The organism is Bacillus sp. mrc49 (assembly GCF_002803435.1).
Genome location: NZ_PHNG01000709.1, coordinates 230,686 through 288,356, shown reverse-complemented (window position 1 = coordinate 288,356; position 57,671 = coordinate 230,686). Strand labels below are relative to the sequence as shown.

The window sequence follows — 57,671 nt, the reverse complement described above, 5'->3', positions numbered from 1 at the left end:
GCAAAAGATAGTGGCAAAAAACTTATGATCGGTCATAATCAACGCTTCGTTTCATCACATCAAAAAGCACGGGAACTAATCGAATGTGGTGAAATGGGAAGAATCTACAGCTTCCGGACCGCATTTGGTCATGGGGGGCCTGAGCAATGGAGTGTTGATGGTCAAGAGAGCTGGTTCTTTAAAAAGAATGAAGCGTTTATTGGTGCCATGGGAGATTTGGGTGTGCATAAAACAGATTTACTTCGTTACATTCTTGGTGAAGAAATCATTGAAGTAGGTGCATTTGTACAAACGAGTGCCAAAGGTTTTGCCAATGTTGATGACAATGCGGTTTGTGTATTGAAAACGGAAAGTGGAATTATTGGAACGCTCGCAGCTAGTTGGGCGTACGTTGGACAAGAAGATAACTCCACGATTATTTACGGTGAGAAAGGAATTCTTCGTATAGAAGATCATCCAACGTATTCCTTAATCGTTCAATACGCATCAGGGGAAGTTGCCAATTATGAGCTTGGCAAAATTCAATCAAACGATGAGGGCGGCCAAGATAACTCACATGTGATTGAGCAATTCGTAGATGCCATCGTAGAAGATAAAGAGCCAGCCGTTTCAGGTGAGGAAGGGGCAAAATCCCTATCTGTTATTCTAGCCGCTTTAGAATCTCATGAAACCAAACAAATGGTAAGTACCTTTTTAGCGATAAAAGAGGCAGCAGTTTAATATTGTCGGGGTCCTTGGTTCTCCTGCGATGAACTTCTTTACTGGTAGCTTAAAAAAGGCTATTTATCAAATGGGTCGAGCGTCTATCAAGGTGCCGGAAGGAAAATGAAAGTTGTACGTGAGCAAGTATATTTAGGTAAAAAACTGATTGTAGGCGTTCGTCCAGAAGATTTTCATGATGAGCCAGTTTTCATTGAAGCCTCACCAAATACTATCGTAATAAAGGTATTCGTTTTTCGCTTACTATCGAAATCATTAAAAAGAAAGCAGTCTCTAATAATACTTGTATGGACTTTGAGATATATTGCTTTATAAATAAATGGTGAAGGATAAGGATTGTTAGTTCCAATCTGCCGGAAAAAGCAGTTGTGGAGTTGCCTTGCCGCGAATTGAAATGGCATTACACCAGCGTATATGGGTGAACTTCCAGAACAGCTTGCGCCCCTGAATCGTTCAAATACATATCTATTAACCATTGAAGAGGCAATGATTACCAAAATACCCAAATGTTATATCAGGCAGCAATGCGCTTGATTCGCATATAGCGGCAGAACTTTCATTGATGATATCATCAGCAGATGTGACGACTAAATTGAAGTGAATGGAAATCTGTTCCAAAAATATAAAACGAATCAAGAAGCCATCAGACAGTAATACTGTCTGATGCTCCATGATAGTCATTCAATATTTTAAGAGAAAATCGGGACTCCTATAGCCATAATAAAACATCTACAGAGTCGTAAGTCTTGTTCCATGATGAAGCACCATCTGTCCTCATTTTATTATGTAGGCATTTGTAAATGCCAAGAGTCCATCTAATACAACACTAAGGATTTTTTGAAGGATATGTTTGGATATAGATTCGTCTCACTCGTTTTATAAATTTTTTTCTGAAGCTCCTTCATAAGCCATTCTTTTGATTTTTTTACGGATTGAAGTTCTTCCTCTTTTATTTTGCCGTCCTCCATTACTAATATAGAAGGAGGTTCATCTCCAGGATCCAGTCCAGGCATATCAGGTGTGACACTTCCTGTCTTCGTATGAAGCTTTACACTGATTCCCCCGCCTGGCTCAAGATATAAATCAGGCACTTCCCGAAGAAAGCATGGTACGTACCTGTTCAAGATCCAGATGATTTTTTTTCATTTGTTTCATATCCAATTCGCATTACGAATAATCAATGAAGGTTGCCCTTTGAGCAACTTTTTCATGCTATCTTTTTTCAGGGCGCAAACCTCTATAAATCCCCCAAAGGCAAATGGCAAATAAATCATTGAATCACCTCATCTATTGTACTATTTCTCCCCTATTGACAAGGCTTAAACCAAATAGTACCAGGATTAATTTTTCTATAATGGCACTTTGTATTATAGAGTAGAGATTTCAGCTTATGGACAGAAGGAAAAAGGGTTGAACGAATGAATATGGATACGGTGTAACGAAGGAGAGAAATTTGGATTGATGGGATCGCAAAAAAATGTATCCATATAAAAACCCCAGCGTAATTCTTCACTTGCTTTCTTCTCTTTGCAGCGGAGGTATCAACCAAAAGGGCTATTGTAAGCAAATAAATGAATATAATTCAATTTTTGTATCAAAATAATGAATGTCCAAAGGTTTTTCTGTTTTTGGTGAAGCAGTCTAATGTTGGAATTGTTTGCACATAAGAAGACAGTGTTTTATTTGGGATAACATGAGAGGGAATACAAGAGGTCTGTTTTTGCTCCAGCTTGTCTTCATTTCTCATTCTTGTACAATCGCATCGCATGGAGGTGACATGATTATTGAAGTTTAACAAGAAAAAAATCAACGTTGTGGATATTCAAACAGCGAAGAAAAGTGTGTTTGCTACAGGTGTGGGAAACGCCATGGAGTGGTTTGATTTTGGCTTATATTCCTATTTGGCTGTTATCATTAGTGAAAACTTTTTTAGTGCTGTTGAGAATGATGAGCTAAAATTGGTGTTCACTTTTGCAACCTTTGCGATCGCTTTTTTAATGCGCCCCATTGGCGGTATTATATTCGGTAAAATCGGAGATAGATTAGGAAGAAAAGTCGTTTTAACAACCACGATCATTTTGATGGCTTTTTCAACCTTACTGATCGGATTGTTACCTACATATGATCAAATTGGTATATGGGCGCCGATCCTTTTATTGATCGCTAGAATTATTCAAGGTTTTTCAACTGGCGGGGAATACGCTGGTGCAATGGTCTATATTGCAGAATCTTCTCCAGATAATAAACGTAATATGCTTGGTAGTGGTTTGGAAATTGGTACGCTGACAGGGTATATTTTAGCTTCAATACTTGCCAGTGCACTCTTTATTGTTTTATCTGATCAACAGATGGCCTCATGGGGGTGGAGGATCCCGTTTCTACTCGGCTTACCTTTAGGGCTGATTGGATTGTATTTAAGAAAAAGTTTAGAAGAATCACCGATTTTTGAAAATGAACTTTCTGGTGATGAAGTCCAAGAGGAAGGCTTCCTATCTATTCTAAAAAATCACAGGAAAGATATTATCGTATGCTTTGTAGCTGTTGCCTTCTTTAATATTACAAGCTATATGCTATTATCATACATGCCTTCTTATTTAGATACGATCATTGGATTATCGAGTACTGTAGGAACCGTATTAATTACGATTATCATGGTAATTATGGTGCCGCTAACTTTAATGTTTGGAAAGCTCAGTGATAAAATAGGCAACAAGACGATTTTATTAATCGGTTTAGGCGGATTGACCTTATTATCTGCCATTTCTTTTTATTTGATAAACTTGAATGCTTTAGTATTTATTTCGTTAGGGATCCTCATTTTAGGTGTACTGCTTTCAACCTATGAAGGCACGATACCAGGATCGTTACCAACGATGTTCTATACTGATATTCGATATCGGACATTATCAGTGACCTTTAATGTCTCGGTTTCAATATTCGGCGGAACCACCCCATTGGTTTGCACATGGCTTGTTCACCAAACGGGAAATAACTTAGCACCTGGATTTTATCTGACAGTGGTGAGTATTATCGGATTTTTAGTGATATTATTCTTGTTCGATAGTACTTCAGGTAAATCCCTAAAAGGGTCTTACCCAACAGTCGCATCGAAATCCGATTTTCAGGAAGCAGTTGAAAATCCAAAAGATTCACTATGGTGGCAAAATGAACAAAGAGACAAATAAGTGTAATTAAATAGCATCAGTCAGCCGAATGACTACCCGAAATATAGACACTCGAACAAGAGCGTCTGTATTTCGGGTTTTTGTTTTATGTTGGTAATTACGATCAATAAAGCCATGAGGAAACACGAAGGAGTTATGGATGGAAATGACCATTCAAACAAAGGATCTTGCTTAATTTGGAAGCATCATCCGACAGGTGGTTTGCTCTTTCCCCATTTAATGATCTTAGACTGAAATGCGTAGCGAATTGTATCCAAAATATCGGAGGAAGTAGAAAAGGGCATTTTCATATCAGTCTTGAATTTAATAAAGAAGTATGTCAAATCAAAATTGGAGGTGAAATTTATGAAAGTACGCTTGAAATGTGTAACGAGAGAAAATTGGGAAGAGGCATTGGCACTGAAAGTGAAGGAACGGCAAAGGAACTTTGTACCGCCAGTAGCCGTATCACTTGCTAAAGTTTATATAAAACCAGACGGGGATAATATCGTTTATTTGCCCTTCGCCATCTATGACGGAAAGATGATGATCGGCTTTATCATGCATGCTTACGATGAAAATACGGCGAATATGTATTGGATTAACGGATTCATGATTGATGAGAGTCATCAAGGTAAAGGGTATGGCAGGGCGGCACTGTCTGAGATGGTTCATTGGATAGCGAATAGGTTTACTGGTTGCAAAGAAATTCGGCTCACGGTATTCAAAGAAAACGAAAATGCACGGGAATTATATAAACGTTTTGGCTTCCTTCCCACAGGAGATGTATATGGAGAAGAAGATGTGTGGTTTCTGCCTCTAAAATAACGATTGTTCTACTGAACAATTATGGGGTGTTTTGAGGGATAGAAGGATGGACTTCTAAAATATACATGTCAAAGCCATCTCCTATCCTGACAAGATAGGAGATGCATCAAAATGATGAAAGCCTGCTGGTATTGTAACCATGATGATCTCGGAAATGGATGAAATCGATCGGTTTCATCCATTTTAACGCTAATAATTGATATGAATTGATTCAAAATACGCTCTTTACATAATTATTTGTAAAGTGAATGACAGATTTTAAGGGTAAATGGATTGATTTTGTTCAAAATTATGGGGCTTTTTGTGGATTTCATGGCAGCTTGAAATTAGGGACGTACTTGTCCTTTTGTTACACGGATACATTCACTCGCAAGGATTTCTTTCAAGATACAAGAATGATGTGAGGGCAGATCCATTCAATCAACTTACATAGCTAATCAATAATGACATGCTGAAATTCCGGCATTTTCTTATCTTTTCGAAAACTGTCTGCAGAGTTGCCAATCATTTTCTTGAAAACTTTACTAAAATAATTCGCATTATCATAGCCCGTTTCCGTTGCGATTTCCTGAATCGTCTTATTTGTGATTGATAAAAGTTCCATTGCTTTCTGTATCCGTATCTTCGTCAGAAATTGAATAGGGGTCGTTTTCATGTACTTTTGGAATTTATTCGTAAAATAGTATTTGGACAGTCCGGCATGCTTGGCGATGGATTCCAATGATAGCGGTTCCTGATAGCGTGTCGTCATGAACTGAATCGCCATCAGGATATCATCCGGTATCCCAGGTTGTGGGCTATCCAGTCCTTTCGCAAAACGGTATAGTCCCATGATAAATTCATAGGCAAATGCAGAAGAAGTAAAGGTATCCTCTATGCCTTCATTTAACGCAAATTGATAGATTTTCTGCAGCAAAAAAATTAACGGGGCATTTGCATCCACTGGGACTACCAAGTCAAATTGTTTGATCAGGAGGTCCCAGCATTCCTCGGCTTTATCTCCCTTCAGGGTAATGAAGATAAATTCCCACTCCGGACTTTTTTCAGGAAGATAATAACAATGTTCACTAGGTACTTTGACGATAAATGCTTCGCCAGGTTTAACTGCAAACGTTTTTTCACCTACCCGAACTTCTCCATATCCTTTCAGTGTATATTGGAAAATACACGTTTTTAAATCATTTGGGCGCATACGGCCATCCCAGTAATAATCAGTCGACGTTCGTTTTTCCAAACCGATGGAGGTTATCAGAGCTGCCTCAGTTAAAGGCTCCTTTGAAATATGATAGACAAAGCTATGGTTATGGTCATTTGATCGAGATAGCAATATATTACCTCTTTTCCGATTTTATTTACCATTGCTTGGATATTGTAAGCGCTGTATTATTTATTTTAACAATATGTTAATTAAAATTTACTAAATTTTCAACACTAACTTTTAATGGAGGATGACAAATGAAAAAAATTACATTCATCGGCGCCGGAAGTACCATTTTTACCAAAAACGTATTGGGTGACTGCATGTTGTCTCCGTCTCTCCAGGATTTTGAATTTGCTTTGTTCGATATCGACCCCGACCGTCTTTTAGAATCAGGAGTATTGCTCAACGCTTTGAAAAGAACAGTAAATGCCGGTGTTACGATCAAGACATACACAGATCGGAAAGAAGCATTGCATGGTGCAAAATATGTGATTAATGCCATTCAAGTCGGAGGATACAAGCCGAGTACAGTCATTGATTTTGACATTCCGAAAAAGTATGGCCTCCGTCAGACAATTGCCGACACAATTGGAATGGGGGGACTGTTCCGTGCGCTGCGTACGATTCCCGTCATGCTGGAGATTGCTAAGGATATCGAAGAAGTTTGCCCGGATGCTTGGCTCTTGAATTACACAAACCCGATGGCCACACTAACAGGAGCTGTTTTACGGCATACAAATGTGAAAATGGTTGGCTTATGCCATAGCGTTCAAGTATGTACAAGCGATCTACTAAAAGATCTTGCTATTCCATACGAAAACATTGAAGAACGAATTGCCGGCATTAATCATATGGCATGGCTGCTTGAAATCAAATCCAATGGCAAGGATTTATATCCTGAAATTAAGAAACGGGCGAAAGAAAAGCAAAAATCAAAGCATCATGACATGGTCCGCTATGAGCTAATGGACAAATTCGGATACTATGTGACGGAATCTTCTGAACATAACTCGGAATATCATCCTTTTTTCATTAAAGACAAATATCCTGAATTAATTGAACGATTCAATATTCCCCTAGATGAATATCCACGTCGATGTGAAGAACAAATTGCCAATTGGTTAAGAACGAAAGAAGAGCTGATGAATGACGAAAATTTAACGCATGAGCGCTCCAAAGAGTATGGATCGCGCATTATTGAAGCGATGGAAACGAACGAACCATTCGTATTTGGCGGCAACGTGTTAAATACCGGCGGCCTCATTTCCAATCTGCCGGAAAAAGCAGTTGTAGAGGTGCCTTGTATTGCGAATCGAAATGGCATTACACCAGCCTATATGGGTGAACTTCCGGAACAGCTTGCAGCGTTGAACCGCTCAAATATCAATACACAGCTATTGACCATTGAAGCAGCTATGACAAAATCATCCGAAAAAATTTATCAGGCCGCTATGCTTGATCCTCATACGGCGGCTGAGCTTTCCATGGATGATATTATCAGCTTGTGTGACGACTTAATTGAAGCGCATGGCGAGATGCTCCCGGAATATAAAATGGATAAAAAAGCTATCAAACAGTAAAACTTTCTGAAGTTAAATATCAGAACATTCTGATTATGAGTTCGTGAGCGATATCTTTCCATGCTACACTCATTTTGTTCAGTAAAATTTACTAAAAATTGAGGGAAGTCAAATGGCAACAATTAAAGATATTGCCAAACAAACGAATTTATCCGCTTCTACAGTGTCGCGAGTCTTAAATCATGATGAAACACTTTCTGCTTCACCAGAAACGAAACAAAGAGTTTTCCAGATGGCCAGAGAATTAAATTATCGGACGGTCAAAAGCAGGCGCATGCAAAATCTGGTCCATCAAAAAGAAGCAGGTAAAACAGGAGATACAAAAATTGGAATGGTACTGCTTCAGTCACAAGAGGAAGAAGCAAGAGATCCATATTGGCAGTCCATTCGGGAAGGCATTGAAAAAGAAAGTGCCGACAGGGGAATCACTTCGTTAAAGTTAATACGGCTTCAGCATATGGTCAAAGCAAAAGATGAACTTTCAGAACTGGACGGATTAGTTGTGGTTGGACGGATAGACACACAGATTCTTGAATCAATTTACGAATATAACCGCAATATTGTTCTTATTAACCAAGACGCGCATAAAGATCAATTCGATTCAATCATCTTTGATTATGAAAAAGCAGCCAGCCTGGCGATGGATCATCTAGGTGATTGTGGGTACAAGCGAATTGGCTATATTGGAGGGACAGAACGAATATACGTCGAAGAAGCACAGGCATTGAAGAAGAAGGTTTATATACCTGACGCGCGCAAAACCGTTTATGAAAGCAAAATGAAGGAGCGAAATGCCTATGATCGGGATTTGCTGTTTGTAAAAGAATATTCCATTCACTCCGGCTACGATTTAATGAAAGGTGCGGTTGGAAAGGGCAGCTTGCCAGAAGCATTTTTTATCGCGAGTGACTCAATGGCAATTGGTGCCATAAGAGCGCTTCAGGAGGCAAATATCCGTGTTCCGGATGATGTAGCAATCGTCAGTTTTAACGATATAGAAATGGCCCAATTTACAACACCGCCGCTGACAACCGTGAAAATTCCCACGGAAGAAATGGGCCGGTTTGGCGTCAAAATGATGCTTGATAGGTTAGAAGGCCGGGAAATGCCTGTAAAGATTATCGTTCCAACCACTTTAATTGTCCGGGAGAGCTGTGGTGTAAAACAGAAGAAGCTGGCAGAAAATCATCCACTAAAAGATATTCATTTGGAGGGAAATCCATGAAAAAACGAATGGTATTATCCGTACTTTCTATATCAGCAATGATTGCACTGACAGCCTGTGGAAATAACAGCGTGAATAGCGGAGGAGAAAGCGGCGGTCAAGTTAAATTGACACTTATGTCCACGGCAACGGTAAAAGCGGACATGGATACGTTTAAAGAAATCGTAGCGGATTTCGAGAAAGAAAACCCAAATATTGATATTGAAGATACATACCCAGGGGACGGTTATGAAGACCTTGCACGCGTTAAAATGGCAGCGGATGACATGCCTGACCTATTCGACACGCACGGGTGGGCAAAAAGTCGGTATGGGGAGTACACTGAAGATTTAGGTGATATGGAATGGGCAGCAAACTTGGATCCGGCGATGAAGCCTATTTTGACGGACGATGAAGGAAAACTTCACGCCTTTCCAATTAACCAGGCTCTGGACGGATTGTCTTACAATAAAACCTTGCTAGATGAATATGGCATTGAAGCACCGTCAACATTCAATGAATTCATGGAGGCACTCGAAGCCGTTAAAGAAAAAAGTAATGGAAAAGTCGTTCCATTTTGGTTGGGAGGGTCTGATAAAAGCCAATTTGGCCAATATTTTGATCAATTTTCAACGCCGCTCCTTATCACCGATAAAGAAGACAGCTATAAAAAAGAGCTTTTGGACGGCTCCTTTGATTGGTCCAACTACACGTATCTTCCTGAAAAGCTGAAAGAAATGAATGATAAGGGATTGTTGAATAAAGACGTGCTGACAGCCCAATTAACACAGGGTCCAGAATTGATGGCACAAAATAAAATTGCGTTTACGATGCTGAACGGTTCTATTGGCCGTGAAGTAACGAAGCTGAATCCGGAATTGAAAGTTGGCACCATGCCGGTTCCCGCTATACATCCAGGCGATTCACCTAGCTGGATCGGGGGAGAACGACTGACGCTTGCCGTATCGAAAAAATCGGAACATCTTGAAGAAGCAAAGCAATTTATCGAGTATATTGCCCAGCCGGAAGTAGCGAAAAAGTTCGCGGAAGGAACGTCTCTTCCATCAGCGTTGACAAATGTAGAAGCAGACAATTACTTTGCGGAATTTTATAAACGATATGAAGGAACACAGATTCAGCCTTATTTTGATCGCATGTATTTGCCAAGCGGTATGTGGGATCCGATGGGCTCAACGGGACAAGAACTTATTGCAGGGACGATGGAGCCCGAACAGGTTTCTGAAAAAATGGCACAGGAATACACACGGTTAAGAGGTAAGTGACAGCATTTGGAAAAGGAGCGGGCACCAGCTCCTTTTCTCCAATAGCTTAGAAAAAGGAGCTGTATAAAATGGCTGTAGTGCTGACGAAGGCATCTGAAAAAACGAAAACGACGAGTCGAAAGATGAAGAAAACCCGGCGGGAATCTTCACTGTGGTGGATGTATCTGCCAAGTGCACTGATTGTGTGTTTGTTTATTATTTATCCATTCTTGGACGGCATCAGGATCTCATTTACAAACTGGAACGGCTTCTCACAGACGTATGACTATGTTGGGCTTGAACAATATAAGCGGATGTTTGCCGACCCTGATACATGGCTAGTGGTGAAAAATACATTGCTTTTTGGCATTGGCAGCACGATTTTACAAAACATCGTTGGACTAGGATACGCTCTATTGCTCAATCACAATTTAAAAGTACGATCCTTTACGAGAACGATCATTTATTTGCCTGTTATTATCAGCCCACTTATTATGGGGTACATTTGGTATTTCTTCTTTGCATTCCAAGGCGGTGCGTTAAACGATATTTTTATGTTTTTTGGCAAGGAGCCAATAAACGCACTCGGCAATCCAGCGGTCAATCCTTACATAATTGTATTCGTTAACACATTCCAGTTTGTTGGTATTGCGATGATTATTTATCTTGCTGGTTTGCAAAGCATTTCAAAAGATTATTTTGAAGCAGCGGATATTGATGGGGCGACTGGCTGGCAAAAGTTTAAAAACATTACCATTCCTCTATTAATGCCTTCAATTACAATTAATATCGTACTGAACATTATCGGCGGATTAAAATTGTTTGATGTAATCGTTGCATTGACGAACGGCGGTCCGGGAAATGCATCTCAGTCGATGTCAACATTTATGTATAACTTGTATTTTTCAAGACAGGATGCGGGATACGCCGCAACGCAAGGGATATTAATGGCTCTGATTATTTTAGTCATCAGTATGGCTGCGCTTTTCTATTTTAAACGAAAAGAGGTTGAAGCATAATGGGGCAACTTTCATCACGGACGAAATGGTTGCTGACCGCACTGGCGCTGTTAATCACTGCGTTTCACCTGATCCCATTTTATATTTTGATTACGACTTCCTTAAAAAAGACGGGCGATTTCACATCCAAGTGGTCTTTTCCCGATTACTTTGACACAGAAAACTTCGCGCTCGCGTGGGAACATGCTAATCTGGGGAATGCATTTGTAAACACGGCAATCATTACAATCCTCTCTGCCGTGCTTCTCATCTTTTTCGGCTCCATGTCAGCATATGCACTGGCAAGAAGAACAACAAAGCTAAACAAATACATGTATTTTCTATTTGTCGGGGTTATGGTTATCCCCCCACTGACAGCACTTGTTCCGTTGTACCGACTTGTTGTCGATATCGGGCTCATGAATACGCATTTGGTCGCGATATTAAACAACGTCGCCGCCTTTATACCATTGACGATTTTCTTATATGCAGGTTTTATCCGCTCAACCATTCCCAAAGAATTAGAAGAAGCCGCAAAACTAGACGGCGCCAGCACATTAGGTGTATTTTTCAAAGTGGTATTTCCACTTTTGAAACCGATTACAGCAACAGTGTTGATCATTTCATCCGTATACATTTGGAACGATTACCAATTTGCAATTTTCTTCCTTCAAGATTCAAGTGTACAGACATTGACCGTCGCACTTGCAGGCTTCTTTGGACAGAATGCCAGCCAGCTCAACCTCGTTGCTGCCGCCGCTTTAATGGCGTCGCTTCCTATGGTGATCGTATTTTTATTTCTGCAGAGGTTCTTCATCGAAGGACTGGCGGCTGGAAGTGTAAAGGGATGATCGTTCAGGTCCGGTTCTATAACGGGCCTTTTTTTGTTGAACAATCCCACCTCCTTCCTTGGATTATCAAATCAGGTTTTTTAATTGAACTAGATGTGCGTCTTTACGAGCGCCAGCACTGTATCCAATGATTTTCCGATTAAAAAGGTCGACAAATACATAGGGTATTTATGCTATAATTCCCAATATAAAAGATTGGAGAGAGAAACAATGAACTGGGTAGACTTCATGGCACTTTCTGGTATACTATTTTATTTAATTCCAATAGCATTTATTGCTTGGTTTTTAATCAGCTTTATCAAAACTCAAAAGGAAAGAAACACTTTACTAAGATACATTTCGTTAAAGTTAGATAATGATAAAATGGCCAAAAAGGAAGAGTAATAAAAATACTCTTTCTTTTTCATTGTTCATTTTATTATTTCTGACAAAGTTGCTTGCCGTTTGGATATTGGTTTATTTATCTAGCGTGAATATACTAAGTATTAAACGCAGCTTCCTTTTATTCTAGATGAATCCCTGAAGTAATAATTCCGTATTGTTGAAATGGAAACAAAAACTCCATATAATATGGTTAATGCACCATCGGGCGGGAGGACAGGCCATGAACAAAGAGGAACAGTTCATAATCGGTTTCAGGGAATTATATAACAAGATGGTTTGGCTTAATAAAGATAAGATGGAAGAGGGCCTCAAGGGTTATAAGCCTTCAGAAGTACATTGCATCGAATATATTGAAAAGAATATAGATTCCAACGTGACAAAACTTGCGGAGTTCTTTTATATGACTCGCGGTGCCATAAGTAGGTTGACTAAGAAGCTCATAAAAAAAGGCCTTATCGAAAGCTACCAGAAGTCGGATAACAAGAAAGAAATTTATTTTAGGCTTACTGAGCAAGGGAAGGAAGTTTATAAAATCCATGAGGAGCTGCACAAAGAATTTCAAGAGCGGGATAAAGGTGTATTTGAACAGGTAACCGAGGAACAATTTGACAGTATGCTAAGCTTCTTGGAAAAGTATAACAGCCATTTGGATGCAGAAATAAAAAAACAGGATCTTGGTATTAAGTCTTGATAAATTTGAACAAGGAAATGAAATCAAAGGCAGCCCAACTCTACGGAGAACGGGTTGCCTTTTTATTACTGTTATTTTGTTGACAAAGAAACAAAATGACGTTATTGTTTTGTTGACGAGGAAACAAAAAGATAACTGTTGAGGAGAATATCCAAATGTCCAAATTCAGATCACACAATGAACGGAACACAGAACGAACCATCAATAAACACGCTTTGATATTCGGTCTTATCTCTGTGTTTCTTTGCGGGATAGGCTTCAGTATCATAATGCCTGTCGTTCCATTTTTAGTGCAGCCTTATACAAGCAATCCGGGAGAACAAGCTATAGCCGTAACGCTTCTGACCTCTGTATATGCCGTTTGCGTGTTTTTCACGGCCCCCGTACTTGGAGCTTTGAGCGACAAATATGGCCGCCGTCCATTGCTATTGGTTTGCCTTTTTGGTTCAGCAATCGGGTATATAGTTTTCGGATTGGGCGGAGCTTTATGGGTGTTGTTTGCTGGGCGCATAATAGAAGGTATAACAGGCGGAAGCATAAGCACGATCTTCGCCTATTTTGCAGACATCATTCCTCCAGAACAGAGAACCAAATATTTTGGATGGGTAAGTGCGGTTGTTGGAGTGGGCACCGTCATTGGCCCTGCTCTAGGCGGATTTCTTGCCAAGTTTGGTTATTCTGTACCCATGTATTTTGGAGCCATAATAACATTATTGAACGTTGTTTATGGAATCTTATATATGCCTGAGAGCCTTGACAAAAATAATAGACTGAAAGAGATTCCCTTTGTAAGACTGAATCCATTTACACAGCTGGTGAACGTACTTTCCATGAAAAACTTAAAAAGGCTGCTGGTCTCAGCGTTCTTGCTTTGGATCCCCAACGGATCTTTACAGGCAATTTTTTCACAATTTACCATGGACACTTTCAGTTGGAAGCCTGCACTAATCGGACTTATGTTTTCGATCATGGGCTTCCAGGACATCATATCGCAAGGTTTCATAATGCCAAAGCTTTTGAAAACATGTAGTGATAAACAGATAGCCATCCTTGGAATGGTTTCGGAGATCATAGGCTACAGTTTTATTGCACTATCTGCATTATTTTCATTCTATCCTCTTTTTATTGCGGGGATGTTTATATTTGGTTTTGGTGATTCGGTCTTCGGTCCTTCATTCAATGGGATGCTCTCGAAGTCTGTCGATTCCAGTGAACAAGGAAGGATTCAAGGAGCCAGCCAATCTATTCAGGCTTTCGCAAGAATGCTTGGGCCTCTCATTGGCGGTCAAATCTATGTATCATTTGGTCATGCTGCACCCGCTTTTATGGGGATGATCCTTATAGCAGCGGCAATAGCGGTTTTGCATAGGGGTATTTAGGCGTATAGGTAAAATGCCATCATTGTCTAACTTAGTGCAGCCGATTCATGATCCACTAATGGTGGGGGGCACCCTCGATACTAAAAATTAATGATTGGAGTTTCCTGACCATTTTAGTTGTTTGTCATTGCTTGTAAACTTCTTCAGTGTAAATGCACTATTTTGCCGATAGAAAAACAGCCGCTAATCATATACGATTAGCGGCTGTTTTTTCCTAGCCTCATTTAACTAACTGGGTTTCTCCATAATTGTGGAGACTTTTTTATTATGGACATGTACTTGATTACGACCAGCACGTTTTGCTGAGTATAAAGCTTCATCCGCTTTATGTAAAAGCTGATGTAGTGTTTCCCCTGTCCCGATCGTTGCCTCGGAGACCCCGCAGCTTATTGTAACAGAAATCACTTCATCAGCAGTACTTAAAGGCTGTGTCTCTATAAACCTACGCAACTGATTAGCTAAGGTTTCGCCTTCTGATACCGTACCCTTCAGTGCAAGCACAAACTCTTCCCCGCCATAACGAGCAAAGAGAATATCTTTACTCAATTGCAATTGACAAGCGCTTACTACATGCTTTAGTAATTGATCACCAACATTATGACCATAAGTATCATTCACTCTTTTAAAATAATCTATATCAATTAAAATGATCGTAAATGGCAGGGAAACCTCATTTGCTGGAGGAAACACTTTCTCGCATTTTTCAAAAAATGCTCGACGATTATAAATTTGTGTAAGCTCATCATGATAAGCTAGATGCTCTAATTTCATCTGCAGTCTTTTAAGCTCCGTGATATCCGTGAAAATAATCAATGAGCCTTCAATATTACCATGATGCAATGAAGAAGTACGAACTTGATAAATATGTCTGGAATGATCGATAGCTAATTCTATTTCACAAGTAAACGCATTATTCCCTAATTTTAAAGGAAAGGAGTCTCCTGATGTTAGTTTGAACCAGATCTTAGCAAAATCCATACCAAACAAGGATTCATTCAATTTTGGAAACATGCTTTTACACGCTTTGTTAAACTCAATTAAACGATAGGATTCATCCAATACAATAACACCATCATTGATACTATTGAAAATCGTATCTTTTGCGATGGGCATGAGAGTAAACATACGTGATGAGCTAATGGACCATAAATATAAAAGCGAAGAAATCCATAAAACCATTGGTACTGGATCGAATCCTGGGGGAGTTAATCCAAGTAAGTATATAAAAGCTGTTAGCATAGGGAGAAATTGGCCACAAATCAACGAGAATATTTGCAGTCGATAAATCTTGGCCGTCTCTTTCCAGTGAGAGAGTAATAGTAAAAAAGCTACAAACATGCAAGCAAATGTGAAAACACCATGAATCATATACCATATTCCTATCTCTTGGTGAATATATGGAGCCCCCAAAGCTGGGTCAATTTCAAATATTCTATAATGAAAATGATGTAAATCATTCGTGGCAACCATTATTAAACTAATAAAAGGGATAGTAAGAAGAAAAACGCCCATTTTTCTTGTGATTTTTATTCCTAGATACTGCATGATAAACATTAAACCTAAAGGTGGAGAAAAGGGCATGCCAATATATTCAATGATCGTCCAGAACTTTATTTGTTCAAGCGTTGTCGCCATTAAGCAAAAAGCAGAAGCAAAACAATAAATCGTAATGGAAGCAGAGTAAAGAACAAAAAAATTAGCAATATTGGTATAGTTATATCGCTTGAAAAAAACAAATAGGCATAAATACAAATTAAGTACTCCTGAGGTACAGATTACAGTAATAAAAGCAGTCAATTGTGAATTCACGGTTATAAACCCCATTTTGAATAAAACTTTATCCTAAATGTAGCATACATGAAAATAAATGGGGAGATTTTGTAGAATAACTTCTTTATAGCGTTATTGTTAAAAAAGGGGATTGTTTAGAGTACGTAGCCAACAGACTACTAATCCTAGGGATCCTATTTCTTGTGATGACTTCCCGTCAAATCTGGATTATTCTACTCTATCGAATCAAAGTCAGATAGATACGATAATCATTCTCTTAGTAAAAAAGAAATGGGATCACGATGTTTCAAAAAAATGTGATTACCATTATTGGGAATATGAACGTTATATACAAACAAACTATAAAAATGCAGAGGATAGATGACAAAATGTGCCCTAGCATTTTTAGAGTAGAGAAAGCAATGATACACGTAAGAATTGGCTTATTTACATATACTTTGCAAGCCAGTCAAATCATGATTGTTGGTTCAAGGGTGATTGTGATATTCCTGTAACAAACATTTTCTACAATGGATGTGAAGTGGAAGACTTCGAAAAACAAGTTTAGGAGCGAACCTAATGAAATCCATGAAAATTCTACTATCCATTATATTGACAATGATGATACTAGCCGTCTCGGGCTGCAGTACGATGCACCAGGAGAAAGAAGATCAACCACAATTAATTGCTAACAAATCAAATGGGAAAATGGCGTTTTGGGATAAACAGAAAAGAGGAGCGAATTTTATGAATTCCACATCTTTACCCGAAAACTACAAAGCGGCGAAGGAGTTCAATATAGAATTTATTCGCTTGGCTCCGGATAAATGGGCAAAGGATCGTGACTTCCTGTTCAATGACAAGCCTGATGTTCATCCTGAAAGAGATTTTCTGATAGGTAGTGCAAATGAATACGAAGGGATCGATGAGGAGGATTTTGCAGAGTTGGAGGCAGATCTCGATGCTGCGTATGAACGGGGATCAAAAGTTGTCCTGACAGTGCTTAGTCTTCCGGGCAACCGTTGGAGGCAGTTCAATCATTATGAAAATGATGACCGTATTTGGAAAGATACTAAGTATCATGAACAATCTGCATCATTTTGGAGAGATCTTGCACAGAGATTGAAGAATCACCCGGCTGTGGTAGGCTATAACCTGATTAATGAACCACATCCCGAAACAGCTACAGGTTTCGGTGATTTTTGGACAGAGGATTATCGGGAGTGGTATAACAATGTAGAACATACAGCAGCCGATTTAAATGAATTGTATAAAACGATCGTCGATTCTGTTCGAACGGTGGATAAAGAAACACCCATAATCCTTAATTCGGGTCTTTATGCAACGCCATGGGCATTTGAATATTTAAAACCGATTAAGGACGATAAAGTTTTATATGCGTTCCATATGTATGAGCCATATGAAATGACAAGTCAAAATAAACGAAAAGGATTTACCTATAAATATCCTGGGCCTGTAGTAGTTGGAGAAAGGCAAACGGAGAAAGTGTTTAACAAAAATGCATTAGAGGAATTTTTGGAACCTGTAACGAAATGGTCAAAACAAAACAACATACCAGCAAATCGAATTATCGTCGAAGAATTTGGCATAAATCGATTAGTGGAAGGCTCAGATAAATATATGGCTGACCTCATTTCAATTTTCAACCAATATGGATGGCATTGGGCCTTTTATGCATTCCGCGAAGATACGTGGGAGGGGATGGATTATCAACTCGGGAATCAGGCGCCAAATTGGAAATACTGGGAGGCGCTGGAGAATGGAGAAAAGCCAAACCGAGAAGAAATTGAAGTAAATAATCCGATTTGGAATGTGTTGAAAAAGGAATTAAAGGGAAATTAACTTCGATTTGTAATAAAACATAAAAAAAAGTGAAGTCTTAATAATAAGGTTTCACTTTTTTGATGGTATAAGGGGAGTTTTTAATGAATATTTTGATAGCTGATGATGAAAAACGATTGACAGACATATTGAAGACTTATTTTGAGAAGGAAGGATTCAATGTGTATGTTGCATACGATGGCGATGAGGCTCTGAGCCTCTTCTTTTCCCATAAAATCGATTTGGTTGTACTGGATTGGATGATGCCAAAATTAAACGGCATGGAAGTCTGTTCTGAAATAAAGAAAGTGAGCTTGGTGAAAGTGGTGATGCTTACAGCAAGATCATCCAATGATGATGAATTCCGTGCTCTGGATATTGGTGCCGATGAGTATATACGTAAACCATTTGACCCGCGAATTTTGATCATTAGAGTTAAAAAAATGCTTGGTTTGGAAAAAACAGTCGGAATCAGGGATTTAAAAATGGATTACCTGAAAATGAAAGTATACAAAAATGGTAAAGAGGTCAAGCTCTCCAAAAAAGAGTTTGAGTTGCTGACATTTTTGTATAAAAATAAAGGTCAGATTTTGGCTCGTGATACGTTGTTATCAATGGTATGGGGGATGAGCTATATCGGCGAAGAAAGAACAGTCGACACTCACATTAATAGATTGCGCGACAAGATTGGTGCCGATAATATCCTCACGCATAGGGGATTGGGGTATAGCTTTCATGATAAAGAGCAATAAAATAAGCATTAAGCTACTATCGATGGTCAGCATCATAATGGTTATCGTTTTTGGTGCTTCCTATTTATTGAACAACTATTTTCTATCTGATTATTATTTATATAAGATGAAACAAAAACTTACATCAACTTATGATGAAATAAGCGAAATGAGTATCAGTGAAATAAGGGAAATGAAAAGTTCCACTGAAAATACTAACAATGTCACGATTGTCGTCATCGAAAACAAAGGGAATATCGATGATTTGAATGAGCAGATGCAATTTAGTCTATATAAAGAGAAAATTCCATTGAACAAGTTTTGGATGTCCGAGGATACATTAAAAAAAGTAAGCGAGGGCATTCCAGTCAGACAGCTTTATAACCAAGGGAAAATTAAATCTAGTTTGCTTACACTATTATATGAGCAGCAGGGACATCTGGTTTTAATCGGGGCAGTTATCGTCCATAATTCCGATGCCATGAAAATTATCAATCAATTGTATTTTTACTCCATCGCTTTCGGGACCATCATTACTTTATTGTTGGTTGCCTATTATTCCAAAAAAATCATTACTCCATTGGAAAAGCTGAAAAGCGTGGCGAAAGATATTGCCAATTTGGACTTTAAACAAGTACATATAAAGTCAGGTGATGAAATTGAAGATTTATCTCACAGTATCAATGATATGAGCTGTCGCTTGAAAAATGCCCATCTGCAATTGGAACAGAAAAATCAAAATTTGAATTCCTTGGTATCTAACATATCCCATGAGGTGAAGACACCTTTATCATTAATACAAGCCTATACAGTTGGTATAAAGGATGGCTTAGATGATGGTACATATACGAATGTCATTCTAGAGCAGGTGAAGAATACTTCTGATATGGTAGACCACTTAATTCTGCTTGCTAAAGTGCAGGCACTGGATATCAGCAAGGAAACGTTTGATTTAAGAGCGTTTCTTCAACAGTTAATCGTTCACTATAAAATCTTATTGAGTAATAAAGGCATGGAAGTGCGCGAGGACTTGGCTTCAGCCGAGAATTGCATGGTGAAGGCAGATAAAAGCCAAATGGATATCGTCTTCAAAAACCTCATTGGCAATGCGATTAAGTATGGGGAAGAAGTCTTTATTTTCTTAACTTTGAACAATGAACCGGACGGCAGTTTGAAATTCGAAATAATAAATAAAACAACGATAGTTAAAAAAGAACATTTACAAAATATATGGAATTCTTTTTATGTTATAGAAGAATCGAGAAATAAAGAAATTTCCGGAACGGGTTTAGGCCTGGCAATAGTGGCCAATATATTGGCAAAAAATGATGTAAGATACGAAGCAACTTTAAAAGGAGAGAACATTCACTTTACGATCTGGTTTGAAACACAGTGAAGCATCACCACATTGGTGATGCTTCAGTTTGTAGACAAGAGGGGGTTCGGAATTAAAAATTCCGAACCCCTTTTTAAATTATCTTCGAATGTTCGCTGGATTTTAGAGATCAGGGCTCTACTAGCCCCCTTTGTTAGGAAAGTTTTGGACCTTGCCATGTCCAATTGGTAATCTTTTTTACATTCATGGAAGCGAAAGTAAGCATCGCCTGCATCGACAATTTTGCATAGACAGGTTTTACATCTTGATGATGACGCAGATGATCAGACCTTCCACATGTGTTTGCCAGATATGCCGTGTCTTTGATGAATTTTGCTGTTTGTACATCGTGATAAAGATGAGCAGGTTGCACAGGTGTGTTGGGGCGATTTGTACTCACGATAGCCACCTTTATTCGTTATTGAGTAGGTTAATAGCGGACGTGAAGTCAATGTCAGCCTATATTTTGCCAACCAAATAGTTCGGTGGCACCAATTGATCTAACGTAATCATTTCAAGTTGATCTTGCTGAACAGAATTATGTTTAGAAGGCATCCTCATCACCTCAAGTTTTAATCCTCCTATTTTAAAACAAAAATGACTCGAGGTAAAAGTGTTCCATCTAAAGGTAAAACAAAGTTGATTGGAACGGAAGGTACGAGACTCCTGCGGGAAAAGCGCGTCTAGGGGAGACACCGTAGGCGTAATGCGCCGAGGAGGCTTCCCGACCGCCCGCGGAAAGCGAGTGCCTGGAGTGGAAAGCTCGTCAACATTGGTGATGCTTTTTTTTTGTCATAATTCTGTGACATATCGGAGGTACTATATACATCATAAATGAAATGTCATTTATTTATTAAATCCGACGATCGAAATAAAGGAATGAAAGGGTGGGGGAACTGTGAGAAGAGCGAGAGTAGGGAAAATTATTATTTTTACTTTAATATTGATAGCAGCTCTGAAAGTAACAAAACATTTTGACATAAACTCGGTTTCTACAGAAAAAATGATGGAAATTCAAAAAGTGGTAGATGAAACAAGTGTCGGGAAAATACAAGTGGATTGGAAAGAGGTAGCTGCCATTGCAAGTGTGGAATATGGAATAGACGCAATGTCAACGGCCGAATTAGAAAAGACGACAAACCTATTCATGGAGAAGAGGAAGAACCAATACCGATTGAAGGAAATGGATGAAGTGTATGAAGCACTGGCTTATGATGCAAAACAAAAAAAAGAAGTTAAAGCATATTTGAAGCATTTAGATGCTGTGATTGATTTTTCAATCAAAAAAGAAGATAGCGTGCAAATGAATTTCATTTCAAGCTTAAAGGAGGGAGCCATAGAAAATTATAAAGAGTATGGCATTTTGCCTTCTATTACAATTGCACAAGCTATTTTAGAATCAGGTTGGGGAAAATCGGATTTGTCAGTGAAGTATAACAATATCTTCGGGATAAAAAGTTATAACTGGAATGGAGAGTCGGCCAATATTAGGACGAACGAATTTCTTAATGAGGAAATTCAAGCGGATTTTAGAGTGTATGATACGATTTCCGATTCACTCAAGGATCATTCAGTCTTTTTAACAGAAAATCCCCGATATGAAAAGCATGGCTTATTTTCTTCTAAAACGTATATCGAGCAGGCAACAGCTCTTCAGGAAGCGGGGTATAGTACAAAAGAAAATGAAGCCGGAAAGAAAATATATAGTGAGTTATTAATAGAATTGATTAGGCAGTATCAATTACAAGTGATGGATAGTGAAGCGCATCTTAAATATGGTTAATGTGTAAGCGGATGTAGTGATTGGTAAATCTGTAACGCGAAAAATCAAAAGCGTTTTTGTCGGTATCTGAAGGGGGCGGGGTGACCATTAAAAAATTACTATTTGATCTTTTTTCAAATGCCAGGGGAGGACATGCTGGTGCGTGGGACTTCATCCGGAACTAACCTGTCCGTCCCTTGTATGCTAGTTAGAGATGTGCCACATCTCGATGGTGAGGGTATAAAATTTGGAGGCAGGAGTATGCTAATATACGTAAATAAGCTGCCGCGGGAGGTGAATCAGTATGAGCAATGCTGCAAGAGGTTCCAAAAAAAATAACCCAAATGATGCAAACCATGTGAATGCCGAGACGAAAGCAAATCAGAGACGAAATTCAGAAAAGAATAACCAAGACAATAAGGATAAGTAAGCATATTGGAAGGCTTCAGTAGTGACTGCTTTTTAAAAATTGCATCTCATATATAGAATTTTTTCTAGAGAACTGATAGATCGACATCGGTTCTCTTTTATTGATTTATCACTTGAAAAAGAAGGTCATTTCTTTGCGTGAAATATCTAGGGTACTATCATAAACGTTACTAGAAGGATCATTAGCGCTTATTGAATAGTAACTTCTGCCCCAACGATAAAGACACTATTTACTGATTATTACATAGGGCTAATAAATAGCTCATTACGATGATTAACCCGTTAATAAGAATATACAAAATACGGAAATCGAGAACGGAGACACAATAATATATATTCATAAATAGACCTCGTTAGAATATATTTTGCCTAACCCACGAAAGGGTAGCTAAACTGTTTTCCTTGAATAAGAACCCAATTTCCCATATGGGTTCAATTCAAGATCGGGCCTGGGTAACCAGCCTTGTCTGTATGATGCTCTTCAATGCTTAGATCATGACAACTTCTAAAACATTAGGCAAGCTTCATCTGCATCTTGAGCTAATTTGAAATACCCCTCATATTAAATTTCTTTCTGTATTGAATGGGGGAATAACGCTTATGCTCTTTAAATCTCCTAATGAAATAACTGAAATTCTCAAAACCGACCATAAAGGAAATATCCAAGACTTTTAAATCGCTGCTTTTTAGCAACTCGGCCGCTTTTTCACATCGATATACATTTATATATGTTATGGGCGTTTTACCGATTGCCTGATGAAAATATTTTGAAAAATAATTTTTATTCATATTTAATAGTGAGGCTAAGTCTTCAAGCAATATTTTTTTATCGTAATTATCTTGGATATAGGTGATTACTTTTTTTATGTTTTCCTGTTTTTCTTTTACGTTCGTTTGTAATTCCCAAAAAAGCTTTCGCTCAAAAAGCGCTAAAATAATTTCCAGTAACATGATTTTAATACTTAATGCAGATAATGCCATTGCAATGTGATTAGTTTTAATAATGGTTATTAACTTATCAACGATATATTTCGTTAACGGCCCGTCAATTTGAGTGGAAGATGGGAACCGTAAATACCCCTTAGTTATAGGTGAAATAATGGAATTTTGGCTAGTATCCGGATAGTCAAAATTCAATATTTGAGGATGAAATACGATAGCATGATGAATCGAGGGACCGGTTGACGTAATTTGGTGCAAGTCACCGGAATTAATGAAAATAAACTGTCCCTTCACAACCTCTACCATTTCCGAATTTACCGTAACTTCAATAACACCTTCCTCAACAAAGATAAATTCCAATTCCTCATGCCAATGATAGCCTACATGATAATCCCGTTCTCTGACCTTACTGTATATATGCAAGGGAAATGATGCAGTACCGTGAGCAGAGTTTTCTTTTAAAGCTGACTTCTTCATATTAAATCCCCTAAAGTGAAAATAGTGTTATTTCTTTTGAAAAAAGTGCAAGAAGTAATTATGTATAATCATTATACTTAAAATGTAAGCGCATTACAAAGGGGAGAAAAAAATGAAAGAAAATCAACAAAAGTGGTGGCATAAAAGTGTCATTTATCAAATCTATCCTCGAAGCTTTTATGATAGTAACGGTGACGGAATTGGCGATATAGAAGGGATCATACTCAAATTAGATTATTTGGAAAAATTGGGGATCGATGTTATTTGGCTAAGCCCCGTTTATGAATCTCCCAATGTAGATAATGGTTACGATATTAGTGATTACTATTGCATTTTATCTGAATTCGGCACGATGCAAAATATGAAGGAATTGCTACTGGAAAGTGAAAAAAGAGGTATAAAAATCATTATGGATCTAGTAGTGAACCACACTTCAGATCAGCATCCTTGGTTCGTTGAAGCGAAAAAATCGAAAGATAATCCATATAGAGATTACTACATTTGGCGCGATCCGATGAATGGTCAGGAGCCAAATGAACTAAAATCCAATTTTGGTGGATCAGCTTGGGAATATGATGAAAATACAAACCAGTATTATTTACATTTCTATAGCAAACAGCAACCTGATTTGAATTGGGAGAATGCAGAAATGAGAAATAGTATATGGGACATGATGAATTTCTGGATAGATAAAGGCATAAGTGGCTTCCGCATGGATGTAATTGATTTAATCGGGAAAGACCCTGATCATCTAATAAAAGAAAACGGTTCCAAATTACATGATTATTTGCAAGACATGTATAGAAATACTTTCGGAAACCATGATTTACTCACAGTCGGGGAAACATGGGGAGTCACAACGGAGAATGCTAAATTATACTCTGATCCTAAAAGAAAAGAATTAAATATGGTCTTTCAATTTGAACATATGCAATTAGATAAGGTACCAGGGAAACAAAGATGGGATTTAAGGAAGTTGGAATTAGTAGAGTTAAAAAACGTGTTAAGTAAATGGCAATATGCTCTTGATCAAGAGGGGTGGAATAGCCTATTTTGGAATAATCATGACTTACCGCGGATTGTCTCCAGATGGGGGAATGACCGTGAATATAGGGTAGAGTCAGCAAAAATGTTGGCAACGCTTTTACACGGTATGAAAGGTACTCCGTATATTTATCAAGGTGAGGAAATTGGCATGACTAATGCGGCTTTTACCTCCATTGAAGATTATATTGACATTGAAACTCAAAATATATATAAAGAACGAATGGCTGCAGGTTTTGATGAAGAAGAAATAATGAAATCGTTTTATATGAAAGCAAGAGACAATGCCAGGACCCCGATGCAGTGGTCTGATGGCAATCATGCAGGTTTTTCCGAAGGTAAACCATGGATGAAAGTCAATCCTAATTACACTTCTATAAATGTTGAAAACGCCTTACAAGATTCAAATTCCGTCTTCTTTCACTATCAACAACTAATTAAACTGAGGAAGCACAATAATACGCTTGTGTATGGATCTTACAAGCTTCTTAATTCCGAGGATAAAAGTATTTATGCATATGAACGGATGTTAAAGAATAAGAAGCTCTTAATTGTTTGTAACTTTTATGAGCATGAAAAAGAGTTTTACTATCCGATTACTCACCATTCAGAAGTAGAAATATTAATAAGCAATTATAATGACTCTGGTTCAGATATCAAGAATATAAAGTTACGGCCGTATGAGGCAATTATCTATCAAATAAGTGAAGGGGAGGCTTGAAGAAAGTGAACAACAAAATAGAAGAAAATGCTCAACAAATATTGAATATCATCGGCGGTTCTGAAAATATACTGAGCGCGGCACATTGCGCAACTCGGCTACGTTTAGTTTTAAAAGACGAATCAGTCGTAAATTCGGAAGATTTATTACATGTCGAACTAGTAAAAGGCCAATTCAGTAATTCTGGCCAATATCAAATTATAATAGGTGCCGGAACAGTAAATGAGGTTTATAATTCACTAATTAAATTAGCTAATATTACCGAATCGACTAAAGCAGAGGTTAAAAAAGAAGCAGACAAAAAAATGAATCCGCTTCAAAAGCTTGTGAAACTTCTGTCAGATATATTCGTTCCAATCATCCCTGCCCTTGTAGCGGCTGGTCTTCTGATGGGGATAAATAATGTGTTAACCTCTAAAGGATTATTCTTTGACGGTAAATCCTTAATGGACATTTATCCGCAGATGACCGACTTTGCCAACATGATCAATATTTTTGCCAATGCTGCTTTTGTTTTCCTGCCGATCTTAATCGGTTTTTCAGCTACGAGAATGTTTGGTGGGAATCCTTATTTAGGTGCAGTTATTGGGATGATAATGGTACATCCCGATTTGTTGAATGCTTATGGATATGGTGAGGCGGTTCTTAAAAATACTGTACCGGTCTGGAATATTTTTGGCTTAACCATTGAAAAGGTAGGATATCAGGGAACCGTATTCCCGGTCCTGGCCGCGTCATTCATTTTGGCATGGATCGAGAAGAATTTACGTAAAATCATTCCATCCGCTCTAGATAACTTATTGACACCTTTATTGGCTGTTTTTATTACAAGCTTTCTTACCTTTACGGTCGTAGGCGGAATCATGAGGTCGGCAGGAGACTTATTGGCTGATGGATTGGTTTGGATCTATGATACATTAGGCATGTTTGGAGGTGCTATTTTTGGATTTATCATGGCACCGCTAACATTGACAGGTATGCATCACAGTCTTCTCCCTGTTGATATCCAGCTGATTGCAGGAGGTGGTTCATTCTTGCTTGCCCTTGTAGCCAGTAACAACGTCGCTCAAGGAGGAGCAACATTTGCAGCCATGCTGCTTTCAAAGGATAAAAAACTGAAAAGCATAGCAGTATCTTCAGGTATATCAGCTTTGTTAGGGATTACAGAACCGGCGATGTTTGGTGTGAATCTTAAATTGAAATATCCTTTCTACGCAGCAATGATAGGTTCTGCATTAGGATGTGCTTATGCAGCTTTTGCCCATATCACAAATGTAGCCCCCGGACCGGCTGGTATTATTGGCTTTGTTACTGTCCAAGCTGGTGATGTTATAAACTTTTTAATAGCAGTAAGTATTTCCCTGATTGCATCCTTTTCGATTACCATCCTGCTGTCTAAAACAAAATTTAATAAAAGCTTGTAATCTTTATAGAATGAAATAAATAATCGCTAAAAAACGAGTTGCTTTAGCAGCTTGTTTTTATTAATTTTCGGTTTTGGAGGTAAATAACGATGGAATGGACACAAGAAGCACGCTATCGTACGTATGAAAGTATGACTGCGGAGGAACGTCTGAAGCTGGAAAGGTCCGTATCAGCCAGTCCGTGGCGGCAAAAATATCATATTCAGCCGATGTATGGACTATTGAACGATCCAAATGGTTTTGTTTGGTTCAAAGGGCGTTACCACTTATTTTATCAATGGTTCCCTTTTGGCGCGGTACATGGGATGAAACACTGGTTCCATACAGAATCAGCTAATTTGGTCGAGTGGGAAAACAAAGGGGTAGCCTTACAACCAGAACATTCATTTGAAAGCCACGGAATATATTCAGGAAGCGGTTTTGTGCATGGGAATTCTCTATATTTGTTCTATACGGGAAATAAACGAGATGAAGAATGGAATCGCCATTCCTCACAATGTTTAGCGATCATGAACAGGAATGGAAAAATAACGAAGCGGGATGTACCTATCATTAAGAGACAGCCAAATGGATATACCGAGCATTTTAGGGACCCGAAGGTATGGCAGGTGGAAGACAAATTCTATATGGTCGTAGGAGCACAACGTGAAAATGTAACAGGCTGTATCCTTCTTTATCAATCCCATGATTTGATCGCTTGGTCACTGCTTGGAGAGATTGTAACGAAAGAAACGGATTTCGGCTATATGTGGGAATGTCCTGATTACTTTACCTTACAAGATCATGGAATTCTATTATGTTCCCCTCAAGGGTTGAAGCCTGAAGGTGATTCATACCGCAATATTTATCATTCGGGCGTGTGGGTAGGCAAGCCTTTAAATATTGAAAATGGTCATTTCGACCATGGTGATTTTCAGGAACTCGATGCCGGTTTTGATTTCTATGCACCGCAAACGACGTTATCTCCTGATGGCAGACGGCTTCTTGTTGGTTGGATGGGGTTGCCGGAATTAGAGTATCCCACTGATTCAGAAGGATGGGCACATTGTTTGACCATACCAAGAGAGCTTTCGATTAAGGAAGGTCTTCTTTGTCAGCGGCCTGTTCGTGAATTAAAAGAGAAACGAAAAAAGGAAGCGCGGGCAGCCATGAATGTGGGTAACGAAGTAAACGATTTGGGTGAACTTTCAGGTGATTGCTTTGAAATGATAGGTGAAATTGAAGTGGGTAGTGCAAAGAGAGCTGGACTGAGGTTGCGTGTAGGAAAAGGGGAAGAAACTATACTTTATCTTAATACGGAAACTCAAAAGGTAGTGCTTGACCGTACAAACGCAGGTCTCTCGTTTGCTCAAGACTATGGTTCCATTCGTCAAAAGCATTATTCAAAAAACAAGATACGTTTTCACATTTTCATGGATACCTCTTCGATTGAAGTGTTTGTGAATGATGGGGAAATGGTGTTTACATCGCGTTTATTTCCAAGAAAGGAAAGCCAGGGTATTCAGTTTTTTGCAGAAAAAGGTACAGCAAAAATCGATGCAGTCCAGTGGAAATATGACTGAATTCATTTTTGAGAAGTATAAGGGAGGAGTGAGGATAGATGAGCGGAAAGAATTTAGTCGTTTGTGTGGGGGAATTATTGATCGATTTCTTTTGTATGGATATCGATGTGGACTTAAAGGCCGGTTCAAGCTTCGTTAAGCGAGCAGGGGGTGCTCCAGCGAATGTGACAGCTGCCATTGCAAAGTTAGGAGGAACTGCTGCATTAGTAAGTAAAGTAGGGAGTGATCCATTCGGCACATTCCTTATTGATGTGATGAAAGAAGTGAAAGTTGATACTGCGTTGGTTACAAGAGATGACCAGGTGAAAACTACGATGGCGTTCGTCTCTCTTCAAGCTAATGGTGAAAGAGATTTTGTCTTTTTCCGTGGAGCGGATGAACAATTAAATATAGATGAGCTGAATCTTGAAAGAGTAATGGCCGCAAAAGTATTACATTTTGGATCTGCTACAGCCATGCTTGGAGGTACAGCACTCATAACGTATTTTAATCTGATGGAGATCGCAAAAGAGAAAGGTATCTTTCTCTCATTTGATCCAAACTTCAGGGCAAATCTTTGGGAGGGCAGAGAAAAAGAGTTCGTAGAATTAACAAAACGAGCCATCTCCAAGGCCGATCTAGTAAAAGTCAGTGAAGAAGAATTAAAACTTATATCCGGACTAAACGATGTAAAAGCTGGGGTATTATCCTTGCATCAATTAGGTGCAAAGATGATTACCGTAACATTAGGTGAAAATGGAACGTTTGTTTCAAATGGCGATGAGCAATCCATCATCTCAAGTATCCCTGTAAAGTCCATTGATTCAACAGGAGCAGGCGATGCTTTTATCGGAGCATTGTTATACCAGATTTCCAACGAAGAAAATTTATCCATGTTTCTAAATGATTACAATAAGCAAAAAGATATGGTGAGCTTTGCAAACAAAGTTGGTGCCTTGACGTGTACGAAAATTGGAGCAATTTCTGCATTGCCGACTCTTGATGAAGTAGTAATGAAAAAATAGTGGAATTTCGCTCATTCCCGAATGGAACCTTTTTTTTCAAACTTTTGCTGAACCTTCTCCACCAAAGAGCGTAAGGGCAAATTAAAACCAAGCAAAGTGAGTGGATCGTATCGCTTCGAACGAGTGATTTATATAGAAGGAATACCAATCACTTTTCAGGAAGAAGGCTGACTTTCGAATTTTTCCAAAAACCGCAAAAATCGAGTGCCGGTATATTGATCCTCATGTAATAAGGTTTGATTGTAATAATAATCAATGCAGACATTTTCTATTAAAATAGGAAATGTCTGTTTTTAATTCGAAAGTTAACTATCGAAGTTGGTTGAACAAGCTGGTTCTCTATCATGAAGGTAACTAAGAGATAATGTCTGATTATGAGTAGTGTTGACATGCATGAAAGTATGTTTGAAACGAAGCATGATCTTATTTTGAAAATCGAGGTGTAACTAAGCCTGTACCATCCAAAATAAGTTTTTGAATAGAAAACGTAACAAAGCGAAAAGTAATCATGATGAGCACTAAACCTTTTCTTTGCATAGGGTAGGAGGGTATGGTATATTAAGGTGCGAGGAGGGATGGGCAATGGATGAATTGGTAAATGGGCCAGATTCACTAAATGAACAAGAATGCTGTACGACAACTTCCAACGGCCGTAAAAGTCATCACTCAGATGCAGTAAAAAAGAATTTAACGACCCGCTTAAATCGTATCGAGGGGCAAATTCGCGGTATTAAGGGTCTGATTGAAAAAGATACGTATTGTGATGATGTGATAACTCAGATAGCGGCCACTCAAAGCGCGATGAATAGTGTCGCCAAGATTTTGTTGGAGGGGCATCTAAAAAATTGTGTTGTGGATCGGCTGAATGAAGGAGATACAGAGGTCATAGATGAAGTCCTAGTTACGATACAAAAATTAATGAAAAAATAAGGAGTGTTGGTTTGTATGGAAAACGTAACATTGAATGTTAGTGGAATGTCTTGTGGGCATTGTGTCAGCGCAGTGGAAGGGAATGTAGGAAAACTGGCAGGTGTGGAAAGTGTGAAGGTGCACTTGGAATCCGGTAAAGTGGATGTAACGTTCGAGAATGGAAAAGTATCACTCGAAAAAATTAAAGAAACGATTGATGATCAGGGGTATGATGTCGAGTAAGTCATGAGAGTGCTTTTAGGGCACTTCTTTTTTACAAAATAATATACCCCATGGTGGTATGGAAAGGCGAGGATAACATGGGCGATTCCATAAAAGAATCAAGTATGCAAATTTCAGGGATGACTTGCGCTGCTTGTGCTAACCGAATTGAAAAAGGGTTAAACAGGCTGGAAGGCGTCAAAGAAGCTACCGTTAATTTGGCTTTGGAGAAGTCAGTCATTAAATACGACGCTTCAATAGTTAGTGATTCCGATATTGAAATGAAAATTCAAGATCTTGGCTACGATGTCGTAAAAGAGAAAAGGGAATTCACGATTACAGGCATGACTTGTGCTGCCTGTGCAACCCGAATTGAAAAAGGGGTAAATAAATTGGACGGCGTGAGCAAGGCCAATGTGAATCTGGCGCTCGAAAGTGCAACCATCGAATATACACCTTCCGAAATCACTCCGGCTGATATCATACAAAAAGTCGAAAAGCTAGGGTATGGAGCGATCATCAAGGAAGATAATAGGGAATCCATTGATTTCCGCCAAAAGGAAATTCAAAAGCAAAAGAATACATTCATCTTTTCCATCATTTTATCATTTCCGTTGTTATGGGCGATGGTGAGTCATTTCAGGCTCACTTCGTTTATCTATATGCCTGATTTCCTCATGAATCCTTGGGTGCAAATGGCATTCGCCACACCTGTGCAATTCATCATAGGAAAGCAGTTTTATGTAGGGGCGTATAAGGCCTTGAAAAATAAAAGTGCCAATATGGATGTTTTAGTCGCAATGGGTACATCGGCTGCTTATTTTTACAGTGTCTATCAAGCCATCATTTCGGTTGGCTCCCATCACCATACGGCACAGCTTTATTTCGAAACAAGTTCCATTCTGATTACCCTCATTCTATTAGGGAAGCTTTTCGAAGCAAAAGCAAAAGGACGTTCCTCCGAGGCGATCAAAAAGTTGATGGGTCTCCAGGCAAAGACAGCCTTGGTGCTAAGGAATGGAGAGGAGCGGGAAATCCCCCTTGAAGAAGTACTCATAGGTGATCTCATTTTGGTGAAGCCAGGTGAAAAAATCCCTGTAGATGGGGAAGTGGTCGAAGGGAACTCAGCCGTCGATGAGTCCATGTTAACGGGAGAAAGCATTCCAGTCGATAAAACGATCGGTGCTAACGTGATTGGTTCTACTTTGAATAAAAATGGTCATCTGAAAATGAAAGCAACAAAGATAGGCAAGGATACAGCTCTTTCCCAAATCATTAAAGTCGTTGAAGATGCTCAAGGTTCGAAAGCTCCCATTCAGAGGCTTGCTGACAAAATTTCCGGAGTGTTTGTTCCTATCGTTGTCGGAATCGCCCTTTTAACTTTCCTCGTTTGGATCATTTGGGTGCATCCTGGCGTCTTTACACCAGCTTTTGAAGCCATGATTGCGGTGCTCGTCATAGCCTGTCCCTGTGCTTTAGGTTTGGCAACGCCAACTTCCATCATGGCAGGATCGGGGCGGGCTGCAGAATTCGGAATCCTCTTCAAAGCAGGGGAGCATCTGGAAACGACGCATCATATCGGTACGGTCATTTTGGATAAGACGGGTACAGTAACGAATGGAACCCCGATGCTGACCGATGTCATTGTCGCGAATGGCATGGAGGAAGAAGAATTCCTCTCTCTTATCGCCTCAGCTGAAAAGCAATCTGAACATCCACTTGCCCAAGCAATCGTCCAAGGAATTCAAGCAAGAAAGATAGCACTTTCCGACGTTGAAGATTTTGAAGCGATACCTGGCTATGGGGTGAAAGCGATCGTGAAGCAAAATGAGCTATTGGTTGGAACGAGGAAACTGATGAAGCAAAATAATGTGGATATCACTTCGGCGGAAGCAGTGATGGAAGAATTTGAAGCGCAAGGAAAAACAGCCATGCTCGCTAGCATTGAAGGAAACTATGCAGGGATCATTGCTGTTGCGGATACGATCAAGGAAACTTCGCTGGATGCGATTTCCAGGTTAAAAGCGATGGATATCGAGGTCATCATGATAACCGGCGATAATCAAAGGACAGCTAATGCCATCGGCAATCAAGTGGGCATCGACAAAGTGATTGCCGAAGTCCTTCCAGAAGGGAAGGCGGAAGAGGTGAAAAAACTCCAGGACTCCGGTAAAAAGGTCGCGATGGTCGGTGATGGCATAAATGATGCACCCGCGCTTGCGTTGGCTGATATCGGCATGGCTATCGGAACCGGCACCGACATAGCCATGGAGGCAGCGGACATCACCTTGATCCGCGGTGATTTAAACAGTATTGCTGATGCAATTCTCATGAGCAGGAAAACGATGCGGAATATTAAACAAAACCTGTTCTGGGCCTTTGCCTATAACGTAATCGGAATACCGATCGCGGCAATTGGGCTGCTTGCCCCTTGGTTAGCGGGAGCTGCGATGGCCTTCAGTTCCGTATCAGTCGTTCTGAATGCGCTTCGCCTTCAAAGAATGAAGCTCTAAAGGCTGGTTTTTTTACAAAGAAGGCATTGGTACTCGTACCAATGCCTTCTTTCTATTATTACTCATCCATGAAGAAGTTGGATGGATTGGAAATTAACTTTCTGGGATAATGGTAAGGGCAATTGTCCGAACAGGAGCATCTTTTTCTTTTCCAGAGGCATGGTAGTATTTTGTCATCAATTCATTTAATTCAGTTTGAAATTGCATAAAGTGATCCTCAGCGAGCTTTAATTCCACCATAGAGAATGTTGCAGCATCTTCCTCGCCGTTTTGTTCTTCCACTTGCTTTAGATAATTTTGATATTGCGTCAAAATTGATAACTGGTAAAGGGAAACATAATCACGCTTCTTTGCAGCTGAGGCTTTTTTCCATTCTTCTGCTTTGATTGTCGCTTCCATTTCATTTAAAGCGTAATATTTTTCGGATACGGATTTCACTTTTTTTTCGTTAATGACGCGAATGATTCCAGCATCCAACATAGCTTGTATATGTCTATATAAAGTTGCTTGAGGTACACCTTCGATGATTTTTACCATTTCCAGGGGAGTCATGCCATGTTCTTTGTTTCTCATCAGAACCTGTGAAATCTAATAGCCATTCTCATTATTTATAATAAGAATCAAATATAACTACCAACGAGGAGAACTGCATGGTCAATAAAGCTGAAGTTTTAATGCATCCGGTACGAATGATCACTCACTTTATTTGTGAATTCGGCAATCTCGGCTACCGCAAGGTCAAGAAACCTTCACAAGATTAATATAATAGTGGAAAAAATAGAAAAAAATGAAACAAACGAATGGAAAAATGGTAACATTTAGATGGTGAGTGTTTTGGATGGGAGTTGATAGGTGAAGAGAGGCATAACCAATAATTAAAGTTATCAGAACGCTATGTAAAAGCAGGTACGAAAAAATTGAAAAAGATTCGGTGATTATGTGAATAAACGAAAAAGTTATTTTGATTCCAATCTGGCTCTGTTAATTGTCATATTGATGATTTTCAGCAGCGTTAGTTTATACAGCGCGCAAAAATATGCACAGCTCAATGTAGATTACTTCCAACAGCAAATCGTATGGTTTGTCATAAGTGGTGTGATGGTCCTGATCATTTTTTATTTTGATTTTGAATCTATCATGAAATTGACCCCATATATATATTCATTCGGCATTTTGCTGCTATTGTTCGTCTTATTAGGCCCCGAAACGATTGCCCCGGTAAGGAAGGGGGCGAAATCTTGGATCGAAATTCCTGGATTGGGTTCAATACAACCATCTGAGTTCATGAAAATATTTTTAATATTGATGCTGTCCCATATCCTGACTAAACATATTGAAAAGTTTCCAGTAGGGGATATAAGATTCGATATTAAGCTATTGTACAAGATGGGGTTGCTGGCTGCTCTTCCTATTGGCCTAACCCTGTTGCAAAACGACTTTGGTACTTCATTGGTAATGGCCGTCATCACCATGGGGATTGTCCTCGTATCGGGAATCAATTGGAAGATGATCGCATCCGTGGTTACGGTAGTTGTCGCTTTTATATGTTCCCTAGTAATTACGTTTTTGTATGATCCTAACCTATTATTGGGCTTATTGGATGGCTATCAATTGGATAGGATCAATTCTTGGCTCGATCCTTTTGGACATGGCCAGGGAATCGGATACCAATTGAAGCAATCGATATTGGCAATCGGTTCCGGCATGACCGACGGGAAAGGCTTCAACCAAAGCGATGTCTACATTCCTGAGGCACATACCGATTTCATATTTACGATAGTTGCCGAGGAGTTTGGGTTCATTGGGGCGAGTTTGCTGATATCCCTTTATTTCTTCATTATTTATAAAATCGTTGCGACAGCTCTGAATTCCTCTTTTTTCGAATCCTTCATTTGTGTAGGGGTCATCTCCTTCTTGACCTTTCACATCTTTCAAAATATTGGAATGGTCATCGGACTGATTCCCATCACGGGAATTCCGCTTCCGTTAATGAGCTATGGAGGCAGTTCGGTAATGGCTACGATGATGGGGCTCGGACTCGTATTGAATGTTTCATTGAAGAAGAAGGATTACATGTTTTCGAATGAGTGACAAATATCCTCATGACAGTTCTTAGATCAAGCGATGCTTGGTCTTTTTTTCGTTTAAAAAGCATATAAAATCGGGGATATTGAAACAATGTTACCGATCAGCAGGTTTATTACATGTATGCTTCGTTCACTTCTATTTCACTTAACAAGCCTTAAAACCACTTAATAGTAAGGCAATCATTTTTTATGTTAGGTTTGTCCCTGGCACTTTTAGTCATCTTAACACTTTTAAAAATATTTATTATAAGAGATATTAAATACTTTTCAGCAACGATATGTTGGGTAGGTCCGTTCATGAAACACTGGAAAAAGGGCCTTCTAGTGAACCTTTGTGATGTTGAACAAGGGCGACCACTAAGTGTATGTATTGATACATTTCTTTATAGTTAGGGCGATTATCGATATAATAAACGTAAATCAGTTATATAGAGGAGCAAACAGATAATGACGAAGATTGATGAGACACGGGATCTTATTATTAAGACCTCCTTGGCTTTGTTTAATAAAAAAGGTTATAGTCAAACATCTATTCAGGATATTATGACAGAATCGGGCCTACCCAAAGGGGCAATCTACAGAAGGTTTGAAAATAAAAACGAAATCGCTCTTGCTGCTTTTGATTACGCAGGAGGCATTATTTGGAGTCATTTCTTTGAGTCTACCAAGTCTAAGGGAACAGCAACAGAGAAATTAATTGCTATGTGCCATGTCTATCAGGATGCTGTTCATAATCCGCCTATTGAGGGAGGTTGCCCTTTACTGAATACAGCCATTGAAAGCGATTTTGGTTTCCAGGAGCTTCATGAGAAAGCTTCGGAAGCATATAATCAAACATTAATTTTTATTCAATCTGTCATTGAAGAGGGGATTAGAAGTAAAGAATTTCGTCAAGACGTTAATTCTTATTCACTTGCTTCCTTTCTGTTTTCAACAATTGAAGGTGCAGTGATGGCAAGCCGTTTATCACTCAATAATGATCACATATTCCACAGTATTGAACAAGTTGAAGTATTGTTGAAGCATTACAAGAATGGAAGGTAGGAGGTACTTTTACCTTCCGTTCAATAAATTTTCACATTTCCACTGGTTGCATAACTATGTTTCCTAAGATAGAATATTCTTATTGGACCGGACGGTTCGGTCCGAAAAGATTCGAAAAGCGAGGTATTTATTGATGCATATCCAAGTTGTGTTATTTGATGGTTTTGATCTACTAGATGCAATTGCTCCTTATGAAGTTTTTACTGCTGCGGCGATGTATACCAATCAAGAGTTAACAGTGGAACTAGTAACAGCAGAAGGAAAACGTATGGTGAAAAGCGGTATTAATGACTTGCTGATTCCAGCGAGCGGTAAGCTTGACGTAACTCGCGGCGGAATCATCCTTGTGCCTGGCGCTTCCGGATCAGTTTATGGCGGTGGAGCCGATTCAGTGCCAACGAAGATAAAGCGAGCGACGGAGACGGAATTAAGTAACATGTTAAAATATGCTTTGAATACTTCAGACACACTTGTGTCCACAGTCTGTGGAGGTTCTCTCATTCTTGCAATGAACGGTTTATTAGTAGGTCGCCATGCCGTAACGCATCATATGGGAATGGAATTATTAGCTGCGACGGATGCAATTCCTATTAATGCACGAATTGTAGATGACGGAAATTTAGTAACTGGCGGTGGTGTTACTTCGGGAATTGATGTGGCCCTTTATCTGATTGAACGAGAATTAGGTCCTCGTATTGCGCACGCAGTTGAACAATTATTCGAATATGAACGTAGAGGGACAGTGTGGAAAGCAGTAGGAAATACACCAAAAGAAGAAGAAATTGAAGTAATAATTGCCTCGCCTCGCCTCCCATCTATGAAAGGTGGATCGGATAATACTTTCGTTGGGGAATGGGACACGACTCTTTCAACACCAATTGGTAAGCTATCAGTTCTTTTGAATCTATCTTCTGAGGATGGACGATTCTACGGGACGGCTAAGCAAGGAGACGATGTCACTACATTAGAAAATCTTATCATTGAAGGCGATCGATTAAAATGGTCGATGTTGTCAACAAAGCCAATGCGTTTAAATTTGAAATTCGCTGTTTCGGTCAATGGAGACAGTATGTCTGGTGAAGCAAAAGCGGGAATGCTGCCTTCATCAAAACTAGTTGGTCACCGTGTGTTATAGAGAGTCAAAAAGGATATTTACTAACTAGATAAGGAGTTAAATATGTATCAGTTATTGGTGTTCATTCATGTAACAAGCGCGTTATTTCTTGGAAGCTTTCTTGTGCTTCCTTGGTCGATTAAAACGATATTTTCTCGTACGGGTGATGAGTTTATTGGTTTTCTTCGAATGGCTTTGAGCTTTCTCCGTTCCGGTCACTATGCGCTTATCTTTCTAATGATAAGTGGGGGAGGCATGGTAACAGGATATTCAGCGTTTCCTTCAATCCTCTGGGTGAGTATTGCTGTTGTTCTGCTTTTGTTGATAGGTGCACTGATGGGGATGATTCTCCAAACGTTCAAGGGAATTATTAAAGCAGAACATCCCCGTAATCATTTCGCGGAGAACTTTACAAAGTTAAGAACGATGAGTTGGGTGATGTTTTTAACGATTTTAATTGCCGTTCTAATTATGACGAATCAGAGTTTGCTTAAGGTATAGGAGGAAGACACATTGAAAGATAAAGTAATAAGGACCACCATATTAATTATTCCGTTAATGTGGGTACTCCATACTCTTTCGAAAAACTTTATGGTCGATCCCAATTTTCAAGGGTTTCTGTCAAAAAAAGACGAGCTACTGGCAAATGAATTGTTGTGGGTGATTATGATTCGTATTCACATTATGTTAGCCATAATCTCGCTTTTAACCGGTCCACTTGGAATCATTAAGTCAATTCGGGTCAAGTTTTTAAAATTCCATCGGTGGAATGGCCGTATTTATGTTTTATCAATTGCCTTAAATTACATTCCTGGATTGTATGTGTCATTCTTTGCAACGGGAGGTTGGGTAAGTACTGTAGGCTTTCTCATTTTAAACACTCTATGGATAACCACAACACTACTTGGCTATTCGTATATTAAGAAGAGACAAGTACTTGCCCACAGCAAGTGGATGGTTAGAAGCTATTTTCTTTCTTTTGCCAACATGATAATTTATATAATCGTCGTGATTTCCCACAATGCACTTAGCTTTTCTTACGACACTTCATACACGATAGCAGTTTGGCTTTGCTGGATGCTTAATCTTTCGTTAGCGGAGTTATTTATCAGAAAGAAGATAGTTTAGGCGGATATTGTAAAACGAAAAAAATTGATGATTCGTGATTCAGGTAAATTGTTGAAATCGTTTTCTTTGCCCTTTTATCATTCATAGTAGAGCTTCCTCCTTAAGATGAGTTTTGGTTTGTGAATCCTCTCATCATACTGAGGGGCTCTGTTTTTTTTTGAAGAATAAATGTAATACTCTACAGGAATATTGATGGATCAGGTAGTGGATAAAGAAAAGTTTAAGTCAGGGAGCATTTTTTTGTTAAAGATTTTGCGTAAAAGGATAATTATTTATTGTAAATCGATAAAGATTCCATTAAACTTATGTTGAAGATACTCAAGTGAGGTGCTTTTTATGAAACAAGTTACGACACTCTTTTTAAAGCTAGCAGTTATTTTAATAGCAATTCCCGTTCTTGCCTTGTGCATATTTTTGGTGCCTAAGATTGGGAATTTTGCTGGAGAATTATATCCAGATATTGCTTATATGAAATCTCTCGTTTTAATAGATATGTATGCGGCAGCGATCCCTTTTTACTTTGCTTTGTATCAAGCTTTTAAACTTTTAAGCTATATTGATAAGAATCAGGCGTTCTCGGAATTATCGGTAAAGGCTTTAAAGAATATAAAGTACTCTGCCATCACAATCAGTACCTTGTACCTGCTGGGTATGCCACTCTACTATCTTATGGCGGAAAGAGTCGACCCTCCAAGTTTTAGACCTATCGGATTGGTGATTATTTTCGCCTCTATGGTGATTGCCTTTTTTGCTGCTGTACTCCAAAAACTATTACAAGAAGCCATTAATATAAAATCGGAAAATGATTTAACGGTCTGAGTTGTGTAAAGTTAGCAAAACGAAAAATGAGCGTAACGGAGCTTTCCGAGAGGGGTGGGATTACGCTGGAGAATGTCAACATTAGAAAAAATCTGCGAAGTTTTAGCGTGTCAACCGTGGTGATAGTCTAGAATATCAAAGATATTAATTCATTATCTGGATAAGAAAGAGGATTCGATCTGACGACTAAATGAACTGTGGGCATTTTAAGTTCAAAAAAAACAGCCTGTTGGCTGCCTGTAATTTCAATCGGGGAATCATACCAACGAAGGAGCCTTATGGGATCTTCGTTTCTTTATCTTGTAGTTGCCTTATTTCGCAATGAACCGGATCTCGTAATCTTTGCCGCTGATATCCTTAAGTGAGGATTTTATCGATTCACCGTAGCGCTCTTCTAACCAATCTCTGGCGAATTCATTAGGTGCAACTAATGTCATTAGGCCATTTTCATCCGATGATACGAACACATCTTTAAACCATGTTTCGTAACTTGGCTTGCTGATCTTTTTCTGCATTTGCACTTTAACTAAAGAGAACAAGTCCTGTTCATTCGATATTTCCATATGTATGTGGCCATCTTCCGTCGGGGGTTTCGTTTCATTTTCTCGTGTTAAATGATCGATTATTTTCGTGACACGTCTTACCTCATGTTCAAGTGAAGTTTTTAGCTCTTGTAATTCCTTCATTAATATATCTTTATCATTCATTGTCCGCTCTCCTTGATGTCGGGTTCGTTATTTCCATTGAATTCAGTTCGTGTTCAAGTCTTATGAACCGAAACAGGACCATTATGCATACAGGAGGTCTCTTGTATAGTTGATCCAAGAAAAGATGAGGAGATATTGTCTAGGAGAAGCAGCTGCATGATCTTCTTTGGTGAATCACGTAAACTGCAATTTATATGTTTGTTTTACATTTGCTGAAAACCAATCATTTCTTTTTCATGCCCTAGTAAATTCAATAGTTTATCTAATTCCTGACTAATATGTAAAGTGTTTGGTGCAGTGAATCCATACTTTAATGCGGTGGTTATTAATTCTTTCCTCAATATCTCGATTTTTTCATGTAATGCTTCCATACTATCCAATGCAAAATCCCTCGAGTACTATTTTTTTGGTATAAATTCTATTATTACATAAATTAGGATGTTTTTAAATGAAAAGTTAAGTATTTACTTATTTAAATATTGTTCAAGCCTTTGTAATGACAGCAACAGCCTTTTGGGTCCTGCATTTGACCCAATATCCATTTGTTATTTGTAATGATTCAATTAATGATTCATGAAGAAAAATAGGACGAAGGACTGTCATGATGTGAAGGGGTAGGTAGGTCGATGTCAATATTGGAGTGAACATCAGTATTGCTTTAGTATCGCAGGTACCAAAAGTCATGAATGTAAATCCCTAAATGAGGAATTCATTGTTTAACACTTCTTCATATACCATTAAAAAAATCCTTCTATACTTGAAGCAGATTCAACTATTAGGAGGGAAAGACCCATGAATAATGAGAGAGCAATGGAAGATTTAATGAAGAATTGGAGCGAACTAGGTAAGAATATGGACCGCCGGGATTTTATCGAGGGAGCAAGCAAGCTTGCCGGGCTTTCATTAGGTCTAGCCCTTGCCCAGTCAATGGGCGGGATTGAAGTGAATGCAGCCCCTAAGTTCAGTGATTATCCCTTTACCCTCGGCGTAGCCTCGGGTGATCCGCTCCCGGATGGTGTGGTCTTATGGACAAGGCTGGCACCGGATCCGTTGAATGGAGGGGGAATGCCCAATGAATCCATCTCCGTTAAATGGGAAGTGGCCAAGGATGAGCATTTCAGGAAAATTGTCCAGCAGGGTAAGGAAGTAGCCAAACCTGAGCTTGGACACTCGGTGCATGTGGATGTAAGCGGGCTAAAACCGGATAAGGTCTATTATTACCGGTTTAAAAGCGGCGGGGAAGTAAGTCAGATCGGGAGGACGAAAACACTTCCGTCAATTGGTTCAACTATTTCGAGCCTGTCCTTCGCCTTTGTCTCTTGTCAGCAATTCGAGCATGGATATTATACGGCTTACAAGCATTTGGCAAAAGAAGATCTGGATCTTGTCTTTCACCTTGGCGATTACATATATGAATACGGGCCAAATGAATATATTGCCACAACAGGTAATGTTCGAGTACATAACAGTCCCGAGATCATCACTCTTGAGGATTATCGGAATAGATATGCCCAATACCGCTCCGATACTCATTTAAAAGCGGCACACGCTGCATTTCCATGGGTCGTGACTTGGGATGATCATGAAGTTGAAAATAATTATGCAAATGTCATCCCGGAAAAGGGACAATCCGTCCAGGCGTTCATCAAGCGAAGGGCAGCTGCCTATCAAGCTTATTATGAGCATATGCCCCTTCGTAAATCGTCATTGCCTAAAGGAGCCGATATGCGCTTATACCGGAATTTCTCATATGGTGATCTTGCTTCATTCTTTGTACTTGATTCACGTCAATACAGGGATGATCAGGCAAATGGCGACACCAGCTCACCGCAAACCCCTGAATCTCTTGATCCGAAGCGCACCTTGCTCGGACCAGAGCAGGAACAGTGGCTGACGGATGGTCTTTCAAATTCAAAAACGAAGTGGAACGTGCTGCCGCAGCAAATTTTCTTTGCCCAGCGGAATTATGGAACGCCTGCCGCGCCGAAATTCAGCATGGATTCCTGGGATGGATACCCTGCCGCACGTGACCGGTTGATAGATGTCATAAAAAGCAGCAACATCGAAAATCTGGTTGTATTGACCGGCGATGTACATGCAAGCTGGGCAGCCAATTTGAAACAGGACTTCAACGATCCCAATTCGCGCATTTTCGGCGTGGAGTTTGTCGGTACATCCATCACATCCGGGGGCAATGGGGCAGATGTGCGTTCCGATACGGATAAAATCCTAAGTCAGAATTCTCATATTAAGTTTTTTAATGATTACCGCGGTTATGTCCGTTGTCAAGTAACACCTGAACAATGGAAGGCGGATTATCGCGTAGTCCCATTCGTCACCGAACCAGGAGCCGACATATCGACAAGGGCCTCCTTCGTTTTTGATAAAGACCAAGCGGGCCTACGAAAGGTGGCAGCCGCCCCGGTAACGGATGGTGTCAAAAAAACGAGCGAAGTCGAGGAGGACCGGACGCGCGCACATGGTCGAGCACATGAAAAGCAAAAAATGAAGCAGCGAGGCAAAGTCACGAATTGATGAAGCGTCAAAGGAAAATTGTATGCAAAAAATATATTGAAAAAGGATTGGAAGTGAATTTGGATGCTTTCTAATATTGGGATACCCGGACTAGTCATCGTTCTCGTGATCGCATTGATCATTTTTGGACCGTCGAAGCTGCCGGAAATCGGCCGTGCCTTCGGTCGTACTTTAACCGAGTTCAAAAGCGCAACTAAAGGATTGATGAATGATTCAGATAAAGAGGATGAAAATGAGAAAAAGGCAGCATTAAAAAAAGGATGAAGAGATAAAGCGGGTGGAAAGGCTCGCCCGCTTCTTTTGCTTATCGCAATCGGGAAATGTAAGCCTTTGATGAAGCCATCGATCAATAACGGGATTCTTGAAAAGGAGTGGTGAAGGTGGGGAGCAAGAAAGTACATGTTATGGAGCATATGGAAGAGCTCCGAAGCAGAATCATTAAAACGCTGATAGGATTTGTCGCTGCCTTCATAGTGAGTTTCATTTTCGTACAGGATATTTATGAGGTGCTCATTAAGGATATGGACGGGAAGCTTGCCGTGCTTGGACCAAGTGATATCCTCTGGATATATATGATGATCGCTGCGGTTAGCTCAATCGCTGCAACGATACCGCTGGCTGCCTATCAGTTATGGCGTTTTGTAGCGCCTGCGTTGAAACCCGAAGAGAGAAAAGTGACATTCCGTTTCATCCCTGGGTTGTTCATCTTATTCATAACCGGCATCTCATTCGGTTATTTTGTGTTGTTTCCCATCGTGCTAGGTTTCCTCACCTCCCTATCCGCGGGGCAGTTCGAAATAGTGTTCACTGCGGAAAAATATTTTCGGTTCATGATTAATTTGATCCTGCCATTTGGAGTTTTATTCGAAATGCCGCTTGTGGTCATGTTCCTGACCAGATTAGGAATCATCAATCCGACTGTGCTGAAAAAATCACGCAAGATTTCTTACTTCGCTCTTGTTATCATTTCTATCGTGATTACGCCGCCTGACATCATTTCGGATATTTTGGTCATCATCCCTTTGCTTATGCTTTATGAAATGAGTGTCCAGCTGTCCAACCTGGTTTATAGAAAAAGGCTTATGAGAGAGGGAGCAGCTCTATCTGTAATTTGAAAGGCAGCTACCAATCTTTTTTTAAAAAAACATTTCTTAGGAAATATTTAAAGGAATTCAAAAAAGTTGAGGCGGGTAATCCCCTCAACTTTTTTGAGGGCAAAATAATACTTTTTGAGAAATGATAAGGACAATAAAGCAACAATTCCAAGCATCCATAATGGGTTTTCAGTCAATGCCGGATAAGATGCATAAACATGTCAAGTTTAACCCAGGGCATGTTTATTTATTTTTTTGAAGGAGCGAGGATTCTTAATAGCGAATAATTGTAATCACCTGAATTTAGAACGGCACTCGATCAAAAAACCTGCAATTTAACTCTAGCAACGTAAAATCCTGAATGATTCGAAATAAGTCGATGGAGTAATGAATGTTGATTTTATCATAACAGTATAAATACATATCGAGGTTCAAATCGATATGAAAGGAAAGGTGAGTACTCATGAAAGATTTCATGAAAATTATTGCAGGAAACATTTCCATGACCTTTGCTTATGCTTGCTTAATCGTGCCCAATGAAATTATCAATGGGGGCGTAACTAGCTCTGCGTTGTTATTGAATGCTTTATCGGGCTATGACCTTGCCTTGCTGGCTAATTTAGTTACCGGATTATTGTTAATCATTTGTTTAGTATGTTTAGGTAAAGAGTACTTTGTTAAGTCGATAGTAAGTTCGCTTAGTTATATGTTGTTTTTCAATATTTTTTATTCACTGAATATACGTATTGACTGGAATATCGTTTTAGTCGTTCTAATATCGTCGATTTTGATTGCGGTAGGATACTATCTATGTATAACAGCAAATGCCTCTACTGTTGGTTTTGATGTAATCGCGCTGATTTTACATCATAAAAATGAAAAAATAGATATTGCAGTGACAATAAGGATTATAAATCTAATTGTACTGGTCCTAGGGCTCCTTGTTTACGGTTATTCATCAATCATGAAGGGTGTTGCGTTTACCTTGCTCTTTTCATACTTTTTAAAGAAAATGCTGGATAGAAAGCAAAATTCGCTAAAGGCAGATAAGGATCATACAAAGGATGAAACTTCCAGAGCGAAAGAAAGAAGACACCTTTGAAGGATGTTGTATGTAGGCTCTCCACACATTGCAACTACGATTTCATTTAGTTATCTAAATATTCTGATTTTCAATTGACTTTAAAAAAATCAGAGTGTATTATACACATAGTAAGTGGTACTAACGTCATGACGTAGTGATGTTATTTCCTCTTACAGAATTGGATAATAGGAAGGGGGAATAGTCATAGAGTCACATCCTGAGTTGTTTGAATAGGCCGAGGTTCCAAGCTCCACTTTCCTTGTGAAAATGTTAGGGACAGAAAGCGAAATCTTTACTTTTACATTGATGTAGTGATTATCTTTAGTTGATTCCCCAAAATATTGAAAGTTGGTGGAGGGTATGAAACATCAACAAGAAGAACTGAAACCAGGTCTGAAACAAAGACATTTAACGATGATATCATTGAGTGGAGTCATCGGTGCTGGTTTATTCGTAGGAAGCGGTATCATTATTGGTCAAACGGGCCCCGGAGCGATTTTATCATATGTTTTGGCAGGCTTGATCGTTGTTTTAGTCATGAGAATGCTTGGGGAAATGGCAACCGTAAATCCCAATACTGGATCATTTGCGGTTTATGCAAGAGAAGGAATCGGTGAATGGGCCGGTTTCACCACTGGTTGGTTATATTGGTTCTTTTGGGTTATCGTAATTGCATTGGAAGCGACGGCAGGAGCTGCCATCATACATGGCTGGGTTCCTTCCGTTCCGGTCTGGGTCATAAGTCTCTCTCTGATTATTCTCTTGAAGCTGACGAATATTTTTTCCGTTAAATCGTTTGGTGAGTTTGAATACTGGTTTTCCATCATTAAAATAATCAGTATCATCTTATTTCTGTGTCTGGGCGTTGCAGTGATTTTAGGTTTTATCCCATCGATAAAACCACCCGGTACCTCCAACCTTTTGAACTTTGGCGGTTTTATTCCAAATGGGATAAGCTCGGTACTTGTCGGTGTCGCCATTGTTTTCCATGCTTTTGTAGGAGTGGAGATTCCTGCAATTGCGGCTGGTGAAACGAGTGATCCAGTTAAATCAGTAAGAAGTGCATTGAACAGTGTGGTTTGGAGAATCCTGATTTTCTATATCGGATCCATTGCCGTACTAGTGACCCTTTTACCATGGAATTCGGCTTCCTTGCTGAAAAGTCCGTTTGTTGCCGTACTTGAAATGCTAGGAATTCCTTCTGCTGCCCTGATCATGAATATAGTGATTCTCATTGCATTGCTTTCATGTTTGAATTCCGGATTATATACAAGCTCCCGTATGTTATTCTCGCTTGCACAAAAGGGTGATGCACCAAAGCTATTCTCAAGGGTGAGCAAGAACGGTGTCCCTATTCTTGCTGTCATCGGTTCTACATTATTTGCCTTCATCAGCACCATTTTCAGTTACGTATCACCTGATAAAATCTTTTTCTTTTTAGTGAATTCCTCGGGTGGGGTCGGAATACTTGTCTATTTATCGATTGCGGTATCCCATCTCCGATTAAGGAAGAGGATGGAGAAAGAAAATCCCGGGGTATTCAAGATCAAGATGTGGCTATTCCCATATTTAACGTACGCAACCATTCTTTCCATGGTTTCCGTGATCATATTGATGGCATTTATCGATTCCCAGCGTCCTCAGTTTATCTTTACCATGCTATTTAGTTTGATCGTAATTTGTTCTTTCTTTTTCATTCGACGAAGAAAAGCGAAATATATGGAGAGTGAATTAAATATGGTTCATGGTGCCCCAAATTCCGAAAAGTTATAGTTTTTAGCAGTGGCACTAAACCAGAATAGACTCAATTTAACTATAGTACAGATTGTTTCGTATACTTCTAAGTTATTCCTCAGATAAACTTCTTCAAGCACTTTTCAACTAGAATATGAAACCCATAGAAAAAAGAGTGCCATGTACCAACAAGCATGAGGCGGCATTGTCTTTTAGAATAATGATGGAGGGATTATCTTGAATGTTTCCCGTTCATTTACCAATGGGCTCATCTTTGGCGCCATGTTGCTGCTGTCAGCCTGTAACAATACGATAAAATCGGACGAACACAACCAAGAAAAAAATCCGGTTGCAAAAGAGATGTCCGATAAAAATGCAGCAGAGACCCAGGATGCAGAAGGTATTGAAACTGGTGTCGCCGAAGTCGTTCAATCAATAAATGCTTTGGTAACAGAAGTAAATGCCGAGGCAGATCCAGAAAAAATTCAAGAACTGGGTGAAAAGGTCAGTTCCGACTGGGATTCGATAGAGAAGCAAGTGGAAGATGATTTTCCCGACTGGTATGAACGAATTGAGAAAAATCTTTACCCATTAATCGGGGAGTCAGGAAATCCTGAAAAAGACACAGAAAAAATCGAGGAACTCTCTAAAGCAGCGATAGAAGATTTACAGTTATTTTTGAAAGAAGTGAAATGAATGTACGGTATATTCGGATCCATCACATTATGTTTTTTTGAGAGGGAAAGAGATGGAGAAGGGAGAGGGGACTGGCTTGGGAAATGCAAAAGAACGGAACGAGGTACAGGCAGTAATATTCGATTGGGCAGGAACGACGGTGGATTATGGTTGTTTGGCGCCGGTTGACGCATTTGTCGAGATATTTAGGATAAGGGATATTGAAATTACCATCGAGGAAGCAAGGGAGCCCATGGGTTTATTGAAATTGGATCATATAAGGGAACTCTTGAACATGACTCGAATCAGGAATTTATGGATAGCTAAATTCGCGAAAGAACCGGACGAAAGAAATCTTGAATCATTATATAAGGACTTTGAGGCTTTGCTTTTAAAGGTTCTCAAGGAGAATGCCAAACCTATACCTGGCGTAATTGAATTAGTCAGGCGTTTAAGGCAGCAAGGAATAAAAATCGGTTCGACAACAGGGTATACTCGTGAAATGATTAATATTGTTAAAGAAGAGGCGAAAATATGGGGTTATCAACCAGATTCCATCGTTGCTTCCAACGAAGTGCCTGCAGGAAGGCCTGCACCTTGGATGTGCTTTAAGACGGCAATGGATCTCCAAGTATATCCACTCAGTAAAATCGTTAAAGTCGGCGATACGATCAGTGACATCAAAGAAGGCATTTCTGCGGGAATGTGGACGGTTGCCGTATTGAAAGGCAGCAGTGAAATTGGCCTTTCAGAAACAGAAATCAACGAAATGGACCCTTATGAGCTGCAATCCCGTATGAAAACTGCTGAAAACCGTTTTCTTCATGCAGGTGCCGATTTCGTGATTGATGAAATAGGCGATTTATTGGAGATCATTGATAGGATCGACTACAGATTGACCGAAAAAAAGGATACGTTTATTAGTTAAGTAGACATTTGTTCATGAAGTACTGCATGAATGGGGAAACTTAAATGTTCAAAAAATTCAATTTATTTATTGACTGTTTGATAAAATGGGAGTATTATACATCTTATAACTGGTACGGACGTCGTAACGTCGTTATCAGAAATAAACATAATTAAGGAGAATGCGCTATGGTCGAAACAAAAACGGTAAGGGGAACGAAAGTTAAAATGACACCAAGTGAAGCAATCGTTGAGACGCTAGTGGCCGAGGGAGTTAAACATATCTCGGGAATACTGGGATCTGCCTTCATGGATATGCTTGATTTATTGCCAACTGCAGGCATCCGTTTCATAGGTGTCCGCCATGAACAAAGTGCAGCACATATGGAAGATGCCTATTGTCGTGTCTCAGGTGTTGCCGGGGTTGTCATCGGGCAAAACGGACCGGGAATGACCAATATGGTCACCTCCGTTGCAGCGGCCAATCAAGCTCATACTCCAATGGTAGTCATCTCTCCTTCAGCTGGCACACCAACGGTTGGGTGGGATGGTTTTCAGGAATGTGATCAAGTTTCCATCTTCAAGGCCATCACGAAAGAAACGGTGAGAGTGACACACCCAGGCCGGGTCGCTGATTGCCTTAGGACAGCATTTCGGATTGCCTATGCCGAGAGGGGACCGGTATTATTCGATATCCCCCGTGATTACTTCTATGGTGAAGTGGAAGATCAAATACTAAAACCACATCAATATCGCGTAGATGAAAGAGGTTGCGGGTCTTCTGCATCCTTGGATAGAGCAGCGGAAATTTTGGCTGAGGCCGAGTATCCCGTGATTATTTCCGGCAGGGGAACGGTTGATTCCGATGGCATTGAAGAAATTAAGAATATTGCAGAATATTTAACAGCTCCGGTAGCTGTCTCCTATATGCATAATGATGCTTTTCCTTCTGAACATCCATTATCAGTCGGCCCGATCGGTTACATGGGTTCAAAGGCGGCGATGAATACTCTTAAGAAAGCGGACGTCATATTGGCGGTTGGTACAAGGTTATCAGTATTTGGTACGTTACCATGCTATGACATTGATTATTTCCCTAAAGATGCCCAAATCATCCAAGTAGATATTAACCCAAGGCAAATTGCCAGAACACATCCCGTCGAAGTTGGAATCATCGGGGATGCCCGTGAGGCGAGTCGTGAAATCCTGAAACGTTTGAAGGCAAACAAACCTAACGTAAAACAAGTAAAACATCGGATAGTCGAAGTAACGAATGAAAAACAAAAATGGGAAGAAGAATTGGTCAAACTTGCGATGATCGATGGAACACCGATCAATCCGCGTCGAGCCCTTTTGGAATTGACTAAGGTGTTGCCTGAAAATGCCATCGTCACTACTGATATCGGTAATGTATCGTCAACTGCAAACGCTTACTTGAAATTCAACCAGAGCAGAAGGCATATCGCTGCGCTTACATTCGGGAATACAGGATTTGCTTACCCATCCGCTCTAGGTGCCAAGTTAGCTGAGCCGGATACGCCCGTTTTAGCCATTGTTGGAGATGGTGCATGGGGGATGAGCTTACATGAAGTGAGTACGGCCGTTGAAGAAAACATCCCAGTCATCGCGTGCGTCTTCAATAATAATGCATGGTGCGCAGAGAAAAAGAACCAAGTGGATTTCTATAATAACCGTTTTGTAGGAGCGGATATCCAAAATCCTGATTTTGCAGAAGTTGCACGATCGATGGGTGCAGTAGGTATTAGAGTGGAAAAACCTGAGGAATTAGGGTCTGCCATAGAAAAAGCAATAAAATCAAACAAACCGACTGTCATTGACATCCAAGTGGATGGAACACAGTTAGCTCCTCCATTTAGAAAAGATGCATTAAAAATGCCTACTAGATTACTAGAAAAATATTCTCATTTAGATCATAAAAACTGGGATAAATGAGAGTGTGAAAAGAGTGTAAAGGTGGCGCGATGACTTGATGATGTGTGTGTGTCATCGCGATTCACCGCTTGGTTGTATTTTATTAAGAGTCTGTTACTGCATGGGAACGTAACTTAATCGCGTTCAATGAATAATAAGGAGGTTCTATTGTGAAGTTGGAAACTGAAACGAAAGACCTTGTTCAAATGGATAAAGATCATTTATGGCATGCAATGCATCGCTATAATGAAAAGGATGCTCCCATGATGGCTACGGAAGGAGCCGGCTCATGGTTCACGGATACTAAAGGAGATAAATATTTAGATGGAGTTTCCGGATTATGGTGCTTGAATCTGGGCCACGGACGGAAAGAAATCGCCCAGGCAGCCTATGAACAAATGATTAACTTATCTTATTTCCCTTTAACGTTAAGCCATAAGCCGGCCATCGAATTATCGGCAAAAATAAGTGAACACTTAAAGGGTTCGTATACAACTTTTTTTACGAACAGTGGATCGGAGGCGAATGAGGCCGCATTCAAGATCGCTCGTCAATATCATTCTCAAAATGGAAACCCTGGGAAATATAAATTCATTTCTAGGTATCGAGCTTATCATGGTAATACGTTTGGCTCATTAAGCGCAACGGCACAAGCGAATCGGAGAGAGAAATATGACCCAGGTGTTCCAGGTTTCCTCCATGTGCCGCCGCCTTACAGTTTTCGTAGTTCGTTTGGGGAAAACGTTGAAAACTCCGACCTTCTTGCAGCGGATTATATCGATCAGGTTATTAACTTTGAAGGCTCCAAAACGGTAGCTGGCGTTATTCTTGAACCATTCATCTCTGGTGGAGGGGTCCTTATTCCTTCAAAAGAATACTTAACAAAAGTTGCTGAAATCTGTAAGAAGCATGATGTACTTTTAATTGTGGATGAGGTGGTTTCAGGTTTTGGAAGAACTGGAAAAATGTTCGGGTTCATGCATTCAGATGGGGTTCAGCCAGATATTGTAACGATGGCAAAGGGTTTGACCAGTGGATATCTTCCACTTGGGGCAACAGCGGTGAATTCAAGGATTTATGATAAATTCAAAGGTGATGGTGATTTAAATCACTTTAGGCATGTGTCAACATATGGAGGCCATCCTGCCTCATGTGCAGTGGCTCTTAAGAATATTGAAATCATCGAAAAAGAAAGGATTGTTCAAAGAGTTGCCGAACTAAGTGCAACTAAGTTAAGTAAGCTCTTTGAATTGACAGCCCTTGATAAGGTCGGGGAGGTACGCGGAGTTGGATTTTTATATGGAATTGAATTAGTGGAAGATAAAAAATCAAAAACGCCAGTTTCCGATGAATTCATGGGAAAAGTAATAGGTTCATGTAAGGCTAAAGGGCTTATCATCGGCCGTAACGGAGATACAGTTCCTGGTTATGGGAATGTATTGATCATCGCACCGCCTTTATCTTCAACAAATGAAGATGTAGATTTTGTCATTGAAACAGTAAAATCCGTTTTATATGGATTATGCTAACCCGTAAAAGGTGATTGTCCCTAGAGACATACCGTAACCAATTAAAGAAGGTGGGCATGATATGTCTAGTTGTTTTGACATCCATGTCCATGTTTTTATTTTATGTAGGGCCAAACCCTATAGGATCTGGACAATACCAATTAGGAGGAACTATGCAAACACAGCGCAGGTTATTAGTGGTACTTGCACATCCCGATGATGAATCATTTCTGTGTGGCGGAACCATTGCCAAAATGTCAGAGCGTGGTATTCAAATAACTTTGTTATGTGCGACAAAAGGCGAAATGGGCAGACGCATGGGAAATCCCATTCTTACAACAAGGGAGTCATTGCCTGGACTTAGGGTAAGGGAGTTAAAAAGCGCTTGTGAAGAATTAGGGATCAAAGACCTGCGATTTTTACATGTAAGGGATAAAACGATTGAATTTGAATCGATCGATTTATTGGCGGAGAGAATCATAAAGGTGATTCGTGAAGTTCAACCGGATGCACTCGTAACGTTCCATGAAAAATATGGGGGACACCCCGACCATTGTGCGATTGGCCGTGCTGCCGAATATGCTTTTCTAAATTCCGGTGATCCCGATTTTTATCCAGATCCCGTTTTTCCGGCTTTTAAGATCCATAGTCTGTACTTTGTCCTTTGGTACGCTTTTTATAAGGATTGGCTAAATAAAAACGGGCAGGGCAGTATCACAACAGTGAATATAACAGGAACTTTACAGAAAAAGATTCGTGCCCTAAGGTCCCATCGTTCCCAGACTCTAGCCGTTCCGGAATTGTGGGGGAACCATAATCCGAGCTTGCCTTTTTTAGGGGAAGTCGAGTATTTCATCAGAGGTTATTCTCCTACTAATATAGAAGAAACTGATCTTTTTCAAACGATTGAAAGGATGGGATGACCCGTATATTAGCTGTTGAAAGTCTTTGCTAGATGGAAAGGGGGAAGGAATATATGGAATTAGAAAAATATGAGCCACTGGGAGAATCCATTGAGGAGCCGAAAAAATTGAAATCACCGCTTCGAAATAGCAAGCTGTTATGGTTGAGCGGTATCGCCTTCACTTTTTTTATCGCCCTATTAGGCTTGGGGCTATCTGAAATTTCAGGATTCAATCGAATAGGACCTCTTGCGTGCTCGATCATCATCGCCGTTATTTATCGTCAAATCGCGGGATATCCAGAAAAATTCCGGACTGGGATTGAATTTTCCGCAAAAAAACTATTGCGTTTTGCCATTATTTTATACGGGTTGAAATTAAATATCGATGTGATTTTCAATCAGGGTTTGCCATTGTTGGTACGTGACATAGGGACAGTAACATTTGCCATCGTCGTAATGGTCCTGATTGCAAAGTGGTTAAAGGCGGATATATCCATTTCCCTTCTGCTTGCGGTAGGAACAGGGGTATGCGGCGCAGCAGCCATCGCGGCAATTTCTCCCATCGTGAAAGCTAAGGAAGAAGATACAGCCATAGGCGTCGGGATCATCGCTTTAATGGGAACACTATTTTCTATCATATACACCCTCATACGTCCGATTCTTCCGATATCGGATGTGGCTTACGGTATATGGTCAGGGATCAGTCTTCATGAAATCGCCCATGTTGCTTTGGCAGGGGCGCCTGCAGGTGAAGATGCGCTAGCGATTGCACTCCTTGCCAAATTGGGCCGTGTTTTTTTACTTATCCCATTATGTTTCATTTTTATGTATTGGATGAAAAAGCGGACAAAGGATAAAACGGGCCGTGAAGCAAAAATTGATTTTCCATGGTTTCTCGTTGGTTTTATTATCATGAGTTTAATCGGGAGCTATGTGTTTGGAACTTATATTACAGTATCACCTGCCGTAATGGAAGGTATCTCTAAAACGACCACTTTTGTTTTGACAATGGCCATGATCGGTCTAGGACTGAATGTAAGCCTGCAGGCACTTCGCACAAAAGCCATGCGTCCCCTTATAGCCATGACCATTACTTCTTTGCTCCTTTCCATCATATCGTACTTTTTCGTTTAATATATGTATGGAAGCTTTCCATTGTTATCCCCCTTGATACCAAAAAAAGATCTACCCTGAATGGCCGTTGCTATTCAGGGCTTTTGACTACATAAAAATGAAACGGTTATTTACACCTGAACACGAATTGTGGCAAGGAAGTGTGAACTGCTGCCGTGTTTGAATATTATAACTATTTGGTTTACAATAAAAGAACTGATACGAACATTACAATGTCTTTATTTGTTTGGAGGAAATTTTATGGAGTTAGACTTTAATAATCCACTCCCTTTACATGCTCAATTAAAAACTATATTGGAAAATCAGATTTTGGATGGTTATTATAAGGACAAAATTCCGAGTGAAAGGGAACTCATGGATATGTATTCTGTCAGCAGGAGCACTGTACGGGAAGCAGTTTCCATCCTGGTCCGTGAGGGGATATTGGAAAAAAGGCATGGCAAGGGAACGTTCGTATCCCTTAAACCTGTACAGGAATGGCTTAAGATGATAAGTTTCACTGAAACTACAAAAAGCATGGGAATTAAATTACTTGATCATGGCCGTGTATGGACACCTGAAAATATAGCTGATGCAAATGGGTTTGAGGATGAATCGTACCAAATCAAAAGGTTGCGTTTACAGGGGGATGTCCCCATAGCCATTGAATTGCATTATTATTCTTTGGAACTAGGGAAAAAATTGACCCAATTCGATTTAAGTACCACAGTATTGTATGATGCACTCGAAGGAGATTTAAACATTAACTTTTGTGAAGCGGAACAGATCATTACCTGTGGATTTCCGACTAAAGAAGATGCAGAGCATTTGGGTATACCCGAAACGATGTGCCTGCTGATTACGGAACGGATGATTTTTGATTCTGATGGTAACTTAGTAGAATATTATAAAGGGATATTCCGATCGGATATGTACTCATTCGCTATGAAAATGTCCCGGAAGAACTGATTTTCCACAGGAAATGACCTAAACCTTTCATTGAAGTAGAGAGGCTTAGGTCATTTTCGGTGATCACAATGGGTACGAGGGTAGTTTAGCTTTATGAATAAGCATTGGTTAAAGGCTTAAGCTGGTTGTGGAAATAAATAAAAACGGCTCGATTTCAAGTTGAAATCGAGCCGTTTTTTATATTATCCTGCTACACTTTCAGAAAATTGGCTATTGTAAAGGTCTGCGTAGAAACCGGATGCCTCTAAAAGTTGTGAATGTGTTCCTTGTTCGATTACTTTCCCTTGATCCATAACAAGAATCAAATCAGCATCTTTTATGGTAGAAAGACGATGGGCAATGACAAAACTTGTTCGTCCTTCCATCAGCCGGTTCATCGCCTTTTGGATAAAGACTTCTGTCCGAGTGTCCACACTTGATGTCGCTTCATCCAATATCATGATCGGTGGATCTGCAAGCACAGCTCGTGCGATTGTCAAAAGCTGCTTTTGTCCTTGTGAGATGTTCGATGCTTCCTCGTTTAAAACTGTCTCATATCCATCTGGCAGTGTTCGAATGAAATGGTCGGCATGTGCCATGCGGGCCGCGGCAAAAATATCGTCATCTGTTGCTCCATCTTTTCCATAACCGATATTGTCCTTAATACTACCATTAAAGAGCCAGGTATCTTGAAGAACCATCCCGAAGTTCCGACGAAGATCACTTCGGGACATATTTCTAGTATCAAGACCATCGATCTTGATCTTTCCGCCATTGAGTTCATAAAATCTCATCAAAAGATTTATCATCGTCGTTTTCCCAGCACCGGTCGGTCCTACAATTGCGACCGTCTGTCCAGGCAACACCTCGATGTTCATATCCTTCATTAACAAGTCGTCACCATACCCAAAGTCTACATGTTCAAAGGTGACAGCACCGTTTGCTCTATTTAAATGAGCCGTGGTCTTTTCTTTTATTTCCTCTTCTTCATCAAGTAGCTCAAAAACGCGCTCAGCTGCTGCAACAGTGGACTGAATGATGTTTGCGATGTTTGCCGTTTGGGTGATCGGCTGGGTGAACTGCTTTGAATATGTGATGAATGCTTGGATATCACCTATTGAAATAGAACGTTGGGTAACCAATATTCCGCCGACAACGCTGATGAGAACATAGCTCAAATTCCCGATAAAAAACATCAAGGGCATGATAATTCCAGATATGAACTGCGCCTTGCTTCCCGCTTTATATAATTCTTCATTTACCTTTGTAAATTGGGCACTTGCCTTTTTTTCATGTCCGAATGCTTTAACGACTTGATGGCCCGTATACATTTCTTCAATGTGCCCGTTCAATTCTCCAAGTGTACGCTGTTGATCGGCAAAATGTTTTTGGGATCTTTTTAAAATGGGCCGGATTGCAAATATTGATAAAGGTAAACTGATGATGGAAATTAGTGTCAATAACGGGCTGATAGAGAGCATCATAATGATAATGCCCAATATTGTTACAATCGATGTGATAAATTGGGTTAAGCTTTGTTGAAGGGTGCTCCCGATTGTATCAATATCATTTGTCATTCTGCTAAGTGTTTCTCCGTTCGGACGGCCTTCAAAATATTTAAGGGGAAGTTTCTCGAGCTTTTTATTAACATCTTCCCGTAAATCATAGACCGTATCTTGGGCAACGCTGGACATAATGTATTGTTGTACATAATTGAAAAGGCTGCTTAAGACATAGAGGCCAGCAAGTAGCAGGAGGATCTGGCCGATTTTATCAAAGTTAATAGCAGCTCCCGGTATTCCTTGGTATTTACCGTAAGCCCCTTCGAATAATTCCGTAATCGCCGTACCCATTATTTTTGGTCCGACAATCATGAAAATCGTACTCATGATGGCAGCGATGAACACGGCAATCAATTTGTTGCGCCGCGGTTTTAAATAGGCCAAAAGCCGTCGTAGTGTTCCTTTAAAATCTTTTGCTTTTTGACCCATCATCATCATGTTACCGCCGCCAGGACCGTGCCCCATCTGACCGCCGCTTTGAGGTTTTTTTCGGTTACTCATGCAATTTCCTCCTCTGAGAGCTGTGATAAGGCGATTTCACGATATATGTCGTTTGTGCTAAGCAACTCTTGGTGTGTCCCAATGCCGACAATGTGCCCTTTGTCTAAAACGATGATTCTGTCAGCATCCACGACTGTACTAACACGCTGTGCGACGAGTAATACGGTCGCATTCTTCGTTTCATCTTTCAATGCTGCACGAAGTTTGGCATCTGTCTTGAAATCAAGAGCGGAAAAGCTATCATCGAATATATAAATGTCCGGTTTTCGAATGATTGCCCTTGCAATCGAGAGTCGTTGTTTTTGGCCACCTGAAAGGTTTGATCCACCTTGTTCGATTTCTGCATCATAGCCGTCTTTCAATTTACTTATAAAATCTTCCGCCTGGGCGATACGGGCCGCATGGTCAATTTCCTCCTGGGTGGCCGTTTGTTTTCCGAACCGAATGTTGTCAGCGATGGTCCCCGTAAAGAGGATGGCCTTTTGTGGCACAAAGCCAATTTTGGAACGAACTTCATCTTGTGGGGCATTACGAATATCAACACCATTGACGCGAATGGACCCACTTGAAATATCATAAAAGCGGGGGATCAAATTTACGAGCGTTGATTTCCCTGAGCCTGTTCCTCCGATGATTGCGGTGGTTTCACCAGGTCTTGCGGAAAAACTAATATCCGATAGGGCAGGTTCCTCCGCTCCTGGGTAACTGAACGTAACATGTTCAAATTCAAGGGTGCCGTGGTCACGATCTGCCTTTTCCGTGCCTTCATCTAGGAATGAAGGTTCCATATCAAGGACTTCGTTGATCCGAGTTGCCGACACGGCCGCACGTGGAATCATAACGAACATCATGGAAGCCATGACGAGTGCGAACATAATTTGCATCACGTATTGGATAAATGCCATTAAGTCCCCGATCTGCATAGCGCCGTTATCAATCCGAACTCCGCCAAACCAAATGATTCCAACAACCGTCAAGTTCATGACAAGCATCATAATTGGCATCATGAATGCCATGATTTTATTGACTTTTATCGAGACATCTGTCAAATCCTTATTCGCTTTCTTAAGCCGTTCCTTTTCCTGGTTTTCACGATTAAAGGCACGAACTACGCGAATCCCGGTTAAATTTTCTCGTAATACAAGGTTCAAACGGTCCAAACGTTTTTGCACCAACTGAAAAAGAGGGACACCCTTATATAGAATGAGCAGGATCGAACCAATCAACACAGGCATTGTGACGACGATGACAAGTGATAATTTGGCATCCTTCGAAACGGCCATAATC

General features: G+C 39.8%; 53 protein-coding genes and 2 pseudogenes (2 of these 55 only partly in view). 45 read left to right on the top strand and 10 right to left on the bottom strand.

Annotated features, from left to right (window positions below):
- The 3 genes and pseudogenes from CVN76_RS18475 to CVN76_RS32455 all read left to right on the top strand — a co-directional run.
- Positions 1-720 carry the 3' portion of a Gfo/Idh/MocA family protein gene (locus CVN76_RS18475; RefSeq protein WP_100532487.1) on the top strand. 333 nt of this gene lie to the left of the window's left edge, so only the last 720 of its 1,053 coding nucleotides appear in the window; its start codon lies off the left edge, out of view; it ends in the stop codon at positions 718-720.
- Positions 721-825: 105 nt separating this feature from the next.
- On the top strand, positions 826-1,035 hold the full coding sequence (locus CVN76_RS32460; RefSeq protein ID WP_100532486.1) for a hypothetical protein: 210 nt from the start codon (positions 826-828) through the stop codon (positions 1,033-1,035).
- Positions 1,036-1,064: 29 nt separating this feature from the next.
- Positions 1,065-1,311, top strand: a pseudogene (locus CVN76_RS32455) (alpha-glucosidase/alpha-galactosidase); the annotation flags it as partial.
- A gap of 224 nt (positions 1,312-1,535) precedes the next feature.
- On the opposite strand, the gene CVN76_RS18460 reads toward CVN76_RS32455, so the two are convergent.
- Positions 1,536-1,844, bottom strand: coding sequence for a YetF domain-containing protein (locus tag CVN76_RS18460; protein ID WP_157805702.1), 309 nt, complete (start codon positions 1,842-1,844; stop codon positions 1,536-1,538).
- A gap of 660 nt (positions 1,845-2,504) precedes the next feature.
- Between CVN76_RS18460 and CVN76_RS18455 the strand changes: the two genes are divergently transcribed.
- Together CVN76_RS18455 and CVN76_RS18450 are read left to right on the top strand one after the other, a co-directional pair.
- A complete protein-coding gene (locus tag CVN76_RS18455; RefSeq protein ID WP_100532483.1) occupies positions 2,505-3,905 on the top strand; it encodes an MFS transporter in 1,401 nt (466 codons plus the stop codon).
- A 345-nt stretch (positions 3,906-4,250) separates the two neighbouring features.
- Positions 4,251-4,712 (top strand): GNAT family N-acetyltransferase, encoded by a 462-nt coding sequence (locus CVN76_RS18450; RefSeq protein WP_100532482.1) that lies wholly within the window; start codon positions 4,251-4,253, stop codon positions 4,710-4,712.
- 433 nt (positions 4,713-5,145) lie between these two features.
- Here the strand turns inward: CVN76_RS18450 and CVN76_RS18445 are convergent, their stop codons facing one another.
- Positions 5,146-6,039, bottom strand: a complete 894-nt coding sequence (locus CVN76_RS18445; RefSeq protein ID WP_100532481.1) for an AraC family transcriptional regulator — start codon at positions 6,037-6,039, stop codon at positions 5,146-5,148.
- Positions 6,040-6,167: 128 nt separating this feature from the next.
- On the opposite strand from CVN76_RS18445, the gene CVN76_RS18440 reads away from it, so the two are divergent.
- The 8 genes from CVN76_RS18440 (at position 6,168) to CVN76_RS18410 (ending at position 14,262) form a co-directional block, all read left to right on the top strand.
- Positions 6,168-7,493 carry an alpha-glucosidase/alpha-galactosidase gene (locus tag CVN76_RS18440; protein ID WP_100532480.1) on the top strand — a complete coding sequence of 442 codons (1,326 nt, stop codon included), beginning with the start codon at positions 6,168-6,170 and terminating at the stop codon, positions 7,491-7,493.
- Between the two features lie 112 nt (positions 7,494-7,605).
- A complete protein-coding gene (locus CVN76_RS18435) occupies positions 7,606-8,718 on the top strand; it encodes a LacI family DNA-binding transcriptional regulator (protein WP_100532479.1) in 1,113 nt (370 codons plus the stop codon).
- The gene (locus tag CVN76_RS18430; RefSeq protein WP_100532478.1) at positions 8,715-9,980 is read left to right on the top strand and encodes an ABC transporter substrate-binding protein; all 1,266 of its coding nucleotides are present in this window, start codon (positions 8,715-8,717) and stop codon (positions 9,978-9,980) included. The genes CVN76_RS18435 and CVN76_RS18430 overlap by 4 nt, the downstream gene beginning before the upstream one ends.
- 122 nt (positions 9,981-10,102) lie before the next feature.
- Entirely contained in the window at positions 10,103-10,978 is an 876-nt protein-coding gene (locus tag CVN76_RS18425) for a carbohydrate ABC transporter permease (RefSeq protein WP_232732341.1), read from the top strand.
- Positions 10,978-11,808, top strand: a complete 831-nt coding sequence (locus CVN76_RS18420; RefSeq protein ID WP_100532476.1) for a carbohydrate ABC transporter permease — start codon at positions 10,978-10,980, stop codon at positions 11,806-11,808. The genes CVN76_RS18425 and CVN76_RS18420 overlap by 1 nt, the downstream gene beginning before the upstream one ends.
- A 210-nt stretch (positions 11,809-12,018) precedes the next feature.
- Positions 12,019-12,192, top strand: a complete 174-nt coding sequence (locus CVN76_RS31470; RefSeq protein ID WP_198512594.1) for a hypothetical protein — start codon at positions 12,019-12,021, stop codon at positions 12,190-12,192.
- A 220-nt stretch (positions 12,193-12,412) separates the two neighbouring features.
- Positions 12,413-12,883, top strand: a complete 471-nt coding sequence (locus CVN76_RS18415) for a MarR family transcriptional regulator (protein ID WP_100532475.1) — start codon at positions 12,413-12,415, stop codon at positions 12,881-12,883.
- A 155-nt stretch (positions 12,884-13,038) separates the two neighbouring features.
- Positions 13,039-14,262: an MFS transporter gene (locus CVN76_RS18410; protein WP_100532474.1), complete on the top strand. Its 1,224-nt coding sequence runs from the start codon at positions 13,039-13,041 to the stop codon at positions 14,260-14,262.
- Positions 14,263-14,490: 228 nt separating this feature from the next.
- On the opposite strand, the gene CVN76_RS18405 is transcribed toward CVN76_RS18410, so the two are convergent.
- The gene (locus CVN76_RS18405; protein ID WP_100532473.1) at positions 14,491-16,071 is read right to left on the bottom strand and encodes a histidine kinase N-terminal 7TM domain-containing diguanylate cyclase; all 1,581 of its coding nucleotides are present in this window, start codon (positions 16,069-16,071) and stop codon (positions 14,491-14,493) included.
- Positions 16,072-16,683: 612 nt separating this feature from the next.
- Between CVN76_RS18405 and CVN76_RS18395 the strand changes: the two genes are divergently transcribed.
- From CVN76_RS18395 to CVN76_RS18385, 3 genes are all read left to right on the top strand, one after another.
- The gene (locus CVN76_RS18395; protein WP_232732340.1) at positions 16,684-17,895 is read left to right on the top strand and encodes a glycoside hydrolase family 5 protein; all 1,212 of its coding nucleotides are present in this window, start codon (positions 16,684-16,686) and stop codon (positions 17,893-17,895) included.
- An 83-nt stretch (positions 17,896-17,978) separates the two neighbouring features.
- Positions 17,979-18,626, top strand: a complete 648-nt coding sequence (locus CVN76_RS18390; RefSeq protein ID WP_100532471.1) for a response regulator transcription factor — start codon at positions 17,979-17,981, stop codon at positions 18,624-18,626.
- Positions 18,610-20,001, top strand: coding sequence for a sensor histidine kinase (locus CVN76_RS18385; protein ID WP_100532470.1), 1,392 nt, complete (start codon positions 18,610-18,612; stop codon positions 19,999-20,001). Before CVN76_RS18390 ends, CVN76_RS18385 begins: the two co-directional genes overlap by 17 nt.
- Positions 20,002-20,134: 133 nt before the next feature.
- On the opposite strand, the gene CVN76_RS18380 is transcribed toward CVN76_RS18385, so the two are convergent.
- Positions 20,135-20,380 carry a hypothetical protein gene (locus CVN76_RS18380; protein WP_100532469.1) on the bottom strand — a complete coding sequence of 82 codons (246 nt, stop codon included), beginning with the start codon at positions 20,378-20,380 and terminating at the stop codon, positions 20,135-20,137.
- 498 nt (positions 20,381-20,878) lie between these two features.
- On the opposite strand from CVN76_RS18380, the gene CVN76_RS18375 reads away from it, so the two are divergent.
- A complete protein-coding gene (locus CVN76_RS18375) occupies positions 20,879-21,763 on the top strand; it encodes a glycoside hydrolase family 73 protein (RefSeq protein ID WP_100532468.1) in 885 nt (294 codons plus the stop codon).
- 283 nt (positions 21,764-22,046) lie between these two features.
- The gene (locus CVN76_RS32140; RefSeq protein ID WP_269800049.1) at positions 22,047-22,172 is read left to right on the top strand and encodes a hypothetical protein; all 126 of its coding nucleotides are present in this window, start codon (positions 22,047-22,049) and stop codon (positions 22,170-22,172) included.
- 539 nt (positions 22,173-22,711) lie between these two features.
- Here CVN76_RS32140 and CVN76_RS18370 read toward each other — a convergent pair.
- Positions 22,712-23,590, bottom strand: a complete 879-nt coding sequence (locus CVN76_RS18370; protein WP_100532467.1) for an AraC family transcriptional regulator — start codon at positions 23,588-23,590, stop codon at positions 22,712-22,714.
- Between the two features lie 112 nt (positions 23,591-23,702).
- On the opposite strand from CVN76_RS18370, the gene CVN76_RS18365 reads away from it, so the two are divergent.
- The 7 genes from CVN76_RS18365 (at position 23,703) to CVN76_RS18335 (ending at position 32,989) form a co-directional block, all read left to right on the top strand.
- Positions 23,703-25,355: a glycoside hydrolase family 13 protein gene (locus CVN76_RS18365; RefSeq protein WP_100532466.1), complete on the top strand. Its 1,653-nt coding sequence runs from the start codon at positions 23,703-23,705 to the stop codon at positions 25,353-25,355.
- Between the two features lie 5 nt (positions 25,356-25,360).
- Positions 25,361-26,779, top strand: a complete 1,419-nt coding sequence (locus CVN76_RS18360; RefSeq protein WP_100532465.1) for a sucrose-specific PTS transporter subunit IIBC — start codon at positions 25,361-25,363, stop codon at positions 26,777-26,779.
- An 89-nt stretch (positions 26,780-26,868) separates the two neighbouring features.
- The gene (locus CVN76_RS18355) at positions 26,869-28,341 is read left to right on the top strand and encodes a glycoside hydrolase family 32 protein (protein WP_100532464.1); all 1,473 of its coding nucleotides are present in this window, start codon (positions 26,869-26,871) and stop codon (positions 28,339-28,341) included.
- A 38-nt stretch (positions 28,342-28,379) separates the two neighbouring features.
- Complete coding sequence (locus tag CVN76_RS18350; RefSeq protein ID WP_100532463.1) at positions 28,380-29,345, top strand: carbohydrate kinase family protein; 966 nt, start codon at positions 28,380-28,382, stop codon at positions 29,343-29,345.
- Positions 29,346-29,927: 582 nt separating this feature from the next.
- A complete protein-coding gene (locus tag CVN76_RS18345) occupies positions 29,928-30,275 on the top strand; it encodes a metal-sensitive transcriptional regulator (RefSeq protein ID WP_100532462.1) in 348 nt (115 codons plus the stop codon).
- Positions 30,276-30,290: 15 nt separating this feature from the next.
- Entirely contained in the window at positions 30,291-30,497 is a 207-nt protein-coding gene (gene copZ, locus CVN76_RS18340; RefSeq protein ID WP_061141613.1) for a copper chaperone CopZ, read from the top strand.
- A gap of 77 nt (positions 30,498-30,574) precedes the next feature.
- Positions 30,575-32,989 (top strand): heavy metal translocating P-type ATPase, encoded by a 2,415-nt coding sequence (locus CVN76_RS18335; protein WP_100532461.1) that lies wholly within the window; start codon positions 30,575-30,577, stop codon positions 32,987-32,989.
- A gap of 93 nt (positions 32,990-33,082) precedes the next feature.
- On the opposite strand, the gene CVN76_RS18330 is transcribed toward CVN76_RS18335, so the two are convergent.
- Complete coding sequence (locus CVN76_RS18330) at positions 33,083-33,577, bottom strand: helix-turn-helix domain-containing protein (RefSeq protein WP_332850653.1); 495 nt, start codon at positions 33,575-33,577, stop codon at positions 33,083-33,085.
- Positions 33,578-33,928: 351 nt separating this feature from the next.
- On the opposite strand from CVN76_RS18330, the gene CVN76_RS18325 reads away from it, so the two are divergent.
- From CVN76_RS18325 to CVN76_RS32445, 8 genes and pseudogenes are all read left to right on the top strand, one after another.
- The gene (locus CVN76_RS18325) at positions 33,929-35,080 is read left to right on the top strand and encodes an FtsW/RodA/SpoVE family cell cycle protein (RefSeq protein ID WP_232732322.1); all 1,152 of its coding nucleotides are present in this window, start codon (positions 33,929-33,931) and stop codon (positions 35,078-35,080) included.
- Positions 35,081-35,523: 443 nt separating this feature from the next.
- Positions 35,524-36,120, top strand: a complete 597-nt coding sequence (locus CVN76_RS18320) for a TetR/AcrR family transcriptional regulator (RefSeq protein WP_100532459.1) — start codon at positions 35,524-35,526, stop codon at positions 36,118-36,120.
- A gap of 133 nt (positions 36,121-36,253) precedes the next feature.
- Entirely contained in the window at positions 36,254-37,255 is a 1,002-nt protein-coding gene (locus CVN76_RS18315; RefSeq protein ID WP_442857586.1) for a DJ-1/PfpI family protein, read from the top strand.
- 42 nt (positions 37,256-37,297) lie between these two features.
- A complete protein-coding gene (locus tag CVN76_RS18310) occupies positions 37,298-37,735 on the top strand; it encodes a hypothetical protein (protein WP_100532458.1) in 438 nt (145 codons plus the stop codon).
- A gap of 12 nt (positions 37,736-37,747) precedes the next feature.
- A complete protein-coding gene (locus tag CVN76_RS18305) occupies positions 37,748-38,362 on the top strand; it encodes a DUF2306 domain-containing protein (RefSeq protein ID WP_232732321.1) in 615 nt (204 codons plus the stop codon).
- Positions 38,363-38,698: 336 nt separating this feature from the next.
- The gene (locus tag CVN76_RS18300; protein ID WP_100532457.1) at positions 38,699-39,181 is read left to right on the top strand and encodes a DUF2975 domain-containing protein; all 483 of its coding nucleotides are present in this window, start codon (positions 38,699-38,701) and stop codon (positions 39,179-39,181) included.
- Between the two features lie 26 nt (positions 39,182-39,207).
- A pseudogene (locus CVN76_RS32450) lies at positions 39,208-39,273 on the top strand (hypothetical protein); the annotation flags it as partial.
- Positions 39,254-39,304, top strand: coding sequence for a hypothetical protein (locus CVN76_RS32445; RefSeq protein WP_442857588.1), 51 nt, complete (start codon positions 39,254-39,256; stop codon positions 39,302-39,304). The pseudogene CVN76_RS32450 and the gene CVN76_RS32445, both read left to right, overlap by 20 nt.
- Positions 39,305-39,492: 188 nt before the next feature.
- On the opposite strand, the gene CVN76_RS18295 is transcribed toward CVN76_RS32445, so the two are convergent.
- Both CVN76_RS18295 and CVN76_RS18290 read right to left on the bottom strand, forming a co-directional pair.
- The gene (locus CVN76_RS18295; RefSeq protein WP_100532456.1) at positions 39,493-39,888 is read right to left on the bottom strand and encodes a DnaA N-terminal domain-containing protein; all 396 of its coding nucleotides are present in this window, start codon (positions 39,886-39,888) and stop codon (positions 39,493-39,495) included.
- 203 nt (positions 39,889-40,091) lie between these two features.
- Entirely contained in the window at positions 40,092-40,259 is a 168-nt protein-coding gene (locus CVN76_RS18290) for an aspartyl-phosphate phosphatase Spo0E family protein (RefSeq protein ID WP_100532630.1), read from the bottom strand.
- A gap of 421 nt (positions 40,260-40,680) precedes the next feature.
- Here CVN76_RS18290 and CVN76_RS18285 point away from each other — a divergent pair, with 421 nt between their 5' ends.
- The 12 genes from CVN76_RS18285 (at position 40,681) to CVN76_RS18230 (ending at position 54,342) form a co-directional block, all read left to right on the top strand.
- The gene (locus tag CVN76_RS18285) at positions 40,681-42,423 is read left to right on the top strand and encodes an alkaline phosphatase D family protein (RefSeq protein ID WP_100532455.1); all 1,743 of its coding nucleotides are present in this window, start codon (positions 40,681-40,683) and stop codon (positions 42,421-42,423) included.
- Positions 42,424-42,486: 63 nt separating this feature from the next.
- Positions 42,487-42,687: a twin-arginine translocase TatA/TatE family subunit gene (locus CVN76_RS18280; protein ID WP_100532454.1), complete on the top strand. Its 201-nt coding sequence runs from the start codon at positions 42,487-42,489 to the stop codon at positions 42,685-42,687.
- Between the two features lie 116 nt (positions 42,688-42,803).
- Complete coding sequence (tatC, locus tag CVN76_RS18275) at positions 42,804-43,538, top strand: twin-arginine translocase subunit TatC (protein WP_100532453.1); 735 nt, start codon at positions 42,804-42,806, stop codon at positions 43,536-43,538.
- A gap of 442 nt (positions 43,539-43,980) precedes the next feature.
- The gene (locus CVN76_RS18270; protein WP_100532452.1) at positions 43,981-44,619 is read left to right on the top strand and encodes a YitT family protein; all 639 of its coding nucleotides are present in this window, start codon (positions 43,981-43,983) and stop codon (positions 44,617-44,619) included.
- A 342-nt stretch (positions 44,620-44,961) separates the two neighbouring features.
- Positions 44,962-46,374, top strand: coding sequence for an amino acid permease (locus CVN76_RS18265; protein ID WP_061141599.1), 1,413 nt, complete (start codon positions 44,962-44,964; stop codon positions 46,372-46,374).
- Between the two features lie 198 nt (positions 46,375-46,572).
- Entirely contained in the window at positions 46,573-47,031 is a 459-nt protein-coding gene (locus CVN76_RS18260) for a hypothetical protein (RefSeq protein ID WP_100532451.1), read from the top strand.
- Between the two features lie 52 nt (positions 47,032-47,083).
- Positions 47,084-47,938, top strand: coding sequence for a phosphonoacetaldehyde hydrolase (gene phnX / locus CVN76_RS18255; protein ID WP_100532450.1), 855 nt, complete (start codon positions 47,084-47,086; stop codon positions 47,936-47,938).
- A 167-nt stretch (positions 47,939-48,105) separates the two neighbouring features.
- Positions 48,106-49,869 carry a sulfoacetaldehyde acetyltransferase gene (xsc, locus tag CVN76_RS18250; RefSeq protein WP_100532449.1) on the top strand — a complete coding sequence of 588 codons (1,764 nt, stop codon included), beginning with the start codon at positions 48,106-48,108 and terminating at the stop codon, positions 49,867-49,869.
- 149 nt (positions 49,870-50,018) lie between these two features.
- On the top strand, positions 50,019-51,377 hold the full coding sequence (locus tag CVN76_RS18245) for an aminotransferase (protein ID WP_100532448.1): 1,359 nt from the start codon (positions 50,019-50,021) through the stop codon (positions 51,375-51,377).
- A 152-nt stretch (positions 51,378-51,529) separates the two neighbouring features.
- Complete coding sequence (locus CVN76_RS18240) at positions 51,530-52,279, top strand: PIG-L family deacetylase (protein ID WP_157805701.1); 750 nt, start codon at positions 51,530-51,532, stop codon at positions 52,277-52,279.
- Positions 52,280-52,332: 53 nt separating this feature from the next.
- A complete protein-coding gene (locus tag CVN76_RS18235; RefSeq protein ID WP_100532446.1) occupies positions 52,333-53,394 on the top strand; it encodes a YeiH family protein in 1,062 nt (353 codons plus the stop codon).
- Positions 53,395-53,634: 240 nt separating this feature from the next.
- Entirely contained in the window at positions 53,635-54,342 is a 708-nt protein-coding gene (locus tag CVN76_RS18230) for a GntR family transcriptional regulator (protein ID WP_100532445.1), read from the top strand.
- 182 nt (positions 54,343-54,524) lie between these two features.
- Here the strand turns inward: CVN76_RS18230 and CVN76_RS18225 are convergent, their stop codons facing one another.
- Positions 54,525-56,384: an ABC transporter ATP-binding protein gene (locus CVN76_RS18225; protein ID WP_100532444.1), complete on the bottom strand. Its 1,860-nt coding sequence runs from the start codon at positions 56,382-56,384 to the stop codon at positions 54,525-54,527.
- On the bottom strand, positions 56,381-57,671 hold the 3' portion of the coding sequence (locus CVN76_RS18220) for an ABC transporter ATP-binding protein (RefSeq protein WP_100532443.1). Its footprint extends 434 nt past the window's final position; the window shows 1,291 of its 1,725 coding nt (coding positions 435-1,725); its start codon lies off the right edge, out of view; its stop codon occupies positions 56,381-56,383. The genes CVN76_RS18225 and CVN76_RS18220 overlap by 4 nt, the downstream gene beginning before the upstream one ends.

Excerpts from the sequence above, each read along its gene's own strand:
- CVN76_RS18420 (WP_100532476.1), top strand. The coding sequence starts at position 10,978 with ATGGGGCAACTTTCATCACGGACGAAATGGTTGCTGACCGCACTGGCG.
- CVN76_RS18435 (WP_100532479.1), top strand. The coding sequence starts at position 7,606 with ATGGCAACAATTAAAGATATTGCCAAACAAACGAATTTATCCGCTTCT.
- CVN76_RS18425 (WP_232732341.1), top strand. The coding sequence starts at position 10,103 with ATGAAGAAAACCCGGCGGGAATCTTCACTGTGGTGGATGTATCTGCCA.
- CVN76_RS18280 (WP_100532454.1), top strand. The coding sequence starts at position 42,487 with ATGCTTTCTAATATTGGGATACCCGGACTAGTCATCGTTCTCGTGATC.
- CVN76_RS18300 (WP_100532457.1), top strand. The coding sequence starts at position 38,699 with ATGAAACAAGTTACGACACTCTTTTTAAAGCTAGCAGTTATTTTAATA.
- CVN76_RS18295 (WP_100532456.1), bottom strand. The coding sequence starts at position 39,888 with ATGAATGATAAAGATATATTAATGAAGGAATTACAAGAGCTAAAAACT.
- CVN76_RS18410 (WP_100532474.1), top strand. The coding sequence starts at position 13,039 with ATGTCCAAATTCAGATCACACAATGAACGGAACACAGAACGAACCATC.
- CVN76_RS18265 (WP_061141599.1), top strand. The coding sequence starts at position 44,962 with ATGAAACATCAACAAGAAGAACTGAAACCAGGTCTGAAACAAAGACAT.
- CVN76_RS18440 (WP_100532480.1), top strand. The coding sequence starts at position 6,168 with ATGAAAAAAATTACATTCATCGGCGCCGGAAGTACCATTTTTACCAAA.
- CVN76_RS18240 (WP_157805701.1), top strand. The coding sequence starts at position 51,530 with ATGCAAACACAGCGCAGGTTATTAGTGGTACTTGCACATCCCGATGAT.
- CVN76_RS18450 (WP_100532482.1), top strand. The coding sequence starts at position 4,251 with ATGAAAGTACGCTTGAAATGTGTAACGAGAGAAAATTGGGAAGAGGCA.
- CVN76_RS32460 (WP_100532486.1), top strand. The coding sequence starts at position 826 with ATGAAAGTTGTACGTGAGCAAGTATATTTAGGTAAAAAACTGATTGTA.
- CVN76_RS18225 (WP_100532444.1), bottom strand. The coding sequence starts at position 56,384 with ATGAGTAACCGAAAAAAACCTCAAAGCGGCGGTCAGATGGGGCACGGT.
- CVN76_RS18390 (WP_100532471.1), top strand. The coding sequence starts at position 17,979 with ATGAATATTTTGATAGCTGATGATGAAAAACGATTGACAGACATATTG.
- CVN76_RS18320 (WP_100532459.1), top strand. The coding sequence starts at position 35,524 with ATGACGAAGATTGATGAGACACGGGATCTTATTATTAAGACCTCCTTG.
- CVN76_RS18285 (WP_100532455.1), top strand. The coding sequence starts at position 40,681 with ATGAATAATGAGAGAGCAATGGAAGATTTAATGAAGAATTGGAGCGAA.
- CVN76_RS32140 (WP_269800049.1), top strand. The coding sequence starts at position 22,047 with ATGAGCAATGCTGCAAGAGGTTCCAAAAAAAATAACCCAAATGATGCA.
- CVN76_RS18430 (WP_100532478.1), top strand. The coding sequence starts at position 8,715 with ATGAAAAAACGAATGGTATTATCCGTACTTTCTATATCAGCAATGATT.
- CVN76_RS18365 (WP_100532466.1), top strand. The coding sequence starts at position 23,703 with ATGAAAGAAAATCAACAAAAGTGGTGGCATAAAAGTGTCATTTATCAA.
- CVN76_RS18370 (WP_100532467.1), bottom strand. The coding sequence starts at position 23,590 with ATGAAGAAGTCAGCTTTAAAAGAAAACTCTGCTCACGGTACTGCATCA.
- CVN76_RS18230 (WP_100532445.1), top strand. The coding sequence starts at position 53,635 with ATGGAGTTAGACTTTAATAATCCACTCCCTTTACATGCTCAATTAAAA.
- phnX (WP_100532450.1), top strand. The coding sequence starts at position 47,084 with ATGGAGAAGGGAGAGGGGACTGGCTTGGGAAATGCAAAAGAACGGAAC.
- CVN76_RS18290 (WP_100532630.1), bottom strand. The coding sequence starts at position 40,259 with ATGGAAGCATTACATGAAAAAATCGAGATATTGAGGAAAGAATTAATA.
- CVN76_RS18270 (WP_100532452.1), top strand. The coding sequence starts at position 43,981 with ATGAAAGATTTCATGAAAATTATTGCAGGAAACATTTCCATGACCTTT.
- CVN76_RS18395 (WP_232732340.1), top strand. The coding sequence starts at position 16,684 with ATGCACCAGGAGAAAGAAGATCAACCACAATTAATTGCTAACAAATCA.
- CVN76_RS18355 (WP_100532464.1), top strand. The coding sequence starts at position 26,869 with ATGGAATGGACACAAGAAGCACGCTATCGTACGTATGAAAGTATGACT.
- CVN76_RS31470 (WP_198512594.1), top strand. The coding sequence starts at position 12,019 with ATGAACTGGGTAGACTTCATGGCACTTTCTGGTATACTATTTTATTTA.
- copZ (WP_061141613.1), top strand. The coding sequence starts at position 30,291 with ATGGAAAACGTAACATTGAATGTTAGTGGAATGTCTTGTGGGCATTGT.
- CVN76_RS18350 (WP_100532463.1), top strand. The coding sequence starts at position 28,380 with ATGAGCGGAAAGAATTTAGTCGTTTGTGTGGGGGAATTATTGATCGAT.
- CVN76_RS18235 (WP_100532446.1), top strand. The coding sequence starts at position 52,333 with ATGGAATTAGAAAAATATGAGCCACTGGGAGAATCCATTGAGGAGCCG.
- CVN76_RS18345 (WP_100532462.1), top strand. The coding sequence starts at position 29,928 with ATGGATGAATTGGTAAATGGGCCAGATTCACTAAATGAACAAGAATGC.
- CVN76_RS18315 (WP_442857586.1), top strand. The coding sequence starts at position 36,254 with ATGCATATCCAAGTTGTGTTATTTGATGGTTTTGATCTACTAGATGCA.
- xsc (WP_100532449.1), top strand. The coding sequence starts at position 48,106 with ATGGTCGAAACAAAAACGGTAAGGGGAACGAAAGTTAAAATGACACCA.
- CVN76_RS18310 (WP_100532458.1), top strand. The coding sequence starts at position 37,298 with ATGTATCAGTTATTGGTGTTCATTCATGTAACAAGCGCGTTATTTCTT.
- CVN76_RS18385 (WP_100532470.1), top strand. The coding sequence starts at position 18,610 with ATGATAAAGAGCAATAAAATAAGCATTAAGCTACTATCGATGGTCAGC.
- CVN76_RS18415 (WP_100532475.1), top strand. The coding sequence starts at position 12,413 with ATGAACAAAGAGGAACAGTTCATAATCGGTTTCAGGGAATTATATAAC.
- CVN76_RS18335 (WP_100532461.1), top strand. The coding sequence starts at position 30,575 with ATGGGCGATTCCATAAAAGAATCAAGTATGCAAATTTCAGGGATGACT.